Origin of the sequence: Pseudomonas sp. BAV 4579 (genome assembly GCF_009765395.1) — a bacterium.
In the GTDB taxonomy this organism is placed as follows: Bacteria; Pseudomonadota; Gammaproteobacteria; order Pseudomonadales; family Pseudomonadaceae; genus Chryseomonas; species Chryseomonas aestiva.
In genome coordinates this window covers 1-40,524 of record NZ_WHOV01000015.1, presented here as the reverse complement: position 1 = coordinate 40,524, position 40,524 = coordinate 1, and the positions used below count along the sequence as shown (strand labels likewise).

Below are 40,524 nucleotides of genomic sequence, written 5' to 3'. Positions count from 1 at the left end.
AGGCTACGCCGTTTTCCAGGCTACGGCTCCGATAGAGCTGAACGCCTGCTCGAACAACCCCCTCTTCCTCCGGGAGAGGGTTGGGGTGAGGGCACGCCCCAAACGGCGATGTCACCTTTGGAAAAGGCTCTAGCCATGGCTGCGATAGACCGTAGGGCGGGTTGAGACGGGCCCATCGTCGAAGCCCAACAGGGATGTTCAGCCTTGAGCCATGCTGGGCTTCGCTGCGCTCAACCCAACCTACGTGGGCCTCAGACGCGGCCGCAGCGGCGGACCACCAGGCGAGCGGACCCGTAGGTTGGGTTGAGACGGCTCCATCGTCGAAGCCCAACGGGGAGGTTCAGCCTTGAGCCATGTTGGGCTTCGCTGCGCTCAACTCAACCTACGCGGGCTTCAAGGCGCGGTCGCAGCGGCGGATCACCAGACGAGCGGACGGCGGTCAGTCCTCAAGCATGCTCCAGAAAATTCAGGAGCCTTCCTCCAGGATCGCGGACAAAGAAGCGCCTCACGCCCCAGGGCTCCGTCACCGGACCGTACTCCGGCAGGTAGCCCGCGCCGGCCAGTCGACGCAAGACCTCGTCCAGGTCATCGACTTCCAGCGACAACTCCGGCACCGGCGTACCCGAGCCACCCTCTACCGCGAAACTGACCTGGGGACTGGCCTCGCCCGCGCCGACGAAGGTCAGGATCCAGCCGTGGTCCATCGCCAGCGTCAGCCCCAGCAACTCGCCGTAGAAGACCCTGGCGGCAGCCAATTGCTCGGTGGCGATGTTCGGTACGATGCGCGTGATCTGCATGGACGAAATCTCCTCTGGTACGGGCCTGACAGCTTAGCAAGGCACTGCCGCCAGGCAGTCACTCGCGTATCCCCTTGACGGCAGCACCGCCGGCCAGCGAGCGCGGGCTACTCCGCCAGGGCCTCTTCCAGGACCTTGAGAAATTCCCGCGTAGCCGTCGTCGGCAGCGGCGACCAGATGGCATGGACGTTGCGCTGGGGCGCATCGCTGACCGGCACCCGGGCCAGGCCGGCAAAGGTGCTGGCGATACTCTGAGGCACCAGGCCGATCGCCAGCCCGCGGCGGACGAAGCGTTCCAGCAGCTGCATGTTGCCCGTCTCGAAACGCACTCGATGGGGCAGGCCCAGGGCGGCGAAGGCCTCGTCGGTCTGCCGCCGGGCACCGCTGCCCGCGGGCAGGTCCACCAGCGGCAGATCCACCAGCTCGTGCAGCGACAGCCTTTCCCGCCCCGCCAGAGCGTGCGCGGCGGGCAGCACTGCCACCAGCTCCTCGCTGAGCAGCAGGCGGCTGGCCACCGCCTCCAGGGCCACCTGGCGCGACAGGCCGATCAGGGCGAAATCCAGTTGCCGCTCGCGCACCGCCGCCAGCAGCGTCTCGCTCTTGTCCTGGCGCAGCCGGATGTCCACCTGGGGATGGCGAGCATGGAAGGTGGCCAGCAACTCGACGATGTCCAGACGGGGCACCGAAGAGATCAGACCCAGCGTCAGGGTGCCGCGAATGGCGCCGACCGCGGCGGCCACGTCCTGCTGCAGCCTTTCCACCGCCGCCAGCGCCTGCCGCGCCTGGACCAGCAGCGCCTCGCCGGCCGGGGTGAGGCGCACCTGCCGCGGCAGGCGTTCGAACAGGGTGGCGCCCAGTTCGGCTTCCAGGCGGGCGATCTGGTGACTGAGCGCCGACTGCACCACATGGCAACGCTCGGCGGCGCGGGTGAAGTGGCGCTCCTCGGCCAGGGCGACGGCGAATTCCAGTTGCTTGAGGTTCATGGCGCTATCTTGAAATGAGATCGAAACCATCTTAACGATTCATTTAACCGATGGCTGCCGTTGTCCGATACTGACCAGCCTTTCCCTTGCCGGACCCTGCGGATGTCGAACCCCACGCCTCCTCTCAGCCGCTGGCTGACCCTGCTCATGGCCGTCGCCACCGGTATCGCCGTGGCCAGCAACTACTACAACCAGCCGTTGCTGCACACCATCGCCCAGCGCTTCGACCTCAGCTACACCCAGGCCGGCAGCATCGTCACCACCGCCCAGCTCAGCTACGCCGCCGGGCTCCTGCTGCTGGTGCCCCTGGGCGATCTGCTGGAGCGCCGCCGGCTGATCGTCACCATGAGCGTGATCGCCGCCGCCGGCCTGGCGCTGAGCGCCACCGCCACCAGTCTGACCTGGCTGCTAGTGGGCACCGCCATGACCGGACTCTTCTCGGTGGTGGCCCAGGTGCTGGTGCCCTTCGCCGCCACCCTGGCCGCGCCGGAGCAGCGGGGCAGGGCGGTGGGTACGGTGATGAGCGGCCTCATCCTCGGCATCCTGCTGGCCCGTACCGTGGCCGGAGCGCTCTCGTCCCTGGGCGACTGGCGTACCGTCTATGCTGTGGCCGCTGGCCTGATGCTGGCCACCGCCCTGGCCCTGCGCCTGGCGCTGCCGCGCTATCAGCAGTCGGCGGGCCTGAGCTATCCACGGCTGCTGGGCTCGGTGTTCGTGCTCCTGCGCGACGAGCCCCTGCACCGCCTGCGCACCCTGCTGGGGTTTCTGGGCTTCGCCGTCTTCGCAGTGTTCTGGACGCCCCTGGCCTTTCTGCTCGCCGCCGAGCCCTATGGCTTCAGCGACGGCACCATCGGCCTGTTCGGTCTCGCCGGCGCGGTGGGCGCCCTGGCCGCCAACCTGGCCGGGCGCATGGCCGACCAGGGCAAGGGTGGTCTCGCCACCAGCATCGGTCTGGCTTCCCTGATCCTGGCCTGGCTGCCGCTGGCCTTCGCCCAGCAGTCGCTGGCGGCGCTGCTGGTCGGCATCCTGGTGCTGGATCTCGCCGTGCAGCTCAGCCACGTCAGCAACCAGAACGTGGTCTATCGGCTGCGGCCGGAAGCCCGTAGTCGCCTCAACGCCGGCTACATGACCGGCTACTTCCTTGGCGGCTCCCTGGGTTCGCTGCTGTCGGCGCGGCTGTACGAGCACTTCGGCTGGACCGGCGTCAGCCTGGCCGGCTGCCTGCTGGCCGCCACGGCGCTGGCCGTCTGGTGCCTGTTCCTGCTGCGCCAGCGTCAGGCGCGGGCCTGAGCGCCATCATCAGCGCGGTCGATGATCGCTATCCCCCGGGACGATTTCTAGGCGCGGGGTGAGCTGGCGACAATGAGTCCACACCCACCCGACACAGGTACTCGCCATGAAAGCCTTCACCGCTCTCTTCGCCGCCACTCTGCTCACCACCGCCATCGCCCAATCCGCCCAGGCCGAGGAAAGCGCCCTGCGCCCCCTGGGTTCGCTGATCGAAAAGCACCAGCAGCAGGATCGCACCCTGGCCGAGAACGGCACCGATCGCAGTCTGCAGCCGTCGATCCAGCGCCAGCAGCAGCGTCTCGACCCGCGTCGTGCCCTGGCTGAAAACGGCGCCGAGCGCAGCCTGCAGCCGGCGATCCAGCGTCAGCAGCAGCGTCTGGATGGCCAGCGCGTGGCTGCCGACGGCGCCGAGCGAACCCTCCAGCAGTGGCCCCAGCGTCAACCGACCCGCGGCGCCGTGGCGTGAGTCGGCCCGACCGTTAGGCGGTCGCGCAGATAGTCCGAGAACAGCTGGACGATGCGCGCCGACTGCCGATGCTGGGGATAGACCGCGTAGACCGCCGCGCTGGGCAGGGCGAAGTCTTCCAGCACCTGCACCAGCGCCCCTGAGGCCAGCGCCGCGCCGACGATGAAGGTCGGCAGCACCGCGATGCCCTGACCTGCGATGGCTGCATCCCGCACCACCTCACCGTTGTTGGCCCGGAGCTGACCCTGCATGGGCAGTACCAGCGGCTTGCCCCCACGCTGAAAGCACCATTCCACCTGACGACCATGGCCATAGAGCAGGCAGCTGTGCTCGGCCAGATCCTCCGGCTGCAGCAGCGGCGGTGCCTTCTGTAGATAATCCGGACTGGCACAGGTCACCAGTTGCATCTCGGTCAGTCGCTTGGCGATCAGACTGGAATCGGCCAGGGTGCCGATACGGATCGACATGTCGTAGCCCTCGGCGAGCAGATCCACCGCCCGGTCATTGAGATCCAGCTCCAGGCGGATCTGCGGATAGGCCGAGAGAAAATCCGGCAGCAGGGGACTCAGGTGCAGGGTGCCAAAGGTCATGGGCGCACTCACGCGCAGCACCCCCTGGGGCACCGTCCGCCGGCTGGAGAGCAATTCCTCGGTGTCGTTGACGTCTTCGAGGATCTTCACCGCCCGCTCATAGAGCAGGACGCCGAGTTCGGTCGCCTGCAGGCGCCGCGTGGTGCGATTGATCAAGCGCACGCCAAGACTTTCCTCCAGCAGCAGGGTCCGCCGGCTGACGTATTGCTTGGACAGCCCCAGCTTGTCGGCGGCGGCGGTGAAGCTGCCCTCGTTCAGGGTGGTGACGAACAGGCGCAGGTCTTCGAAATTCATGGCGGCATCCAGGCAGCGGGAGACGTTCGACGGCGGTCGGCTCGCCGTCATTGTGCCAAATCGCCAGGCGTCCGGTGTCAGCAGGCCGTTGGCGAACGGGCAAAAGAAAACCCCCTCGCCACCTTGCGGTGAGGAGGGGGTTCTGGCGTTCGCCGTCGCTTAGACGTTGAAGCGGAAGTGCATGACGTCACCGTCCTTGACGATGTACTCCTTGCCTTCCAGGCGCCACTTGCCGGCTTCCTTGGCGCCGTTCTCGCCCTTGAAGGCGATGAAGTCGGCATAGGCCACCACTTCGGCGCGGATGAAGCCCTTCTCGAAATCGGTGTGGATGGCGGCGGCCGACTGGGGGGCGGTGGCGCCGACACGGACGGTCCAGGCGCGCACTTCCTTCACCCCGGCGGTGAAGTAGGTCTGCAGGTTGAGCAGTTCGTAGCCGGCGCGGATCACCCGGTTCAGGCCCGGCTCTTCCATGCCCATGGATTCGAGGAACATCTGCTTTTCCTCGTCGTCGTCCAATTCGGCGATTTCCGCCTCGATCTTGTTGCAGACCGGCACCACCACGGCGCCTTCTTCTTCGGCGATGGCCCGGACCACATCCAGGTGCGGGTTGTTCTCGAAGCCGTCTTCGGCGACGTTGGCGATGTACATCACCGGCTTGCTGGTCAGCAGGTGGAAGCTGCGCACCAGGCGCTTCTGCTCCTCGTCCAGGCCCTTCAGCAGGCTGCGGGCAGGCTTGCCGGCCTCGAAGTGGGGGATCAGCTGTTCCAGCAGGGCCTTCTGCGCCAGGGCTTCCTTGTCACCGCCCTTGGCGTTGCGGGTCACGCGCTGCAGCTGCTTCTCGCAGCTGTCGAGGTCGGCGAAGATCAGCTCCAGGTCGATCACCTCGATGTCCCGCTTGGGGTCCACCGAATTCGACACGTGGATGACGTTCTCGTCTTCGAAGCAGCGCACCACGTGGGCGATGGCGTCGGTCTCGCGGATGTTGGCGAGAAACTTGTTGCCGAGGCCTTCACCCTTGGAGGCACCGGCCACCAGTCCGGCGATGTCGACGAACTCCATGGTGGTGGGGATCACCCGCTCGGGTTTGACGATCTCGGCCAGGGCGTTCAGCCGCGCATCGGGCATCGGCACGATGCCGCTGTTGGGCTCGATGGTGCAGAAGGGAAAGTTTTCTGCCGCGATACCGGATTGGGTCAGGGCATTGAACAGGGTGGACTTGCCAACGTTGGGCAGGCCGACGATGCCGCAATTGAATCCCATGGTGTGTGTCCTCGCGGAAGAAAAGGAAGAGGGTAGGGTAGGTCAGGCCTTGCGGCTGTGCAGGCGTTGCATGGCGCGGGTCAGGTCGCCGGTCAGCAGCTCCGGGACCACCTCCAGGGCGGCGTCGATACTGGTGTCGAGCAGGTCCTGCTCGCTGCGCGGTGCGCGGCCCAGCACGAAGTTGGAGACCAGGCTGGCATGCCCCGGATGGCCGATGCCCAGGCGCAGACGCTGGAAGCCGTTCTGATTGCCGAGCTGGGCGATGATGTCGCGCAGTCCGTTGTGCCCCCCATGGCCGCCACCGGTCTTGAGGCGTGCGGTGCCGGGTGGCAGGTCGAGTTCGTCGTGGGCCACCAGGATGGCTGCCGGCGGGATGCGGAAAAAGCCGGCGAGCGCCGCCACGGCCTGGCCGCTGCGGTTCATGTAGGTGGTGGGAATGAGGAGACGAACATCGTTGCCCGCGTGGCGGAAGCGCCCCACCAGGCCATGATACTTGCGGTCGACAGCCAGGCTCGCGCCCTGGGCGGCTGCCAGTCGCTCAACGAAAAGGGCCCCTGCATTGTGCCGGGTCTGGTCGTATTCGGGGCCCGGATTACCCAGGCCGACGATCAGTTGGACGGCAGTCATGTCAGGAGCCCTTCTCTTTCAGGCGTGCGAGAACTTACTCGGCAGCGCCTTCTTCGGCAGCGCCGTCAGCAGCTTCTTCACGGATGCGCGGCATGTGGATGCTGGCAACCGGCAGATCGCTGCCGTGGGCCAGGGACACCAGCTCGACGCCAGCCGGGACATTCAGGTCGCTCAGGTGAACGATCTGGTCCAGGGCGACCTTGGCCATGTCGACTTCGATGAATTCCGGCAGGTCTTTCGGCAGGCAGGAAACTTCGACTTCGTTGATGGTGTGCAGGATCTCGCCACCCTGTTGCTTCACGCCCACGGAGGTTTCCTGGTTCATGAAGTGCAGGGGCACGTGAGCGGTCAGCTTCTGACCGGCGATGACGCGCAGGAAGTCGGCGTGCATGACGTAGCCCTTGGAAGGGTGACGCTGCAGGGCCTTGACCAGCACGCTTTCGTTGCTGCCATCAACCTTCAGGGTGATGACGCTGGCGAAGGCGGCTTCGCTTTCCAGCATCTTGGCCAGGTCTTTGCCGACCAGGGTGATGGACGTCGGGGCCTTGTCGCCACCGTAGATCACGGCGGGAACGTTACCGGCATTACGACGCAGGCGGCGGCTCGCACCTTTCCCCAGGTCGGAACGCACTTCGGCATTCAGAGTGAAATCAGACATTGTGAATCTCCAGGATAAGGAATCGGCAGACCGGGACTTGCGACCAGTTCCACGGCCCTACCGACTAAAAAGCCCCGGCGGGTCTTTTCGACCTTCCGGGGCGCTTCCAGAGCGGCTGTTCCTTAACGGAACATCGCGCTGATGGATTCTTCGTTACTGATCCGGCGTACCGCCTCGGCCACCACCGGCGCGATGTCCAGTTGACGGATACGGCTGCAGGCCTGAGCCGCGGCGGACAGCGGAATGGTGTTGGTCACCACCAGCTCGTCCAGCACGGAGTTGTCGATGTTCTCGATGGCCCGACCCGACAGCACCGGGTGGGTGCAGTAGGCCAGGACCTTGGCGGCGCCGTGTTCCTTCAGGGCCTTGGCCGCGTGGCACAGGGTGCCGGCGGTATCGACCATGTCGTCGACCAGCACGCAGGTGCGGTCCTGGATGTCACCGATGATGTGCATCACTTCCGACTGGTTGGCCTTGGGACGACGCTTGTCGATGATCGCCAGGTCCACACCCAGGCTCTTGGCCACGGCACGCGCACGCACCACGCCGCCAATGTCCGGGGAGACGATCATCAGATTTTCGAAACGCTGGTCTTCGATGTCATCCACCAGGGCGGGGGAGCCGTAGATGTTGTCCACGGGAATATCGAAGAAGCCCTGGATCTGGTCGGCGTGCAGATCGACGGTGAGCACGCGATTGATGCCCACCACGGTCAGCATGTCGGCCACGACCTTGGCGGTGATGGCGACCCGTGCGGAACGCGGACGGCGATCCTGGCGGGCATAACCGAAATAGGGGATGACTGCGGTGATACGAGTGGCCGAGGAGCGGCGGAAGGCATCGGCCATCACCACCAGTTCCATCAGGTTGTCGTTGGTCGGCTCGCAGGTGGGCTGGATGATGAAGACATCCTTGCCTCGCACGTTCTCGTTGATTTCGACGCTGATCTCGCCATCGGAGAATTTTCCGACGGAGACGTCACCGAGAGGGATATGCAGCTGGCGCACGATGCGCCGTGCCAGATCGGGGTTGGCGTTCCCCGTGAAGACCATCATCTTGGACACGCTGCAGTTCCTGCGGCTTGAGGTGGGTCTTGGAAGGAAAATGGCAGGGGCGGCTGGATTCGAACCAACGCATGGCAGGATCAAAACCTGCTGCCTTACCGCTTGGCGACGCCCCTGTATCTTGCAGAGTACTAGCTGTACTCATTCTCTGGTCAGGCTTGCCAGCGCCCGGTGCAACATGGAAGTGTTGCTACCTTTGGCTACGAAGCCTGGAAGTGATGCTGGTAGCTGGCTAGCTACTGTATCAGCTTCGGTCTTATTTGGAAAGCTTCCAAATATGCAACCTCCAGTGCCGGTTAATCTAGCTGAAACAAATTTGTTTAGCAAGATCAAAGCGTTACGAATTTCTGGGTAACGCCTTTCGACCGTACTCTGGCAGTCATTTCGACCTGACCACTTGAGAACGGCGCAAACTTTAATAGCGGGAGTGTCCCGTGTCAACAGCGGATCTGAAAAAATTTCTGCTGTACTTACAGAGACTTGCGGCACGGCCACGAGATACCAGGGTTCCGGGGGGGCGACCGGGGTGAGCTTCTCGCCCACGCCCTCGGCAAAGGCGGTCTGGCCACGGACGAATACCGGCACATCGGCGCCCAGGCGCAACCCCAGGGCCGCCAGGTCGTCGAGACTGGCGCCCAGGTCCCAGAGATGATTCAGGCCGAGCAGGGTGGTGGCGGCATCCGAACTGCCGCCACCGATGCCGCCGCCCATGGGCAGGCGCTTGGTCAGCCAGAGGTCGGCGCCTTTGGTCGTGGCGCTTTCCTGCTGCAGCAGCCGGGCGGCGCGCAGGATGAGATTCTGCGCGGGGGCGACGCCTGGCAGACCGTCGTGGAGTTGCAATTCGCCGTCGTCACGTCCGGCAAAGCCCAGGTCGTCGCCCCAGTCGAGAAACTGGAACAGCGTCTGCAGCTCGTGATAACCGTCCGCGCGGCGGCCGAGGATGTGCAGGAACAGATTGAGCTTGGCCGGCGCCGGCAGGGTGAAGGCAGGCGCTGCGGTCATTTGCCCAGCTCGCGCGGCTGCCAGGTCTTCACCACCAGGATGACTTCCAGGTCCTTGCCGGTGAGCTTGAGGCGTTCGGGCAGGGTGTAGCCGTTCTGCTCGGTGTAGCGGGTGTATTCGACGGTCCAGCCGTCCTGTACCAGGCGCGCCACGTGGCTGTCGGCGTCCAGGGTCAGCTGGCTACGACTGTCCGGCGCCGGTAGGCCGCGCACCCACCAGAGCAGGTGCGAGACCGGCAGGCGCCAGCCCAGTTGCTGTTCCAGCAGGGCCTCGGGGGAATCGGCCTGATAGCTGCCCTGGCCGGAGACATCGAGGGTGACGGCGCCTGGACGGCCGGTGAGGCGGGTGGCGCCGCGGCCCAGGGGGCCGGCCAGGCGGATGTCGTAATAGTCCTGGCGCTGCAGCCAGAACAGGGTGCCGCTGCCGGAATCGCGCGGGGCGCGGATGCCGACCTTGCCGTCGATCTGCCATCCGTCGAGGGCAGCGATACGTTTTTTATGAGCCTGCCACTGGGCGGCGTTGCCCTGGCCTTCCACGGCTTCCTGGCGAGAGGTGCTGGCGCAACCGGCCAGCAGGGCGAGTAGCAACAGGGTGAAGAGGGTACGCACGCGGATCATCGGAGGGTTTCGCTTCCAGTCAGGCGTTTGAGGGTACTGCGCAGGATGGCGTCATCGGCGTCGGCGTCGAGGCCCACGCGCCAGACCTTGCGCGCTTCGCTGCGCTTGCCCTGGGCCCAGAGCACCTCGCCCAGGTGGGCCGCCACTTCGGCGTCGGGGAAGCGTTCGTAGGCCTGGCGCAGATAGCGTTCGGCGTCGGCCAACTGGCCCTGGCGATAGCGGATCCAGCCCATGCTGTCGAGGATGGCCGGGTCGTCCGGACTCAACTGGTGCGCCTTGTCGATCAGCTGGCGTGCCTCGGCCAGCCGTGGGGTGCGATCGGCCAGGGTGTAGCCGAGGGCGTTGAGCGCCATGGCGTTGTCGGGGTCGTGGGCGATGATGTAGCGCAGATCGCTTTCCAGTTGACCGAGGTCGCCGCGCTTTTCCGCCAGCATGGAGCGGACATAGAGCAGGTTGAGGTCGTTGGGATACTGCTGCAGGGCCTGCTGCACGGTCTGGTCGGCGAGGGCGGTCTGGTCGGCACTGGCCAGGCCTTCGACTTCCAGCAAATAGAGCGGCACGGCGTATTCGCTCTGGCGCTTGCGCGCCTCGGCCAGGCGCTGACGGGCCTCGGCGATGCGCCCGCTGCCCAGCAGGATTTCCGCCTGGCGCTGCTGGGCGGCCAGGTAGTCGGTGCCCGGCCCGACCTGGGTGTATTCGGCCAGCGCCTGTTCGGGCTGGTCGAGTTCTTCGTAGCTGCGACCCAGGTTGAGGTGCGCCGCGTCCACATGGCTGCCGCGGTCAATGAGTTCCTTGAGATAGATCTGGGCTTCGCGCCAGGCCTGGGCCTCCAGGCAGACCAGCGCCAGGGAGAATCTCAGGTCGTCGTCATCCGGGAACTGGGTGACCAGCTCGGCGAATTCACGCTTGGCCTGGTCCAGGCGATCCAGCTCCACCAGCAGCCGGGCATGGGCCAGGCGCAGGCGGCGGTCTTCCGGGTGCTGGCGGATGCCGGCTTCGAGCAGTGGCAGGGCCTCGGCGCTGCGGTCCTGGCTCTGCAGCAGACGGGCGCGCAGGAGCAGCGGCGCGACTTCGCGCCTGGCCGCCGGATTGCGCTCCAGCAGCTTGAGCGCCTCGTCGGCACGGCCGTCCTGCTGCAGCAGCAGCGCCTTGCCGAACAGCAGCTGGCCATTGTGCGGATACTTGGCCAGCAGCCGGTCGAAGCTCTTGAGCAGCCCGGCGCGGGTGGTCTCGTCGGTTTCCGCCGCCGAGAGGGCGAGGAAGTCGAAATGGGTGTCGCCCTGGCCCTGGAGCACGCGCTCCATGTAGACCATGGATTCGTCATAGCGACCGGCGCGGGCCAGCATGATGGCGGCGGCGCGCTGGGCATCCAGGTTGTCGGGGGCGTTGCGCGCCCAGATCTGCGCGGTTTCCAGCGCCGGGGTATCGGCGCCCAGGTACTCGGCGATGCGGAAGGCCCGCTCGGCGACCCCCGGGTCCTGGGTCGACTTGGCCTGCTCGACATAGTTGGTCAGGGCGATGTCGAAGCGGTTGCGCTGCCCGGCCAGCTCGCCGACCAGCAGGTCATAGAGGGTGTCTTCGCGAAAGGAGCCTGCTGGTTGCGGCGTGCTGGTCTTGGCGGTGGGCGGCGGGATGGCGGCGGCGGGCGTCGGCTGACGGCCGAGGTTCTGGCAGCCGGCGAGCAGCAGGGCGGTCGTCAGCAGCGCAAGGTATCTGGTCATAGGGTCAAGGCGGCCTTTTTACAGTCGGTCCATCATGCCACAAGAGTCGCCGTGGCCGCGTCGCGCATGCGCAGCGGCCGGCCGAGAAGTGCGGTGGTCGAGGCTGTTGACGCCTTTTGCCCGGCAAGATTCATTCGCCTAGGCTATGACGGCGATTGTCCGACGTCTCGTCGCTGCTGGTTGTCGCCACCGCCCGCGCGTAGGACAATGTTCGGCTTTCCCCAATCCGTTCGACTGCTTGCGTCCATGGCCTTTCTCGCGCTCGGCATCAATCACAAGACCGCCTCGGTTGAGGTGCGCGAACGTGTGGCCTTCACTCCGGAGCAGACGGTCGAGGCCCTGCGCCAGCTGGAGCAGGCCACCCACAGTCGCGAAGCGGCGATTCTGTCCACCTGCAATCGCAGCGAACTCTACCTGGAGCTGGAGCCCAGTCTGGCGGAAGCGGTGCTGGCCTGGCTCGCCCAGTACCACCGGGTACCCCTGGAAGACCTGCGCGCCAGCATCTATCTGCACCAGGACGAAGCCGCGGTCCGCCACATGATGCGGGTGGCCGCGGGGCTGGATTCCATGGTGCTGGGCGAGCCGCAGATCCTCGGCCAGCTCAAGTCGGCCTATGCCGTGGCGCGTGAGGCCGGCACCGTCGGTCCGCTGCTGGGCCGGCTATTCCAGGCCACCTTCAATACCGCCAAGGCGGTGCGCACCGACACGGCGATCGGCGAGAACCCGGTATCCGTGGCCTTTGCCGCGGTCAGCCTGGCCAAGCAGATCTTCAGCGACCTCAGCCGCAGCCAGGCGCTGCTGATCGGCGCCGGCGAGACCATCACCCTGGTCGCCCGCCATCTGCACGAGCAGGGCGTGCGGCGCATCGTCGTCGCCAACCGCACCCTGGAGCGCGCCAGCCACCTGGCGGAAGAATTCGGCGCCCATACCGTGCTGCTGGCCGACATTCCCGACGAACTGGTCAACAGCGACATCGTCATCAGTTCCACCGCCAGCCAGTTGCCCATCCTCGGCAAGGGCGCGGTGGAGCGCGCGCTCAAGCAGCGTCGCCACAAGCCCATCTTCATGGTCGACATCGCCGTGCCGCGCGACATCGAGCCGGAGGTGAGCGAGCTGGAGGACGTCTACCTCTATACGGTGGACGACCTGCACGAGGTGGTGGCGGAAAATCTCAAGAGTCGCCAGGGCGCCGCCCAGGCGGCCGAGAAGCTGGTGCTGGCCGGGGTCGAGGACTTCATGCAGCGGCTGCGCGAGCGTGCCGCGGTGGACGTGGTCCGCGCCTATCGCCAGCAGGGCGAGCAGATCCGCGACGACGAACTGGCGCGCGCCCAGCGCCAGCTCGCCAATGGCGTCGACCCCCAGGAGGCCCTGGCGGCCCTGGCACGCAGCCTCACCAACAAGCTGATGCACGCCCCGAGCGTGCAGCTCAAGAAACTATCCGCCGAGGGGCGCGTCGATGCGCTGACCCTGGCTCAGGAACTCTTCGCCCTCGACGAGGGTTTGGACAAGACATGAAGACCTCTCTGTTGCACAAGCTCGACGGTCTGCAGGACCGCTTCGAGGAGCTGACCGCGCTGTTGGGCGACGCCGAAGTCATCAGCGACCAGACCCAGTTCCGCGCCTATTCCAAGGAATACGCCGAACTCGAGCCGGTCAGCCAGGCGTTCACCGAATACCGCAAGGTGCAGGCCGACCTGGAGGGCGCCCAGGCGCTGCTCAAGGACAGCGATCCGGATCTGCGCGAGATGGCCGAGGAAGAGGTCGGCACCGCCAAGGCGCGGCTGCAGGAGCTGGAAGACGAATTGCAGCGCATGATGCTGCCGCGGGATCCCAATGACGGCCGCAACGTCTTCCTGGAAATCCGCGCCGGTACCGGCGGCGACGAGGCGGCGATCTTCGCCGGCGATCTGTTCCGCATGTACTCGCGCTATGCCGAGCGCCAGGGCTGGCGCCTCGAGGTGCTCTCGGAGAACGAGGGCGAGCACGGGGGCTTCAAGGAGGTCATCGCCCGGGTCGAAGGCGACAGCGTCTACGCCAAGCTCAAGTTCGAGTCCGGTGCGCACCGGGTGCAGCGGGTCCCGGAGACCGAGTCCCAGGGCCGCATCCACACCTCGGCCTGCACCGTGGCGGTGTTGCCCGAGCCCGACGAGCAGCAGGCCATCGAGATCAATCCGGCCGATCTGCGCGTCGACACCTATCGCTCCTCCGGCGCGGGCGGTCAGCACGTCAACAAGACCGACTCCGCGGTGCGCATCACCCACCTGCCCACCGGCATCGTGGTGGAGTGCCAGGAGGAACGCTCCCAGCACAAGAACCGCGCCAAGGCCATGGCCTGGCTGTCGGCCAAGCTCAATGACCAGCAGGACGCGGCGGCGCACAAGGAAATGTCCGATACCCGCCGGCTGCTGGTGGGGTCGGGCGATCGCTCCGAGCGCATCCGCACCTACAACTTTCCCCAGGGCCGGGTGACCGATCACCGCATCAACCTGACCCTCTATTCGCTGGGCGAGGTGGTCAACGGCGACGTCCAGCAGATCATCGACCCGCTGCTGCAGGAATACCAGGCCGATCAGCTGGCGGCGCTGGGAGACTGAGCCATGGCCACCATCGGCGCCCTGTTGCGCGAAAGCCAGCTGCCGGATTCGCCCAGCGCCCGCCTCGACGTGGAACTGCTGCTGGCCGCCGCCCTGGACAAGCCGCGCAGCTACCTGCGCACCTGGCCGGAGAAACTGGTGCCGCGCGAGGCCCTAGCGCGTTTCCAGGCCGATCTCGAACGGCGCCGGCAGGGTGAGCCGGTGGCCTATATCCTCGGCCAGCAGGGCTTCTGGTCGCTCGATCTGGAGGTGAGTCCGGATACCCTGATCCCCCGCCCCGATACCGAGGTGCTGGTGGAAACCGCCCTGGCACTGCCCCTGGGCCACGAGGCGCGGGTGCTGGACCTGGGCACCGGCAGCGGTGCCATCGCCCTGGCCCTGGCCCATGAGCGACCGCGCTGGCAGGTCAGCGGCGTGGATCGTATCGCGGCGGCGGTGGAATTGGCGCAACGCAATGCCCAGCGCCTGCGCCTGGGCAATGCGGTCTTTCAGCAGAGTCACTGGTTCGGCGCCCTCGCCGGACAGCGCTTCGATCTGATCGTCAGCAATCCCCCCTATATCGCCGGCAGCGATCGCCATCTGGACGAGGGCGATGTGCGTTTCGAGCCGCGCAGCGCCCTGGTGGCTGGCATCGATGGCCTGGACGATATCCGCGAACTGGTCGCGACGGCGCCCGCGCACCTGCAGCCGGATGGCTGGTTGTGGCTGGAGCACGGCTTCGACCAGGCCGTCGCGGTGCGCGATCTGCTGGTTCGCCAGGGCTTCATCGAGGTCGAGAGTCGCCAGGACCTGGGTGGTCACGAACGTATCAGCGGAGGGCGTCGGCCATGCTGAGCGACGGCGAACTGCTGCGCTACAGCCGGCAGATCCTGCTGGCCCAGGTGGATATCGCCGGACAATTGCGGCTGAAAGACGCCAGGGTGCTCATCGTCGGTCTCGGCGGCCTGGGTTCGCCGGTGGCGCTCTATCTGGCCGCCGCCGGTGTCGGCGAATTGCACCTGGCCGACTTCGACCAGGTCGACCTGAGCAATCTGCAGCGCCAGGTGCTGCACGATGAAAGCCGTATCGGCCAGGGCAAGGTGGATTCCGCCCTGCAACGCCTGGCGGCGCTCAATCCCGAGGTGCGCCTGGTGCCGCTGCGCGAAGCGCTGGACGCCGACAGTCTGGCGGCGCGCATCGCCCTGGTGGATCTGGTGCTGGACTGCTCGGACAACTTCACCACCCGGGCGGCGGTGAATGCCGCCTGCGTGGCTCAGGGACGCCCGTTGGTGAGCGGCGCCGCCATTCGGCTGGAGGGCCAGCTCAGCGTCTTCGATCCGCGGCGCGTCGACAGCCCCTGCTACCACTGCCTCTACGGCGAGGGCAGCGAAGCCGAGCTCAGTTGCAGCGAAGCCGGGGTGCTGGGTCCGGTGGTGGGTCTGGTGGGCAGTCTGCAGGCGCTGGAAGCGCTCAAGCTGCTCGCCGGCTTCGGCGAGCCCCTGGTGGGGCGGCTGCTGCTGGTGGATGCGGCGGGCAGTCGCTTCCGCGAATTGCGGGTCAAGCGCGATCCGGGTTGCCCGGTGTGCGGCGCCCGCCATGGCTGACGAGGCGCCGGTCGGGGTCTTCGACTCGGGCGTCGGCGGCCTGTCGGTGCTGGCGGAGATCCGTCAGCTGCTGCCGGCGGAAACCCTGCATTACGTCGCCGATTGCGGCCATATCCCCTATGGCGAAAAGACCCCTGTTTTCATCCGCGAGCGCTGCCAGCTGATCGCGGCGCAGTTGCACGCCCAGGGCGCCAAGGCCCTGGTGGTGGCCTGCAACACCGCCACCGTGGCGGCGGTGGCCGATCTGCGCGAACGCTATCCCCGCTGGCCCATCGTCGGCATGGAACCCGCGGTCAAGCCCGCCGCGGCGGCGACCCGCAATGGCCGGGTCGGGGTGCTGGCAACCACCGGTACCCTGCAGAGTGCCAAGTTCGCCGCCTTGCTGGATCGCTTCGCCCTGGGCGTCCAGGTGCTGACCCAGCCCTGCCCGGGCCTGGTGGAACAGGTCGAGCGCGGCGACCTGCACGGCCCCGAGACCCGCCGCTTGCTGCAGGGCTTTCTCGCACCCCTGCTGGCGGCGCAGTGCGACACCCTGATCCTGGGCTGCACCCACTATCCCTTCCTGCGTCCCTTGCTGGCCGAACTGGTGCCACCGCAGGTCATCCTGGTGGACACCGGCGCCGCCGTGGCGCGGCGCCTGCAGAGTCTGCTGGCGCAGGACGGACGCCTGGCAGAAGGGCCGACCGGCCCTACGCGATTCTGGACCTCGGGCGATCCCGCCGCGCTTCGCGCCGTGTTGCCGCAACTCTGGCCGGCAGGGGCCGAGGTACAGGCGTTCGTCTGACTTTTTCCCTCTGGGTTTCACTCGCCAAATGCCAGTCCAGCGACTAGCATTCGACCTTGTAGGTAAAGATATCCAGGGCTGTGAACACCTTCACGTCTTGATGGTCAATGCTCCCAGTTCGTAAAAACTAGAAACATCCATAAGGGCACTCTCATGAACAAATTGCTTTCCCTCGCAATGGCCGCCGCGCTTTCTCTGGGTGGTATCGCATCGGCACAGGCTGTGGAAATCACCGGGGCAGTCGGGGCCACCAGCCAGAGCGGCATGACCTACCGCATCGGTGCCGGCTGGAATTGGGACAGGAGCTGGTGGCAGAGCTCCACCGGTCGCCTGACCGGCTACTGGGACGCTGGCTACACCTACTGGGAAGGTGACAACGGCCGGTCTTCCGACCAGCATTCGCTGTCCTTCGCCCCGGTGTTCGTCTACGAATTCGGCCAGGGCCAGGTGAAGCCCTTCGTCGAAGCCGGTATCGGCGTCGCCGTCTTCTCCAGCACCAAGGTTGGCGAGCAGGACCTGGGCTCGGCCTTCAATTTCGAAGACCGCATCGGCCTGGGCCTGAAGATCGGCGACACCCAACGCGTGGGCATCCGGGCGACCCACTATTCCAACGCCGGCATCAAGCAGCCCAACGATGGCATCGAGTCCTACGCGCTGTTCTACAGCCACACGCTTTGAGCAGGCGCTGATCGCGCAGGAAAAAGCCGGACCTAGTCCGGCTTTTTTGTGTCCTTCTTGCGCGCCATGCCGCGGTAGGTCGCCAGGGCACGCCGGCGACTTTCGCCCAGGTCCACCAGGGGCGTCAGGTAGTGGTCCCCCGGAGTGTGCACGGCCTTGCCCTTGAGGTCGGCCAATTCCGGTACCCAGGTCCGCACATAATCGCCGCGAGCGTCGATCTTCAACGCCTGGGTATGCGGGTTGAATACCCGGAAATAGGGCACCGAATCCGTGCCGGTGGAAGCGCTCCACTGCCAGCCGCCGTTGTTGGAGGCCAGGTCGCCATCGATGAGATGCCGCATGAACCAGCGCTCACCCTCGCGCCAGTCGATCAGCAGGTTCTTGCACAGGAACATGGCCGTCAGCATGCGCATGCGATTGTGCATCCAGCCGGTCTGCAAGAGCTGGCGCATGGCGGCATCGATGATGGGAATCCCGGTGCGCCCCTGTTGCCAGGCTGCGAGGCCTTCGGGGTCGTCGCGCCAGGGCAGGGCGGTCAGGTCCTGGTTGAATGGCCGGTGCCGGGAAACCCGGGGGTAGCCCACCAGCACGTGCCGATAGAATTCGCGCCAGAGCAATTCGGTGATCCAGGTGGCCGCGCCCTGCTTGCCGCCGCTGAGCAGGCCATCGTTGGCGCTGACCGCCGCCTGCAGGCACTGGCGAGGTGTCAGCACCCCGGCATTGAGATAGGCCGACAACTGGCTGGTGCCGGGTTCGGAGGGAATGTCCCGCGCCCGCTGATAGTCTTCCAGATCGTCCCGGATGAAGGCTTCCAGACGCTGCAGCGCTTCCTCTTCCCCTGCCGGCCATAGTCCTTGCAGCTCGGCGGCAGGCGCCGCGAAACCCTTGACCGCGGTGGGCAGCTTGTCCGCAGCGGCTGGGCGCTTGCGCTGCTTGCCTGGAGCCGGCAGGGGCGTCGGCAGACCGGTTTCCAGACGCGCCAGGCAGGTCTTCCTGAACTGGCCGAAAACCTTGAAGTAGCCACCGCTCTTGGTCAGCACCGTCCCCGGCGCGAACAGCGTCTGGTCCAGATAGCGGTGGGTCGCCAGGCCCGCGTCGTCGAAGGCCTTGACCACGGCCTCGTCACGGGCGGCTTCATTGACCCCATATTCGTCATTGAAATGCAGATGTTCGACACCCAGCTCCCGGGCCAGGTCGAGCAGCACCTGGGGCGCCTGCGCCCAGCGCTCGGCGCTGCGGATCAGCAAGGGAATACCGAGAGACTTGAGCGTCTTGCCCAGTTCGGCGAGGTTGCGCAGCCAGAAATCGACCTTGACCGCCGCCTCGTCGTGCTCCTGCCATTGGGCAGGACTCAGCAGAAAGACGGCGGCCACCGGGCCCTGTTCGGCGGCGGCATGGAGAGCGGGATGATCGAGGGTGCGCAGGTCAGTCCGAAACCAGACGAGCTGATTCATGCATGGCGTTCCTGATGCAGCAGCCCGGCACTCTGCAGGCGGTCGAAGGCTTCGCCGGGGCTACGCGCTGGCGCGGCATCGGCGGTGAGGGATTCACCCAGCGCACCAAGCGTCAGGCAGGGGCGCGCATGGCGATTGGCGAAGGTCTGCAGCTGGCGACGCAGCTCGCTGTCGGGACGGCTGTCACGACAGAGGATCAGCGCCCGGGGGTCGAGTTGTTCGACCAGGCGATCCAGATTGCCCGCGGGAACCGACCACTCCACCAGTTCTACCGGGCATTCCGCGGCGCTGATCAGCCAGGCGCAGAGCCACAGCGAGGTGTTCATCGGGGTTTCGTCGAGATTCAGCAGCACCAGGGGCGCGCCTCTGAGACTGTGCTGGCTGTGGTAGATCCGCGCACCCAGCTTGCTGCGCAGCCAGGACTGGAAGAACACCTGTTGCAGACGACCATCGTCGGTCGCCTGGCTCAGGCGCTCCAGCTCCCGCAGCAGCGGCCAGAGCAACTGGTCCAGCAGCACCCGGGGCGGATAGAGCGAGGCGGCGCGGTTGTAGGCTTCGTCCAACGCACGCGATGCCAGTCGGCCGATGGCGCCCATCATTTCCTGGTGAATGGCCTGCCAGGGCGTATCGCTGGGGATTGCCGCAGGCCGTTGTTCGTCGAGCAGCCCCTTGACCTGGCTGACCGCCACGCCACGGGCGATCCAGGCGAGGACCTGCTGCACGCGCACCACATGGGCTTCGCTATACAGCCGATGGCCCTTGGGCGTGCGCCTGGGGACCAGCAAGCCGTAGCGCCGCTCCCAGGCCCTCAGTGTCACGGCGTTCACACCGGTGCGCCGGGCGATTTCCCGGATGGGCAGCCAGCCCTCGTGGAGAGCGGACTGGTAGTCCTGGTCTTCGCCCTTGGACGACGAAGGCAAGGGCGTGACGCTAGATGGCATTTCGTAGACTCAGACGTTCGGGGTGGGGTTGGAGATAGGCCTGCTCGTTCACATAACGATCCGGATGCTGGCGGAAGTGGTGCTTGAGCAGCTTCAGGGGCACGACCAGGGGCACGATGCCCTCATGGTACTGCTCGATCAGCGACTGCATTTCCTGCTTCTCGCTGTCGCTCAGGACCCGCCGCAGATAACCGAACAAATGATAGAGCACATTGCAATGGGTACCTCGGGTGGCGCACTTCTTCAGTGCAGCCATCAGGCCGCTGAAATACTCCTGTCCCAGCTCGTCCAGATTGCGCTGGCCGATGCTGCCGACCAACTGGCCGAGGGCCCGTGCACGATGGGCGTCGTGGGCCATGAGCTGGTACTTGTAACGCGAATGATAGGACAGCAGCGCCCGCGCCGTCAGACCCTGTTGCCGCAGTTGCTGCCAATGGGCATGGGCGAAGACGCGGGTGACGAAGTTTTCCCGCAGCACCGCATCGTTCAGCCGGCCGGCTTCTTCCACTGGCAGGTCTGGTTTTAGCCGCATGATGGCGGCGGCGAACAGACCGCGGCCATCGGTTTCACTGCCCTGGCCGTTGGCGTGGTAGACCTTGACGCGCTCCATACCGCAAGAGGGCGATTTCTGCATGAAGATGAAGCCGGACAGGTCGGTCAGCTCGCCCGCCATCTTTTCCCCATAGCCGGTCATGGCGGCAGTCACGTCCAGGGTGGGGTCGACGGTACCCACGGCGCGCGGCGCCTGGGAGTCGCCCACCAGGCGGATGGGTTCGCGAGGCGTGCCGAGGCCGATGGCCATTTCCGGGCAGACCCGGACGAAATCGAAGTGCTCGGCGAAGGTCTGGCTGCAGAGCCGGGATTCCTTGTGTCCACCGTTGTAGCGGACTTCGTCACCCAGCAGGCAGGCACTGATACCCAGGCGCGGGCGGGGCAGGCTGGAGGAGGCATTGGCAACCATGGAGATCCCCTGTCGTGTATTTTCTTGTACAAGGTTTTCCTATCTGTACAAGTTTGGTGCAACTTTCGACAGGGGGCTGCGGTAAAAGATTCGCTGCAGGTTACAGACGGCGTGCGCTTCGTCGATTAATCCAGACTGCCCAGGAGCTGCTGCGCGGCCTCATGACCACTCAACCAGGCACCTTCCACCCGACCGCTGGAGCACCAGTCGCCACAGACGAAGACGCCCATGTCGGGATCGCCCAGTGCGCCCCACTGATGGGGTTGCGCGGGACGGGCATAGAGCCAGCGATGGGCCAGGCTGAAGGTCGGCGCCGGCAAGGGGCAGCCGATCAGTTCGGCGAAGGCGCCATGCAGGCGTTCGATCACCTCGTCCTTGGCGGCGTCGAGGTGCGCCTTGCTCCAGGCGCTGGTGGCATGCAGGACCCAGGTGTCCAGGGTGGTGTCGCGCCCGGGCTTGCAGCGATTGCGCGCCAGCCAGTCCAGTTCGCTGCCCTCCACGAAACAGCCTTCCACCGGGGTCTGCAGGGGCGTGGGAAAGGCCAGGGCCACCGACCAGGTCGGTTCCATGCTGACGCCGGCCACAGTGGCCGCCAGCTTGGGCACGCTGGACAGCAGCGCCGTGGCCTGGGGGGCCGGCATGGCGATGATGACCTGAGCGAAGGGGCCGTGGGTCTCGCCGCCGGCATCCAGCAGGTGCCAGTGCTGCGCCCCGCGAAAGACCTCGGTGATGCGGCAGTCGAAGGTGACCGGCAGATCGGCCAGCAGGTGGCGGGTGATGGCGCTCATGCGCGGCACTCCGACCCAGCGCGGCTGCTCGTCCTGGGACGGACTCAGGCGACCCTCGCGATACTGGTAGAGCGCCGGGTTCCATTCGGCCGCGCAACCGGCTCGACGCCACTCGTTGAGGGCGTCGATGAAGCGCCGGTCGCGGGCGGTGAAATACTGGGCGCCCAGGTCGAGGGCGCCGGCTTCGCTGCGCTTGCTGGCCATGCGGCCGCCGCTGCCGCGACTCTTGTCGAAGATCTGGACCTGCTGCCCGGCGCGAATCAGCGTCTGGGCCGCGGCAAGTCCGGCTATTCCTGCGCCAACGATGGCGATGGGGGCAGTCATGATGGACCTCGCTTGTCTGACGATTCGCCCTTGTCGAACGTTTGCGCGCGCAAGGGCTCTACGGCTACGACTGGCAACCGTTCTGGATCTTTCGACCCACGACCATACCAAACAATCCTCTTCCCTTCGTTCAGATGCATACGGGCGGCAGGGCAATACGAGAAGGAAGTGACGACATGCATATCCTGCTGACCGGTGGCACCGGATTGATCGGCCGTGCGCTGTGCCGCCAATGGGCGGCCGCTGGGCACCAACTCACCGTGCTCAGTCGCGACCCGGGGCGGGTGGCGCGCGAATGCGGCCCCGGGGTGCGCGGCATCGACCAACTGGAGGCGCTGGGCGATGAACATCTGGATGCGGTGGTCAACCTGGCCGGCGCACCCATCGCCGACAAGCCCTGGACCCGAGGTCGCAAGGCCGAACTCTGGCAGAGCCGCATCGGCACCACCGAGCGCCTGATCGAATGGCTGCGTGACCGCCCGCAGAAACCCGCGGTCCTGCTGTCCGGCTCGGCCACCGGTTTCTATGGCGACAGCGGCGAGAAGCCGGTGAGCGAGGCCGATAGCCTGGCCGGTTCCGACTTCGCCGGCGAGTTGTGCCTGGCCTGGGAGCAGGTCGCCAACGAAGCCGAGAAGCTGGGCATCCGCGTGGTCAACCTGCGTACCGGCCTGGTGCTGGCCGCCGACGACGGCTTCCTGCTGCGCCTGCTGCCGCCCTTCCGCTTCGGGCTCGGCGCGCGCCTGGGCAATGGACGCCAGTGGATGCCCTGGATTCATTTACAGGATCAAATCGGGGCCATCGATTTTCTTCTCAACCGCAGCGATGCCCAGGGTCCCTATAATCTCTGTGCCCCCCAGCCGGTCCGCAACCGGGAATTCACCGAGGCGCTGGGACGGGCCTTGCGGCGCCCGGCGCGATTGCTGATTCCCGCCTTCGCCCTGCGCCTGATGGGAGAGCTGTCCATCCTCCTGCTGGGTGGCCAGCGCGCCCGCTCCGAGCGCCTGCTCGCGGCCGGGTATGTCTTTCGCTATCCCGAGCTGGATGCGGCCCTGGCCGACCTGCTCGCTGCCAAGGATTCACGATGACTACCAACGCTCTGCTGCTCGCCAACCTGGGTTCGCCCGATTCGCCCCATGTCCCCGACGTGAAGCGCTATCTGAACCAGTTCCTGATGGACCCCTATGTGGTCGATCTGCCCTGGCCGCTGCGCCGTCTGCTGGTATCCCTGGTGCTGATCAAGCGACCCGCCGCCTCGGCCGAGGCCTATGAGTCGATCTGGTGGGACGACGGCTCGCCATTGATCGTGCTCAGTCGCCGGCTGCAGGAAGCCGTACGGCCACTCTGGCGCCATGGTCCGGTGGAGTTGTGCATGAGATACGGCGAGCCCTCGGTGGAAACGGTGCTCAAGCGCCTGGCCAGCCAGGGCGTCCGCGAGGTGACCTATGCGCCGCTCTACCCGCAGTTCGCCGACAGCACCACCACCACCGCCATCGTCGAGGCGCGGCGGGTGATCGAGGCCCACCAGCTGCCGCTGACGCTGAAGATCCTGCCGCCGTTCTATGACCGTCCGGAATACCAGGCGGCGCTGGCGGCCAGCGTCGAGCCCTATCTGCAGGAGCCCTACGACCACCTGCTGCTGTCCTTCCACGGCCTGCCCGAGCGGCATATCCGCAAGCTGGTCAAGGATCGCACGCACGACCTGCGCGCCCCCGACAGCAGCAAGGTCACCGCCAGGGCCCTGGCCGTCTGCTACCGCAGCCAGTGCCAGCGTACCGCCGAGCTGGTGGCCCGGCGCCTGGGCATTCCCGACGGCAAGTGGTCGGTTTCCTTCCAGTCGCGGCTGGGCAAGGACAAGTGGATCGAGCCCTACACCGAGGCGCGGCTGGACGCGCTGGCCAAGGCGGGGGTCAAGCGCCTGCTGGTGATGTGCCCGGCATTCGTCGCCGACTGCATCGAGACGCTGGAAGAGATCGGCGATCGCGGGCGCGAGCAGTTCATCGAAGCCGGTGGCCGGGAGCTGGTGCTGATTCCCTGCGTCAACGACGACCCGGCCTGGGCCCGGGCGCTGGTGGAGCTGTGCGAAGAGGTAGCGGAACTGCCGCCGCAGCCGATCGAGCAACCCAGGATGCCGGCGTAACGGCATCCTGGGCCGGCCGTCAGAGCAGCGGGCGCTCTGGCGGTTCGGCGTCCTTCTTCCAGGCGTTGTGCCCGGGCAGGACCAGGTTGAGGCCGATGGCGATCAGGCCGCAGAGGGAGATGCCCTTGAGGCCGATCTCGCCGTTGCCGAAGACGATGCCGCCGATGCCGAACACCAGGGTCACCGAGACGATCACCAGGTTGCGTGCCTCGGACAGATCCACCTGGTGGCGGATCAGGATATTCAGCCCCACCACCGCGATGGAGCCGAACAGCAGGCAGAGAATGCCGCCCATGACCGGCACCGGGATGGTCTGCAGCGCCGCGCCGAACTTGCCGACGAAGGCCAGCACCATGGCGAAGCCGGCGGCCCACAGCATGACTCGCGGATTGTGGTTCTTGGTCAGCATCACCGCGCCGGTCACCTCGGCATAGGTGGTGTTGGGCGGCCCGCCGAACAGCCCGGCGGAAGAGGTGGCCAGGCCGTCACCCAGCAGGGTGCGGTGCAGTCCTGGCTGCTTGAGGTAGTTCTGGCCGGTCACCCCGCCCACCGCGATCACCCCGCCGACGTGCTCGATGGCCGGCGCCAGGGCCACCGGCACCATGAACAGGATGGCGCCCCAGTGGAATTCCGGCGCGACGAAGGCCGGGATCGCCAGCCAGGGCGCGGCGGCGATGCCCTCGGTATGGACGATGCCGAAGACGAAGGCCAGGGCATAGCCGACAAAGACCCCGGCGAGGATGGGCACCAGCCGGAACATGCCCTTGCCGTAGATGGCCACCAGCAGGGTGGTGACCAGCGCCGGCATGGAGATCAGCATCGCCGTGGCATAGGGCACCAGCTGGGCGCTGCCGTCCCCGGCCTTGCCCATGGCCATGTTGGCCGCCACCGGCGACAGCCCCAGGCCGATGGAGATGATCACCGGGGCGATCACCACCGGCGGCAGCAGGCGGTCGATGAAGCCCACGCCACGCACCTTCACCGCCAGCCCCAGGAAGGTATAGACGAAGCCGGCCGCCACCACGCCGCCCAGTACCGCCGGCAGACCGAATTCAGCCTTGGCGGCGATGATCGGGGCGATGAAGGCAAAGCTCGACGCCAGGAACACCGGGACCTGACGGCCAGTGACCAGATGGAACAGCAGGGTGCCGAAGCCTGCGGTGAAGAGGGCCACATTGGGGTCCATGCCGGTGATCAGCGGCATCAGCACCAGGGCGCCAAAGGCCACGAAGAGCATCTGGGCGCCGACCAGGATCTCCCGCCAGAGCGGTTCCCGCGCGGTCACGCTCAGGCGTCCTTCTGCTTGGTGCCGAAGATCTTGTCACCGGCATCGCCCAGCCCCGGCAGGATGTAGCCGTGCTCGTTGAGGCGCTCGTCGATGGAGGCGGTGTAGAGGCGCACGTCCGGATGGGCTTCCTCGACCGCGGCGATGCCCTCGGGCGCCGCCACCAGCACCAGGGCACGGATTTCCCTGGCCCCGGCCTTCTTCAGCAGGTCGATGGTGGCGATCATGGAGCCGCCGGTGGCCAGCATGGGATCGATGATCATGGCCAGGCGCTGGTCCAGTTCACCCACCAGCTTTTCCAGGTAGGTGTGGGCCTGCAGGGTGGATTCGTTGCGGGCGAGGCCCACCACGCTGACCCGGGCGCTGGGGATCAGGCTGAGCACGCCGTCGAGCATGCCGATGCCGGCGCGCAGGATGGGCACCACGGTGACCTTCTTGCCGGAAATCTTTTCCACCTTGACGGTGCCGCACCAGCCTTCGATGTCCACCTCTTCCACCGGCAGGTCCTTGGTCGCCTCGTAGGTCAGCAGGGCGCCGACTTCCTGGGCCAGTTCGCGAAAGTTCTTGGTACTGATATCGGCGCGCCGCATCAGGCCGAGCTTGTGACGGATGAGCGGGTGGCGGATTTCGTGGACGGGCATGGGATTCTCCAGAGACGGTAGGGCAGCGGATCGAGGACGTTTTTGGTACGACCGGCGGCCCGAAGGCCTGCCGCAGGAAGGGCAGGCGCACAAAAAAACCGCGGTACATTAAAGCATCCGACTCGAGGTGGGCAGTACCCTGCGACAATAGTAGCCGCCTGGCGGCGCTTGAGATCAGTTCGCGGTGTCTGTACCTTTGCCGCCTTTTATCCGCGCCAACCATCAGGCAGGCGCCCCGTCCCCCGGAGAAGCCCCATGTCCGCCGATCTCGCCCACATCCGCCAGGTCATGCAGGAAGCCGATTGCCTGTATGACGAAGCCCAGGTCGAAGCGGCCATCGACCGGATCGCCGCGTCCATCACCGCCGATCTCGCCGAGCGCAATCCGGTGGTCTTCTGCGTGATGAACGGCGGTCTGATCCTGACCGGCAAGCTGGCCACCCGGCTGCATTTCCCGCTGGAAATGTCCTACCTGCACGCCACCCGCTATCGCAACGAGACCACCGGCGGCGAGCTGTTCTGGAAGGCCAAGCCCGAGGTGTCCTTCATCGATCGCGATGTGCTGATCGTCGACGACATCTTCGACGAGGGCCATACCCTCAAGGCCATCATCGACTTCTGCCGCCACGCCGGCGCCCGCGAAGTCCACACCGCGGTGCTGATCGACAAGACCCACGACCGCAAGGTCAAGGGCCTGGAGGCCACCTACGTCGGCCTGCCCTGCATCGATCGCTACATCTTCGGCTACGGCATGGATTACAAGGGCTACTGGCGCAACGCACCCGGTATCTATGCCGTGAAGGGGCTGTGACCGCGCGGCCGTTCGATCAGGCGCTGTTCGCCGACCTGCTCCGGCAGGCGGCGGCCAGCCCGCGCCGGCGCGCCCATTACAACCTGCATCTCATGGACGAGCCCTGCCATCGCCTGGTGGTGGGGATGTGCGAAGACAGCTACATACCGCCCCATCGCCACCTGGATCCGCACAAGTCCGAGAGCCTGCTGGTGCTGCAGGGCCGGCTCGGGCTGCTGACCTTCGGCGAAGACGGACAGGTGCTGCTGCGCCGCGAACTGTCCCAGCGCGCCGGTTGTCCGGGCGTCGATCTCGCCCCCGGGCACTACCACGCGCTGGTTGCCCTGGGGGGCGACTGCCTGTTCTTCGAATGCAAGGCCGGGCCCTTCGTGCCGCTGGGCGAGGGTGAACGGCCGGCCTGGGCCCCGCTGGAGGGCGCACCCGACGCCGAGCGCTATCGCAGCTGGATGCGCGCTCACTTCGATTGAACTTTCGACCAGGGTCGCGGTATCACCACGGTTTGTCACTGGCGGGCAGGCGAGGGGCGGGGTTAGAATCGATCCTCCTTTTCTCCAAAGAATCCCCCAGCACAGGTAGCCAAAGGATGCGCAAGGATAAAAAGCAGGTCATCGGTGAAGAGATCAGCGACGAGCAGATCAAGCTGTTTCTCGCGGTCGAGCCGGCGGACGATACTCCCGCGTCTCTGCACAAGCTGGTCAAGGCCTATCGCGGCCTGCGCCCGGACGACTTCGAGCGCTTCGTCGGCTTCTTCGTCGAGGCCGGCTACGACCTGGATGCCCGTAACGACCAGGGTGAAGACTTCATCGAGCTGATCCGCAGCCATCGCCAGGCCGAGCCCTATATCGACGCGCTGCGCGCCGCCCACGCCTAAAGGGCCGCATAAAAAACAAACCCCGCCATGGCGGGGTTTCTTTTTGCCTGGTGAACGGACCGCCTGAGCGGCCCGTCGGCCATCAGGCGTCGCGGTTGCGGGTCAGCAGCGCGGGCTTCTCGCTGCGCGGCCGGCTTGGCATCTCTTCCAGCTGCTCCAGGGTCGGCAGGCGATCGGCACGCGACGGCTTGTGCACGATCTTCGGCTGCGGCTTGTTCGACGCCCGCTCTTCCGTGGCATAGGCGCGCGGCTCGCTGGGCGCGGCTTCATAGGGCCGGGCGGCACGGGGCTGGCCGTTCTGACCACGCCGCTTGCCGGGCTGCTGCTGTTGCTGGCTGCGCGGACCGCGGGCAGCGCCCTGGCCCTGGCCTTGACCCTGACGGGGCTGGCCCTGGCCGCCGGTCGTGGCGGCGCGTGGCGCGCTGCCGCCGTTGCCACTGCGCGGACCCTTGCGGCCCTTGCCCTGGTAGGGGCTCACGTAGTCGACGCTGTTGCCGAAGTTGTCGTAGGCGTCATCCAGGAATTCTTCCGGATCACGATTGCGCGGCTGCTGGGCAACGGCCTGGCCGGGTTGCACGGCGGCCTTGTCCTGGCCGGCGTCATCGCGATCGCGGCGGTCGCGACGATTGCGGGAACGCCCCTTGCGCTCGCCCTGGGGCTGGGTGCCGGACGGCTCGCCAGCGGCGGCCTTGCCTGCGTTCTGGGCCTGACCCTGCCCCTGATTCTGACCTCTGCCTTCGCTGCGCGCCGGCTTGTCGGCCTTCTTCTGGCGATTCTGCTGCGGCTTGCCACGCGGTTCGCGGGGTGCCCGGACTTCCGGCTGCTCGGGCGGCACGGACTGCGGGTCGAAGCCCTGCATGTCGCCGTCCTGGATGCTCTGCTTGGTCAGGCGCTCGATGGCCTTGAGCAGCTTCTCTTCGTCCGGGGAGACCAGCGAAATGGCTTCGCCGCTGCGACCGGCCCGACCGGTGCGGCCGATACGGTGGACATAGTCCTCCTCGACATTGGGCAGCTCGAAGTTGACCACGTGGGGCAACTGATCGATGTCCAGGCCGCGGGCGGCGATGTCGGTGGCGACGAGGACACGCACCTCGTTGCTCTTGAAGTCGGCCAGGGCCTTGGTGCGGGCGTTCTGGCTCTTGTTGCCATGGATCGGCGCCGATGGCAGGCCGTGCTTGTTCAGGTACTCGGCCAGGCGGTTGGCGCCGTGCTTGGTCCGGGTGAACACCAGCACCTGTTCCCAGGCACCCAGGGTGATCAGGTGGGCGAGCAGGGCGCGCTTCTGGTTGGCGGGGATGCGGAACAGCCGCTGCTCGATGCGCTCGACGGTGGTGTTCGGCGGGGTGACCTCGATCCGCTCGGGATCCTGCAGCAGCTTGCCGGCGAGGTCGGTGATGTCCTTGGAGAAGGTGGCCGAGAACAGCAGGTTCTGGCGGCGGGCCGGCAGACGGGCCAGGACCTTCTTCACATCGTGGATGAAGCCCATGTCCAGCATGCGGTCGGCTTCGTCCAGCACCAGGACCTCGATGGCGGACAGATCGACGCTCTGCTGACCGGCGAGGTCCAGCAGGCGACCCGGGCAGGCGACGAGCACGTCGACACCCTTGGCCAGGGCGGTGACCTGCGGCTTGAGGCCGACGCCACCGAAGACGCAGGCGCTGCGCATGGGCAGGTCGCGGGCGTACACCTTGAAGCTGTCGTGGACCTGGGCCGCCAGTTCACGGGTCGGCGTCAGCACCAGCACGCGGGGCTGCTTGGCCACATAGTGGTGACCATCGGGATGACCGTTGGGAAACAGGCGCTCAAGCACCGGCAGCGCGAAGCCACCGGTCTTGCCGGTGCCGGTCTGGGCGGCCACCATCAGATCGCGACCCTGCAGGACGGCCGGAATGGCGCGTTGCTGAACAGGCGTGGGATTCGTGTAGCCAGCGTCTTCCACAGCGCGGGCAAGGGCCTCGGAGAGACCGAGGGAAATGAAGGACATGCGGGGTTCCTGTCTCTGTCGGCGTCCCGCCGACGTGGGGGCGCGGTTGCGCTGCCGGTTGACGTCCGAAAGGCTTGGGACGTCTCGCCCACCCTCGTCATCCTGCGCTGGATGACGAGTCGGACGATGACCGATAGCGGTAATCACGATTGGGTAAAGTCGCCGCCAGTTCGCCTGGCCGACTTCAAAAACCGAGGTTTCGCCAGATGGCGATACACGGTTCCGCTTGGTTCAGGGTATAGAAGTGCACACCGGGTGCCCCACCTTCGAGCAGTCGCTCGCAGAGGTCGGTCATGACTTCTTCGCCAAAGGCCTGGATGCTCTGGGTGTCGTCACCGTAGGCTTCCAGTTGCTTCCGCAGCCAACGTGGCAATTCAGCGCCACAGGCATCGGAGAAGCGCGCCAACTTGCTGTAGTTGGTGATCGGCATGATGCCAGGGATCACCGGAGCTTCGACTCCCAGTTTGCGGACACGTTCCACAAAATGGAAGTAGCAATCGGCGTTGAAGAAGTACTGGGTGACCGCGCGGTCAGCACCGGCCTGCATCTTGTACACGAAATTGCGCACGTCGTCCGTAAAGCTGCGCGCCTGCGGATGGGTTTCCGGATAGGCGGCGACTTCGATATGGAAGTGATCACCGGTTTCCTCGCGGATGAAGGCGACCAGATCGCTGGCGTGGCGCAATTCGCCACCGCCGGACAGGCCCATGCCGGACGGCAGGTCGCCGCGCAGGGCGACGATGCGGTTGATGCCGGCTTCCCGGTACTGCTGGAGCAACTCGCGCAGCTTGGCCTTGCTGTCTCCGACGCACGACAGATGCGGTGCGGTCGGCACCCCGACCTCGTCGTTGAGCTGGCGCACGGTGCGATAGGTACCGTCGCGGGTGGAGCCACCGGCGCCATAGGTGCAGGAAAAGAACTCCGGCCCGTGACTCGCCAGTTGCCGCGCCGTGGCGATCAGCTTCTCGTGGCCCGCTTCTGTCTTGCAGGGAAAGAATTCGAAACTCAGACTGGGTTTCACGTCGTCTCTCTCGTGGGCGGCCACCCGCTCCGGGGAGCGGGTGGCCTGGCCATCAGTAGCGGTAGCTGTCGGGCTTGAAGGGGCCTTCCTGGGTCACGCCGATGTACTTGGCCTGAGCGTCTGTCAGGCGGGTCACCACGCCACCGAAGCCCTTCACCATTTCCAGCGCCACTTCTTCGTCGAGCTTCTTGGGCAGGACCATGACGGTGACGTTGGCGGTCTTCTCGGCGACCGGCAGGTCGGCGAACTTCTCCTGGTACAGGTGAATCTGCGCCAGCACCTGGTTGGCGAAGGAGCCGTCCATGATGCGGCTGGGGTGGCCGGTGGCGTTGCCCAGGTTCACCAGGCGGCCTTCGGCCAGCAGGATCAGGTAGTCGTCGTTGGCCGAGTCGACGGTCAGGCCGGTGCGGTGGATCTTGTGCACCTGCGGCTTCACCTCTTCCCAGCCCCAGTGCTGGCGCATGAAGGCGGTGTCGATCTCGTTGTCGAAGTGGCCGATGTTGCACACCAGGGCGCGCTTCTTCAGCGCCTTGAGCATATTGGCGTCACAGACGTTGACGTTGCCGGTGGTGGTGACGATCAGGTCGATCTTGCCCAGCAGGGCGCGATCCACCGAGGCTTCGGTGCCGTCGTTCAGGCCATCGACATAGGGCGAGACCAGCTCGTAGCCATCCATGCAGGCCTGCATGGCGCAGATCGGGTCGACTTCCGAGACCTTGACGATCATGCCTTCCTGACGCAGCGAGGCGGCCGAGCCCTTGCCCACGTCGCCGTAGCCGATCACCAGCGCCTGCTTGCCGGACAGCAGGTGGTCGGTGGCGCGCTTGATGGCGTCGTTGAGGCTGTGGCGGCAACCGTACTTGTTGTCGTTCTTGCTCTTGGTGACCGAGTCGTTGACGTTGATCGCCGGGACCTTGAGGGTGCCGTCCTTGAGCATGTCCAGCAGGCGATGCACGCCGGTGGTGGTCTCTTCGGTGATGCCGTGCACGCGCTCCAGCACCTGCGGATACTTGTCGTGCAGGATCTGGGTCAGGTCACCGCCATCGTCCAGCACCATGTTGGCGTCCCAGGGCTGGCCGTCCTTGAGGATGGTCTGCTCGATGCACCACTCGTATTCGGCTTCGGTCTCGCCCTTCCAGGCGAACACCGGGATACCGGCGGCGGCGATGGCGGCGGCGGCCTGGTCCTGGGTGGAGAAGATGTTGCAGCTGGACCAGCGCACTTCGGCGCCCAGGGCCACCAGGGTCTCGATGAGCACGGCGGTCTGGATGGTCATGTGGATGCAGCCGAGGATCTTGGCACCGGCCAGGGGTTGCTCGCCGGCGTACTTGCCACGCAGCGCCATGAGGGCGGGCATTTCCGATTCGGCGATGATGACTTCGCGACGACCCCAGTCGGCCAGGGAGATGTCGGCGACCTTGAAATCGTTGAAAGCGGCAGGCGTGAGGACAGCGCTCATTGAAGAGTCTCCATTCGTTAGGTGCGAATGGGCGCCGTTGATGCGTTCTGATAACGCTCCGTTCGAGCCTGACAACGTCTGACGTCATGCCGGCCGTGATGCGCGCGCCAGCGGCGGGTCGGCTAGGATGGGATAACGCAGCGTGCTGCAGCGCCCCTCGAACGGAAGGCGGGGCGGCCTGGTGGCCGCGATGCGCGGGCAGTATAACGAGGATCGCGATAAACCCAAAGGGTGGCGCTCTGCCTCATGTCGACCGGAATCTACCGCGCGCACCCTGATCTGATGCTCCAACCCCCCTGGAAATTCAAGGAGCCCTGATGAACTTCCATACCCGCAAGTGGGTGAAACCCGAAGACCTCAACGCCAATGGCACCCTGTTCGGCGGCAGTCTGCTGAAATGGATCGACGAGGAGGCGGCGATCTACGCCATCGTGCAGCTGGAAAATCCCAAGGTGGTGACCAAGTACATCTCGGAGATCAACTTCATCAGCGCCTCGCGTCAGGGCGACATCATCGAGCTGGGCATCACCGCCACCGAGTTCGGGCGTACCTCCATCACCCTGAGATGCGAGGTGCGCAACAAGATCACCCGCAAGAGCATCCTCACCATCGACAAGATCGTCTTCGTCAATCTCGACGAGGAAGGCAATCCGGTGCCCCATGGCAAGACCCGGATCACCTATGTCGAGGACAGGTTCAAGGAGTCGCCTTGAGGCCGGCGCGGGTCACGTCCAGGCGCCGCCGCTCGGCCCAGTAGAGCAGCAGTTCACGCAGTTGCGAGAGTTCGATCGGCTTGCCCATGTGGCCGTCCATGCCGGCCTCCTGGGCGCGATCCTTGTGCTCGGCGAGGATATGCGCGGTCAGGGCCACCACCGGAGTGCGCGAACGATGATTCTGCTGTTCCCAGGCGCGTAGCCGGCGGGTGGCGCCAAAGCCGTCCAGCAGGGGCATCTCGCAATCCATCAGGATGAGGTCGTAGGTGTTCTGCTGGAGCTTTTCGAAGGCCTCCAGGCCGTTGCTCACGGTATCGGGTTCGACGCCGAGCTTCTTCAGCATGCCGCGGATCACCTTGACCGAGATGCTGTTGTCCTCGGCCACCAGCACGCGGAAATCGCTGGGAATGCCGCTGGGCTGTTCCTGGGGCTCGGGCTCGCTGACCCGCTGGCCGCGGCGCGACAGTTCGTCGGCCAGGGTGGCTCTGAGGGTATAGCCGGCCACCGGCTTGGCCAGCACCCGCTTGATGCCGGCGTTGCGGGCGATGACCTTGCTCGGCGCGTTGCTCAGCCCGGTGAGCATGATCAGCAGCAGATCGTGGTTGAGATTCTCGTCTTCGTTGATGCGCGCGGCGAGCTGCATGCCGGTCATGCCCGGCATCTGCTGATCGAGCAGCACCACATCGAAGTATTCCCGCAGGTGCGACTGGGTACGCAGCAGGGCCAGGGCCTCGCGCCCGGAGGCGGCGGTCACCGCCTGCATGCCCCAGGCGCTGCACTGCTGCTGCAGGACCTTGCGGCAGAGTTCGTTGTCGTCGACCACCAGCACCCGCACGTCCTGCAGCGGATAGTCGCTGTCGCCGCGCGACAGGACCAGCGCCTGCGCCGGGATGGGCAGGCTGATCCAGAAGCTGGAACCGCCTTCGGCGTTGTTCTGGATGCCGAAGTCGCCCTGCATCAGCAGCACCAGCTGGCGGGCGATGATCAGGCCGAAATCCAGGCTGTCGGTGTCGCTGGCGAGAAAGTCGCGGCGGTCGAGGTGGGTGGACAGCAGCTGGCGACTCAGCGCCGCGTCCAGCGGCGTGCCGCTGTCCTGCACCGAGATGCGCAGGCGTGGTGGCTGGCCGGTGGCCTCTTCCAGGGAGATCACCAGCAGGATCTCGCCTTCCTCGGTGCGCTGGAAGGCGTTTTCCAGCAGGTTGAGCAGGATCTGGCGCAAGCGGGTCGGGTCGCCGATGAAACGGCGCGGCACCTGGGGCTGGATGAAACTGAGCAGTTCGACCCGGTGCTCCTCGGCACGCGGCCGGAAGATGTCCAGGCAGTCGTCGAGCAGGGCGTTGAGGTCGAAGGTGACCTCCTCGAGTTCGATCTGGCCACTTTCCAGGCGGGTGATGTCGATGATCTCGTTGATCAGGTTGAGCAACTCGGCGCCGGCGCTGTGGATGGTCTGCACATAGTCGCGCTGCTTGGCCGACAGCGCCGTGCCCTGCAGCAATTCGGTCATGCCCAGCACGCCGTTCATGGGCGTGCGGATCTCGTGGCTGATGCGCGAGAGAAATTCGGCCTTGCCCTTGAGCTCCGCATGGTTCGTGGCTCTGTCGCGGGTGCGGGTGAAATGTTCCTCGCGCAGATAGCGACGCCGCTCCTCCAGGGCCAGGGTCAGCAGGATGCCGCTGAGCATGCAGCTGGCGATCAGGCCGCGGCCCATCCACACCGGTGGATTGGCGTAGCCGGCCAGGATCGGCAGCGCGATCAGCCCGGCCAGGGCCAGCAGGGCGCAGCTCATCACCAGCAGCCGCCCATAGCGGGCGCCCTGGTGCCAGCGCTCCAGCGCGATGATCAGGCAGGCGCACAGCGCCAGGCCATTGACCGCCATCAGCCAGTCGCCGACATAGAATTCGCCGGCGGCGATACGCACCACGGCGGCCAGGCCGACCAGGGCCAGCAGGCCGCGCAGCGTGCGGCGGACCCACAGCGGCAGCCGTCGCCAGCCGAAGAAGGCGCCCACGAGATTCAGCCCGGCGGCGCTGCAGGCCAGCACCGACAGATCGGTCAGCAGCGGCGTCTGGCTCTTGAAGGTGCCCAGGAAGAACTTGCTCAGTCCGAAGATGTTCAGGGCCACGCAGACCAGCATCACCAGCAGCAGGGTGAGGGCGCTGGTGGCGCGACTGCGGTGATAGAGCAGCTGGGCGCCGTTGTACAGCGCCAGCATGGCCAGGCAGCCGAGCAACACGCCGAACATCACCAGGCGATGGGTGATCTCGGCTTCGGCACTGCTGCTCAGGGTCAGGGCGATTCGCATCGGCTGGGGCGATTCGAATCTCAGGAAGAGGTCGAGCGGCTGATCGCTCTGTGGAATCGGAAAGACGAAGTCGCGACTGAGTTGCTGTGGATTGAGCAGCGGCCGCGACAGGCCATCGCGGATCTCGCTGAGCAACTGGTCATCGCGATAGGCGAAGAAATCCAGATAGCCGACGTTGGGCGAAATGATGCGCAGCAGCCGCTGCTGGGCGTCGGGCTGGATGCGGGTGTGCAGCCAGAGCGCACCGGAACCGGCCGGGCGGTGGGCCCTGGCGGTGGTCAGCGGTTTGAAGGCGGACAGCCGATCACGGACATCGTCGAGCGAGAATTCGCCGGTGACGTCCTCGTACTGCGCCCAGCCCGCATCCGGCGAATTCTCGGCCTGCACGGAATTGGCCACCAGCAGCAACAGCAGCCAGCTGACCACAAAGCCTATGGCGATCCAGAGCCGGTGCACGAGAGTTCCCTTCGCAAATGCGGACGTCGAGTATAGACCAGCCCGTCACGTCTGTTGACGTAACAGTGTAACAGGCTGACCCCTTAGGCGAGCTTCACTGTCGCTCGCGGGCGATGGCGCGGTAGCCGATGTCGCTGCGGTAGAAGCAGCCCGGCCAGGAGATTTCCCGGGCCAGCGCAGCGGCGTTCTGCTGGGCGGCGGAGACCGTTTCGCCCAGAGCCGTGGCGCACAGCACCCGACCGCCGGCGGTGACGACCTGACCGTCGCGCAGGCCGGTGCCCGCGTGGAACACCTTGCCCGGCAGCGCTGCGGCGGCCTCGAGACCGGCGATGGCGTCACCCGTGGCGTAGTCGCCCGGATAGCCGCCGGCGGCCAGGACGATGCCCAGGCTCGGGCGGGGATCCCAGCAGGCTTCGATCTTGTCGAGGGCCTCGGCCAGGGCGGCCTCCACCAGCAGCACCAGGCTGGACTGCAGGCGCAGCATCACCGGCTGGGTCTCGGGATCGCCGAATCGGCAGTTGAATTCGATGACCTTGGGCGCGCCACTCTGGTCGATCATCAGGCCGGCATAGAGGAAGCCGGTGTAGACATTGCCTTCGCTGGCCATGCCGGCCACAGTGGGTTCGATGATCTCGCGCATGACCCGCTCATGGACCGCCGCGGTCACCACCGGCGCCGGGGAGTAGGCGCCCATGCCGCCGGTGTTAGGACCGCTGTCGCCGTCGCCGACGCGCTTGTGGTCCTGGCTGGTGGCCATCGGCAGCACGTTCTTGCCATCCACCATGACGATGAAGCTGGCTTCCTCGCCATCGAGGAATTCCTCGATCACCACTCGCGCACCGGCATCGCCGAAGGCATTGCCGGAGAGCATGTCACGCACGGCGTCCTCGGCTTCGGCCAGGGTCATGGCGACGATCACGCCCTTGCCGGCGGCCAGGCCATCGGCCTTGATCACGATGGGCGCACCCTGCTCGCGCAGATAGGCCAGCGCCGGCTCCACCTCGGTGAAGTTGGCGTAGGCGGCGGTGGGGATCTGATGGCGCGCGAGGAAATCCTTGGTGAAGGCCTTGGAGCCTTCCAGTTGCGCCGCGCCGGCGGTGGGGCCGAAGCAGGGCAGGCCACGGCTGCGGAACAGGTCGACCACGCCGGCCACCAGCGGCGCCTCGGGGCCGACGATGGTCAGCTCGACGTTGGCGGCGGCGAAGTCGGCCAGTTGCTCCAGGGCCAGGACGTCGAGGGCGACGTTCTCGCACTTGGCTTCGGTGGCGGTGCCGGCGTTGCCGGGGGCGACGTAGACCTTGGTGACCCGACTGTCCTGGGCGACCTTCCAGGCCAGGGCGTGTTCGCGACCGCCGCTGCCGATGATGAGTACGTTCATGAAGCTTTCCTCTGGGCGAACGCTGGGCACGTCCGCCACGCAAATGGGTCGACGGCGAGGGCTGCGGCCCTCGCCGTGGCGGGCCTTAGTGGCGGAAGTGGCGCATGCCGGTGAAGACCATGGCGATGCCGGCTTCGTCGGCGGCGGCGATCACCTCGGCGTCGCGCATGGAGCCGCCCGGCTGGATCACCGCGGTGATGCCGTTGGCCGCGGCGTTGTCGATGCCGTCGCGGAAGGGGAAGAAGGCGTCCGAGGCCATGACCGCACCGGCCACGGCCAGACCGGCGTGCTCGGCCTTGATGGCGGCGATGCGCGCCGAGTTGACGCGGCTCATCTGGCCGGCGCCGATGCCCACGGTCTGCTGGCCCTTGGCGTAGACGATGGCGTTGGACTTGACGAACTTGGCCACCTTCCAGGCGAAGATCAGGTCCTGCAGCTCCTGCTCGCTGGGCGCGCGGCGGGTCACCACCTTGAGGTCGTCGGCGGTGATCATGGCGATGTCGCGGCTCTGCACCAGCAGGCCGCCGTTGACGCGCTTGAGGTCCAGGCCGGGCTTGCGCTCGGCGGGCCACTCGCCGCACTCCAGCAGGCGGACGTTGGCCTTGGCCGCGACGACTTCGCGGGCTTCGGCGCTGACGCGCGGGGCGATGATCACCTCGACGAACTGGCGCTCGACGATGGCGCGGGCGGTCTCGGCGTCCAGTTCGCGGTTGAAGGCGATGATACCGCCGAAGGCCGATTCGCTGTCGGTGGCATAGGCCAGTTCATAGGCCTGGCGGATGTCGCCGGCGACGGCCACGCCGCAGGGATTGGCGTGCTTGACGATGACGCAGGCCGGTTCCCCGTAGCTCTTCACGGTCTCCAGGGCGGCATCGGTGTCGGCGACGTTGTTGAAGGACAGTTCCTTGCCCTGCAGCTGGGTGGCGGTGGCCACGCAGGCTTCGCTGGCGTGCTCGACGTAGAAGGCCGCCTGCTGGTGCGGATTCTCGCCATATCTCATGTCCTGCGCCTTGATGAACTGGGCGCTGAAGGTCCGCGGGAAGGCGGCGCGGCCTTCGGTGGTCAGGGTCTCGGCCTGCTGGTCGATGCTGCCCAGGTAATTGGCGATCATGCCGTCGTAGGCGGCGGTGTGCTCGAAGGCCTTGAGCGCCAGGTCGAAGCGCTGGGCATAGGTCAGGCCACCGGCCTTGAGGTCGTCGAGGATGGCCGCGTAGTCGCTGGCATTGACCACGATGGCGACGTCCTTGTGGTTCTTCGCCGCGCTGCGGACCATGGTCGGGCCGCCGATGTCGATGTTCTCGATGGCATCGGCCAGGCTGCAGCCGGGCTTGGCCACTGTGGCGGCGAAGGGATAGAGGTTGACCGCGACCAGGTCGATGGGGCGTATGCCGTGTTCGCTCATCACCTCGTGGTCGACGCCGCGACGACCGAGGATGCCGCCGTGGATCTTCGGATGCAGGGTCTTGACGCGCCCGTCCATCATCTCCGGGAAACCGGTGTAGTCGGCGACTTCCACGGCCGGGATGCCTTCATCGCGCAGCAGCTTGTAGGTGCCGCCGGTGGACAGGATTTCCACGCCGATGGCCGCGAGTTCGCGGGCGAAGTCGACGACGCCCGTCTTGTCGGACACGCTGATCAGCGCACGGCGGACGGGGAGGCGAGAGGTCTGGTCGGTCATGGTCATGTCCATCAGGAGGAGAAAGACCGCCGGTCAAGCCCCCTGGGCCGCCGGCGATGAGGCGGATCAGAGCAGGTCGTACTGCTTGAGCTTCTTGCGCAGGGTGCCGCGATTGAGCCCGAGCATCTCCGATGCCTTGGTCTGGTTGCCCTTGACGTAATTCATCACGCTTTCGAGCAGGGGTGCTTCCACTTCGCAGAGCACCATGTTGTAGACGTCGGTCACCGGCTGCCCATCGAGGTGGGCGAAATAGTTGCGCAGCGCCTTTTCCACGCTGTCGCGCAGCGTCTGACCCTCCTGCAAGGGAGCGGTCAGGTGCTGCTTGAGGTCGCCGTTGTCACTCACAGGCGCTGTTCCAGTCAAAGTCTCGGTCATCGAATTCATGCCACCTGCTTCCCGGTCGGGGGCTGCGCGAAGAACGCGCGAATGCTGGCGTGCTGGGCTTGGGTGTCTTGCAGTCGGTTGAACTGGGCGCGCGATTCCGCGGCGCCCGGCCGGTCGGCCAGATACCAGCCGACGTGCTTGCGGGCGATGCGCACGCCCATTTCCGCGCCATAGAAGGCGTGCAGGGCGTCGAGGTGTTCCAGCAGGATGGCCTCCACCTCGGCATCGTCGGGCGCCGCCAGGTGCTCGCCGGTCGCCAGGTAGTGGGCGATTTCGCGGAAGATCCAGGGGCGCCCCTGGGCGGCGCGGCCGATCAGCAGGCCGTCGCAGCCGGTGTGTTCGAGCACCCAGCGGGCCTTTTCCGGGCTGTCGATGTCGCCGTTGGCGAACACCGGGATACCGACCGCCTGCTTGATGGCGGCGATGGTGTCGTACTCGGCGGCGCCGAGGAAACGGTCGTCCCGGGTGCGGCCATGCACGGCGAGGGCATGGATGCCCGCGGCTTCGGCCAGCTGCGCGATGCGCAGGCCGTTGCGATTGTCGGGATTCCAGCCGGTGCGGATCTTCAGGGTCACGGGGACGTCGACGGCGGCCACCACGGCGGCGAGGATCTCGGCCACCAGGGCCTCATCCTTCATCAGCGCGGAGCCGGCGGCCTTGTTGCAGACCTTTTTCGCCGGGCAGCCCATGTTGATGTCGATGATCTGGGCACCCAGTTCGACATTGCGCCGGGCCGCCTCGGCCAGCATCGCCGGATCGCCGCCGGCGATCTGCACCGAACGCGGTTCCTGCTCGCTGGCGTGGATCAGGCGCAGCCGCGACTTGCGGCTGTCGTAGAGCCGCACGTCACTGGTCACCATTTCCGACACGGCCATGCCGGCGCCGAGTGCCAGGCACAGGCGCCGGAAGGGCAGGTCGGTGACCCCGGCCATGGGCGCGAGAATCAGCGGATTGGGCAAGGTATAAGGGCCGATGCGTACCATCGACATATCTTTTTCCCTGGCGAATAGGCGCCTGTTCCGCCTGCGCCGGGAACCGGCCGCGGACAGGGGCTGCTGTGCTTGAAAAGGGTTGGGAATGATACCCGCTCGCCGCCTCCGGATAAAGCGCGAGTTGGCTAGTTTATGAGCAATTCACCCTGGCGCTACTCCGGCGAGAAGAAGCTCAGGCTGTAATTCACGGCTCGCGGACCGGGGTCGAGGATGTCCAGGGCGATGTGGATCGGCGTCTGCGGCGGCATCTCGTCCTGGCCTTTCAGTTCGCCATTCAGGTATTCGCCCGGCTTGAAGCGGCGGCTGGCGAGCAGTTGGCCATTGAGGTCGGCGAAGCGCAATTCCAGCAGCGGAAAGGGCTGCGAGAAGGGTGCCCGGTTGTAGAGGATGGCATCGACGCGCAGCGCCCCGGAAAATTGCGGGTGGCTGCGCACCACCAGGTTGCTGCTGCGGATCTGCTGGACATCGACCTTGGACGGCACCTTGCAGCCGAGGCTGGCGCAGGCCTGGACGAACAGCGGGCGATAGCTGTCCTGCCGCGCCAGTTCGTCGAAGTGGTAATAGACGTACTGGCCGGCCAGGCCGAGCAGCGCCAGCAGGCAGAGCAGGATCCACAGCAGGCGGCGACCCCAGCGCGGGCGCTGCGGGTGGCTGTCCAGCTGCAGCGGTTCGTCGTGCAGGTCCAGCAGCGGATCGTCCTGCCATTCCGGCTCGCTGCGCAGGCCGCTCGCGGCCTTGGCCGGCGGCGGCTCGTCGTCGCTGTCGCGAGCGGCGCTGAGGGATTCGGCAGCCGGCTCCTGCCAGTCGTCGAGGCGGCCCAGGCCGGGTTCGGCGCGTTCGTCGTCGTCGGCTTCGACCCGGCCGAGCGCGGGCTCCTGGCGTTCGGCCGGCGTGGCGGTGAGGGGCGCGGGCGGCGTGGCCGGGGCGGGCTTCAGCG

General features: G+C 66.4%; 39 protein-coding genes, 1 tRNA gene and 1 riboswitch. Of the genes, 14 read left to right on the top strand and 26 right to left on the bottom strand.

Annotated features, from left to right (window positions below):
- Nucleotides 1-446 precede the first annotated feature (446 nt).
- Nucleotides 447-797, bottom strand: coding sequence for a VOC family protein (locus GSQ95_RS05410; protein WP_158894818.1), 351 nt, complete (start codon nt 795-797; stop codon nt 447-449).
- Nucleotides 798-904: 107 nt separating this feature from the next.
- The gene (locus GSQ95_RS05405; protein ID WP_158894821.1) at nt 905-1,780 is read right to left on the bottom strand and encodes a LysR substrate-binding domain-containing protein; all 876 of its coding nucleotides are present in this window, start codon (nt 1,778-1,780) and stop codon (nt 905-907) included.
- Between the two features lie 102 nt (nt 1,781-1,882).
- Here GSQ95_RS05405 and GSQ95_RS05400 point away from each other — a divergent pair, with 102 nt between their 5' ends.
- Complete coding sequence (locus GSQ95_RS05400) at nt 1,883-3,070, top strand: MFS transporter (protein ID WP_158894824.1); 1,188 nt, start codon at nt 1,883-1,885, stop codon at nt 3,068-3,070.
- Between the two features lie 106 nt (nt 3,071-3,176).
- On the top strand, nt 3,177-3,536 hold the full coding sequence (locus tag GSQ95_RS05395) for a hypothetical protein (RefSeq protein ID WP_158894826.1): 360 nt from the start codon (nt 3,177-3,179) through the stop codon (nt 3,534-3,536).
- Here GSQ95_RS05395 and GSQ95_RS05390 read toward each other — a convergent pair.
- The 9 genes from GSQ95_RS05390 to GSQ95_RS05350 form a co-directional block, all read right to left on the bottom strand.
- The gene (locus tag GSQ95_RS05390) at nt 3,509-4,420 is read right to left on the bottom strand and encodes a LysR family transcriptional regulator (RefSeq protein ID WP_158894829.1); all 912 of its coding nucleotides are present in this window, start codon (nt 4,418-4,420) and stop codon (nt 3,509-3,511) included. The genes GSQ95_RS05395 and GSQ95_RS05390 overlap by 28 nt on opposite strands.
- Before the next feature lie 159 nt (nt 4,421-4,579).
- The gene (gene ychF, locus GSQ95_RS05385; RefSeq protein WP_133861556.1) at nt 4,580-5,680 is read right to left on the bottom strand and encodes a redox-regulated ATPase YchF; all 1,101 of its coding nucleotides are present in this window, start codon (nt 5,678-5,680) and stop codon (nt 4,580-4,582) included.
- A 42-nt stretch (nt 5,681-5,722) separates the two neighbouring features.
- Nucleotides 5,723-6,307, bottom strand: a complete 585-nt coding sequence (gene pth, locus GSQ95_RS05380) for an aminoacyl-tRNA hydrolase (RefSeq protein WP_133861555.1) — start codon at nt 6,305-6,307, stop codon at nt 5,723-5,725.
- A gap of 34 nt (nt 6,308-6,341) precedes the next feature.
- On the bottom strand, nt 6,342-6,965 hold the full coding sequence (locus GSQ95_RS05375; protein WP_133861554.1) for a 50S ribosomal protein L25/general stress protein Ctc: 624 nt from the start codon (nt 6,963-6,965) through the stop codon (nt 6,342-6,344).
- Nucleotides 6,966-7,087: 122 nt separating this feature from the next.
- Nucleotides 7,088-8,029, bottom strand: a complete 942-nt coding sequence (locus GSQ95_RS05370; RefSeq protein ID WP_007161553.1) for a ribose-phosphate pyrophosphokinase — start codon at nt 8,027-8,029, stop codon at nt 7,088-7,090.
- A 41-nt stretch (nt 8,030-8,070) separates the two neighbouring features.
- Nucleotides 8,071-8,145, bottom strand: a tRNA-Gln gene (locus GSQ95_RS05365).
- Between the two features lie 25 nt (nt 8,146-8,170).
- Nucleotides 8,171-9,031 carry a 4-(cytidine 5'-diphospho)-2-C-methyl-D-erythritol kinase gene (ispE, locus tag GSQ95_RS05360; protein WP_158894832.1) on the bottom strand — a complete coding sequence of 287 codons (861 nt, stop codon included), beginning with the start codon at nt 9,029-9,031 and terminating at the stop codon, nt 8,171-8,173.
- Nucleotides 9,028-9,648 carry a lipoprotein insertase outer membrane protein LolB gene (gene lolB, locus GSQ95_RS05355; protein WP_158894834.1) on the bottom strand — a complete coding sequence of 207 codons (621 nt, stop codon included), beginning with the start codon at nt 9,646-9,648 and terminating at the stop codon, nt 9,028-9,030. Before lolB ends, ispE begins: the two co-directional genes overlap by 4 nt.
- Nucleotides 9,645-11,369: a tetratricopeptide repeat protein gene (locus GSQ95_RS05350; RefSeq protein WP_158894837.1), complete on the bottom strand. Its 1,725-nt coding sequence runs from the start codon at nt 11,367-11,369 to the stop codon at nt 9,645-9,647. Before GSQ95_RS05350 ends, lolB begins: the two co-directional genes overlap by 4 nt.
- Nucleotides 11,370-11,615: 246 nt before the next feature.
- Here GSQ95_RS05350 and hemA point away from each other — a divergent pair, with 246 nt between their 5' ends.
- The 6 genes from hemA (at nt 11,616) to GSQ95_RS05320 (ending at nt 17,008) form a co-directional block, all read left to right on the top strand.
- Entirely contained in the window at nt 11,616-12,884 is a 1,269-nt protein-coding gene (gene hemA / locus GSQ95_RS05345) for a glutamyl-tRNA reductase (RefSeq protein ID WP_133861550.1), read from the top strand.
- The gene (gene prfA, locus GSQ95_RS05340; RefSeq protein WP_158894840.1) at nt 12,881-13,963 is read left to right on the top strand and encodes a peptide chain release factor 1; all 1,083 of its coding nucleotides are present in this window, start codon (nt 12,881-12,883) and stop codon (nt 13,961-13,963) included. The genes hemA and prfA overlap by 4 nt, the downstream gene beginning before the upstream one ends.
- A 3-nt stretch (nt 13,964-13,966) precedes the next feature.
- On the top strand, nt 13,967-14,797 hold the full coding sequence (gene prmC / locus GSQ95_RS05335; protein WP_158894843.1) for a peptide chain release factor N(5)-glutamine methyltransferase: 831 nt from the start codon (nt 13,967-13,969) through the stop codon (nt 14,795-14,797).
- On the top strand, nt 14,791-15,546 hold the full coding sequence (locus GSQ95_RS05330; protein ID WP_158894845.1) for a molybdopterin-synthase adenylyltransferase MoeB: 756 nt from the start codon (nt 14,791-14,793) through the stop codon (nt 15,544-15,546). Before prmC ends, GSQ95_RS05330 begins: the two co-directional genes overlap by 7 nt.
- Nucleotides 15,539-16,330: a glutamate racemase gene (gene murI, locus GSQ95_RS05325; protein ID WP_158894848.1), complete on the top strand. Its 792-nt coding sequence runs from the start codon at nt 15,539-15,541 to the stop codon at nt 16,328-16,330. The genes GSQ95_RS05330 and murI overlap by 8 nt, the downstream gene beginning before the upstream one ends.
- Before the next feature lie 153 nt (nt 16,331-16,483).
- Complete coding sequence (locus GSQ95_RS05320) at nt 16,484-17,008, top strand: acyloxyacyl hydrolase (RefSeq protein ID WP_158894851.1); 525 nt, start codon at nt 16,484-16,486, stop codon at nt 17,006-17,008.
- A 32-nt stretch (nt 17,009-17,040) separates the two neighbouring features.
- Here the strand turns inward: GSQ95_RS05320 and GSQ95_RS05315 are convergent, their stop codons facing one another.
- From GSQ95_RS05315 to GSQ95_RS05300, 4 genes are all read right to left on the bottom strand, one after another.
- On the bottom strand, nt 17,041-18,462 hold the full coding sequence (locus GSQ95_RS05315; protein WP_158894854.1) for a deoxyribodipyrimidine photo-lyase: 1,422 nt from the start codon (nt 18,460-18,462) through the stop codon (nt 17,041-17,043).
- Nucleotides 18,459-19,382 (bottom strand): MerR family transcriptional regulator, encoded by a 924-nt coding sequence (locus GSQ95_RS05310; protein WP_158894857.1) that lies wholly within the window; start codon nt 19,380-19,382, stop codon nt 18,459-18,461. The genes GSQ95_RS05315 and GSQ95_RS05310 overlap by 4 nt, the downstream gene beginning before the upstream one ends.
- 10 nt (nt 19,383-19,392) lie before the next feature.
- Nucleotides 19,393-20,364 (bottom strand): DUF523 and DUF1722 domain-containing protein, encoded by a 972-nt coding sequence (locus GSQ95_RS05305; RefSeq protein WP_158894860.1) that lies wholly within the window; start codon nt 20,362-20,364, stop codon nt 19,393-19,395.
- A gap of 125 nt (nt 20,365-20,489) precedes the next feature.
- A complete protein-coding gene (locus GSQ95_RS05300; protein WP_158894863.1) occupies nt 20,490-21,587 on the bottom strand; it encodes an NAD(P)/FAD-dependent oxidoreductase in 1,098 nt (365 codons plus the stop codon).
- 65 nt (nt 21,588-21,652) lie between these two features.
- On the opposite strand from GSQ95_RS05300, the gene GSQ95_RS05295 reads away from it, so the two are divergent.
- Both GSQ95_RS05295 and GSQ95_RS05290 read left to right on the top strand, forming a co-directional pair.
- The gene (locus GSQ95_RS05295) at nt 21,653-22,561 is read left to right on the top strand and encodes a TIGR01777 family oxidoreductase (RefSeq protein WP_158894866.1); all 909 of its coding nucleotides are present in this window, start codon (nt 21,653-21,655) and stop codon (nt 22,559-22,561) included.
- Complete coding sequence (locus GSQ95_RS05290) at nt 22,558-23,613, top strand: ferrochelatase (protein ID WP_158894868.1); 1,056 nt, start codon at nt 22,558-22,560, stop codon at nt 23,611-23,613. Before GSQ95_RS05295 ends, GSQ95_RS05290 begins: the two co-directional genes overlap by 4 nt.
- Nucleotides 23,614-23,632: 19 nt before the next feature.
- On the opposite strand, the gene GSQ95_RS05285 is transcribed toward GSQ95_RS05290, so the two are convergent.
- On the bottom strand, nt 23,633-24,898 hold the full coding sequence (locus GSQ95_RS05285) for a solute carrier family 23 protein (RefSeq protein ID WP_158894871.1): 1,266 nt from the start codon (nt 24,896-24,898) through the stop codon (nt 23,633-23,635).
- A 2-nt stretch (nt 24,899-24,900) separates the two neighbouring features.
- Nucleotides 24,901-25,539 carry a uracil phosphoribosyltransferase gene (upp, locus tag GSQ95_RS05280; RefSeq protein WP_158894874.1) on the bottom strand — a complete coding sequence of 213 codons (639 nt, stop codon included), beginning with the start codon at nt 25,537-25,539 and terminating at the stop codon, nt 24,901-24,903.
- A 255-nt stretch (nt 25,540-25,794) separates the two neighbouring features.
- Between upp and GSQ95_RS05275 the strand changes: the two genes are divergently transcribed.
- The 3 genes from GSQ95_RS05275 (at nt 25,795) to GSQ95_RS05265 (ending at nt 27,220) form a co-directional block, all read left to right on the top strand.
- Nucleotides 25,795-26,349: a hypoxanthine-guanine phosphoribosyltransferase gene (locus GSQ95_RS05275; RefSeq protein WP_158894877.1), complete on the top strand. Its 555-nt coding sequence runs from the start codon at nt 25,795-25,797 to the stop codon at nt 26,347-26,349.
- Nucleotides 26,346-26,816, top strand: coding sequence for a WbuC family cupin fold metalloprotein (locus GSQ95_RS05270; RefSeq protein ID WP_158894880.1), 471 nt, complete (start codon nt 26,346-26,348; stop codon nt 26,814-26,816). The genes GSQ95_RS05275 and GSQ95_RS05270 overlap by 4 nt, the downstream gene beginning before the upstream one ends.
- Before the next feature lie 116 nt (nt 26,817-26,932).
- Nucleotides 26,933-27,220 (top strand): PA4642 family protein, encoded by a 288-nt coding sequence (locus tag GSQ95_RS05265; RefSeq protein WP_007161573.1) that lies wholly within the window; start codon nt 26,933-26,935, stop codon nt 27,218-27,220.
- Nucleotides 27,221-27,302: 82 nt separating this feature from the next.
- On the opposite strand, the gene GSQ95_RS05260 is transcribed toward GSQ95_RS05265, so the two are convergent.
- From GSQ95_RS05260 to ahcY, 3 genes are all read right to left on the bottom strand, one after another.
- The gene (locus GSQ95_RS05260; protein WP_158894883.1) at nt 27,303-29,204 is read right to left on the bottom strand and encodes a DEAD/DEAH box helicase; all 1,902 of its coding nucleotides are present in this window, start codon (nt 29,202-29,204) and stop codon (nt 27,303-27,305) included.
- Nucleotides 29,205-29,388: 184 nt separating this feature from the next.
- Nucleotides 29,389-30,225 carry a methylenetetrahydrofolate reductase [NAD(P)H] gene (gene metF, locus GSQ95_RS05255; RefSeq protein ID WP_133861534.1) on the bottom strand — a complete coding sequence of 279 codons (837 nt, stop codon included), beginning with the start codon at nt 30,223-30,225 and terminating at the stop codon, nt 29,389-29,391.
- A gap of 52 nt (nt 30,226-30,277) precedes the next feature.
- Nucleotides 30,278-31,684, bottom strand: coding sequence for an adenosylhomocysteinase (gene ahcY, locus GSQ95_RS05250; protein ID WP_158894886.1), 1,407 nt, complete (start codon nt 31,682-31,684; stop codon nt 30,278-30,280).
- Between the two features lie 22 nt (nt 31,685-31,706).
- Nucleotides 31,707-31,849: riboswitch (S-adenosyl-L-homocysteine riboswitch) on the bottom strand.
- A gap of 152 nt (nt 31,850-32,001) precedes the next feature.
- Here ahcY and GSQ95_RS05245 point away from each other — a divergent pair.
- A complete protein-coding gene (locus GSQ95_RS05245) occupies nt 32,002-32,397 on the top strand; it encodes an acyl-CoA thioesterase (protein WP_064309293.1) in 396 nt (131 codons plus the stop codon).
- Here GSQ95_RS05245 and GSQ95_RS05240 read toward each other — a convergent pair.
- From GSQ95_RS05240 to GSQ95_RS05215, 6 genes are all read right to left on the bottom strand, one after another.
- On the bottom strand, nt 32,381-35,155 hold the full coding sequence (locus GSQ95_RS05240) for a hybrid sensor histidine kinase/response regulator (protein WP_158894889.1): 2,775 nt from the start codon (nt 35,153-35,155) through the stop codon (nt 32,381-32,383). The two genes, GSQ95_RS05245 and GSQ95_RS05240, sit on opposite strands and share 17 nt — an antisense overlap.
- Nucleotides 35,156-35,249: 94 nt before the next feature.
- Nucleotides 35,250-36,533, bottom strand: coding sequence for a phosphoribosylamine--glycine ligase (gene purD / locus GSQ95_RS05235; protein ID WP_158894892.1), 1,284 nt, complete (start codon nt 36,531-36,533; stop codon nt 35,250-35,252).
- 85 nt (nt 36,534-36,618) lie between these two features.
- Nucleotides 36,619-38,211 (bottom strand): bifunctional phosphoribosylaminoimidazolecarboxamide formyltransferase/IMP cyclohydrolase, encoded by a 1,593-nt coding sequence (purH, locus tag GSQ95_RS05230; RefSeq protein ID WP_158894896.1) that lies wholly within the window; start codon nt 38,209-38,211, stop codon nt 36,619-36,621.
- A gap of 66 nt (nt 38,212-38,277) precedes the next feature.
- The gene (gene fis, locus GSQ95_RS05225; protein ID WP_026083845.1) at nt 38,278-38,595 is read right to left on the bottom strand and encodes a DNA-binding transcriptional regulator Fis; all 318 of its coding nucleotides are present in this window, start codon (nt 38,593-38,595) and stop codon (nt 38,278-38,280) included.
- The gene (gene dusB / locus GSQ95_RS05220) at nt 38,592-39,584 is read right to left on the bottom strand and encodes a tRNA dihydrouridine synthase DusB (protein ID WP_158894899.1); all 993 of its coding nucleotides are present in this window, start codon (nt 39,582-39,584) and stop codon (nt 38,592-38,594) included. The genes fis and dusB overlap by 4 nt, the downstream gene beginning before the upstream one ends.
- Nucleotides 39,585-39,739: 155 nt before the next feature.
- Nucleotides 39,740-40,524 (bottom strand): DUF3426 domain-containing protein (locus GSQ95_RS05215; RefSeq protein WP_158973756.1); only part of this gene is annotated, 785 nt, incomplete at its 5' end.

Excerpts from the sequence above, each read along its gene's own strand:
- lolB (WP_158894834.1), bottom strand. The coding sequence starts at position 9,648 with ATGATCCGCGTGCGTACCCTCTTCACCCTGTTGCTACTCGCCCTGCTG.
- ispE (WP_158894832.1), bottom strand. The coding sequence starts at position 9,031 with ATGACCGCAGCGCCTGCCTTCACCCTGCCGGCGCCGGCCAAGCTCAAT.
- GSQ95_RS05315 (WP_158894854.1), bottom strand. The coding sequence starts at position 18,462 with ATGAATCAGCTCGTCTGGTTTCGGACTGACCTGCGCACCCTCGATCAT.
- ahcY (WP_158894886.1), bottom strand. The coding sequence starts at position 31,684 with ATGAGCGCTGTCCTCACGCCTGCCGCTTTCAACGATTTCAAGGTCGCC.
- GSQ95_RS05290 (WP_158894868.1), top strand. The coding sequence starts at position 22,558 with ATGACTACCAACGCTCTGCTGCTCGCCAACCTGGGTTCGCCCGATTCG.
- GSQ95_RS05350 (WP_158894837.1), bottom strand. The coding sequence starts at position 11,369 with ATGACCAGATACCTTGCGCTGCTGACGACCGCCCTGCTGCTCGCCGGC.
- prfA (WP_158894840.1), top strand. The coding sequence starts at position 12,881 with ATGAAGACCTCTCTGTTGCACAAGCTCGACGGTCTGCAGGACCGCTTC.
- GSQ95_RS05400 (WP_158894824.1), top strand. The coding sequence starts at position 1,883 with ATGTCGAACCCCACGCCTCCTCTCAGCCGCTGGCTGACCCTGCTCATG.
- GSQ95_RS05330 (WP_158894845.1), top strand. The coding sequence starts at position 14,791 with ATGCTGAGCGACGGCGAACTGCTGCGCTACAGCCGGCAGATCCTGCTG.
- GSQ95_RS05305 (WP_158894860.1), bottom strand. The coding sequence starts at position 20,364 with ATGGTTGCCAATGCCTCCTCCAGCCTGCCCCGCCCGCGCCTGGGTATC.
- GSQ95_RS05375 (WP_133861554.1), bottom strand. The coding sequence starts at position 6,965 with ATGTCTGATTTCACTCTGAATGCCGAAGTGCGTTCCGACCTGGGGAAA.
- GSQ95_RS05405 (WP_158894821.1), bottom strand. The coding sequence starts at position 1,780 with ATGAACCTCAAGCAACTGGAATTCGCCGTCGCCCTGGCCGAGGAGCGC.
- GSQ95_RS05295 (WP_158894866.1), top strand. The coding sequence starts at position 21,653 with ATGCATATCCTGCTGACCGGTGGCACCGGATTGATCGGCCGTGCGCTG.
- murI (WP_158894848.1), top strand. The coding sequence starts at position 15,539 with ATGGCTGACGAGGCGCCGGTCGGGGTCTTCGACTCGGGCGTCGGCGGC.
- GSQ95_RS05245 (WP_064309293.1), top strand. The coding sequence starts at position 32,002 with ATGAACTTCCATACCCGCAAGTGGGTGAAACCCGAAGACCTCAACGCC.
- dusB (WP_158894899.1), bottom strand. The coding sequence starts at position 39,584 with ATGTCGATGGTACGCATCGGCCCTTATACCTTGCCCAATCCGCTGATT.
- purH (WP_158894896.1), bottom strand. The coding sequence starts at position 38,211 with ATGACCGACCAGACCTCTCGCCTCCCCGTCCGCCGTGCGCTGATCAGC.
- upp (WP_158894874.1), bottom strand. The coding sequence starts at position 25,539 with ATGCCCGTCCACGAAATCCGCCACCCGCTCATCCGTCACAAGCTCGGC.
- GSQ95_RS05320 (WP_158894851.1), top strand. The coding sequence starts at position 16,484 with ATGAACAAATTGCTTTCCCTCGCAATGGCCGCCGCGCTTTCTCTGGGT.
- GSQ95_RS05265 (WP_007161573.1), top strand. The coding sequence starts at position 26,933 with ATGCGCAAGGATAAAAAGCAGGTCATCGGTGAAGAGATCAGCGACGAG.
- purD (WP_158894892.1), bottom strand. The coding sequence starts at position 36,533 with ATGAACGTACTCATCATCGGCAGCGGCGGTCGCGAACACGCCCTGGCC.
- hemA (WP_133861550.1), top strand. The coding sequence starts at position 11,616 with ATGGCCTTTCTCGCGCTCGGCATCAATCACAAGACCGCCTCGGTTGAG.
- pth (WP_133861555.1), bottom strand. The coding sequence starts at position 6,307 with ATGACTGCCGTCCAACTGATCGTCGGCCTGGGTAATCCGGGCCCCGAA.
- GSQ95_RS05410 (WP_158894818.1), bottom strand. The coding sequence starts at position 797 with ATGCAGATCACGCGCATCGTACCGAACATCGCCACCGAGCAATTGGCT.
- fis (WP_026083845.1), bottom strand. The coding sequence starts at position 38,595 with ATGAATTCGATGACCGAGACTTTGACTGGAACAGCGCCTGTGAGTGAC.
- ychF (WP_133861556.1), bottom strand. The coding sequence starts at position 5,680 with ATGGGATTCAATTGCGGCATCGTCGGCCTGCCCAACGTTGGCAAGTCC.
- GSQ95_RS05275 (WP_158894877.1), top strand. The coding sequence starts at position 25,795 with ATGTCCGCCGATCTCGCCCACATCCGCCAGGTCATGCAGGAAGCCGAT.
- GSQ95_RS05390 (WP_158894829.1), bottom strand. The coding sequence starts at position 4,420 with ATGAATTTCGAAGACCTGCGCCTGTTCGTCACCACCCTGAACGAGGGC.
- prmC (WP_158894843.1), top strand. The coding sequence starts at position 13,967 with ATGGCCACCATCGGCGCCCTGTTGCGCGAAAGCCAGCTGCCGGATTCG.
- GSQ95_RS05395 (WP_158894826.1), top strand. The coding sequence starts at position 3,177 with ATGAAAGCCTTCACCGCTCTCTTCGCCGCCACTCTGCTCACCACCGCC.
- GSQ95_RS05260 (WP_158894883.1), bottom strand. The coding sequence starts at position 29,204 with ATGTCCTTCATTTCCCTCGGTCTCTCCGAGGCCCTTGCCCGCGCTGTG.